Raw genomic sequence first — 57,671 nt, 5'->3', positions numbered from 1 at the left:
TCGCAACCACGTTCCGGTGGTGGCTATCGCCGCCCATATTCCCTCCAGTGAAATCGGCAGCGGCTATTTCCAGGAAACCCATCCGCAGGAGCTGTTCCGCGAATGCAGCCACTATTGCGAGCTGGTCTCCACGCCAGAGCAAATCCCGCAGGTGCTGGCAATAGCGATGCGCAAAGCGGTGATTAACCGTGGCGTATCGGTGGTGGTGCTACCCGGCGACGTGGCGCTGAAAGCCGCGCCGGAGAACGCCAGCACGCACTGGTACGCTGCGCCGCTGCCGACGGTTACGCCGCCGGAAGAAGAGATCAAAAAGCTGGCGCAGGTCCTGCGCTATTCCAGTAATATCGCCCTGCTGTGCGGCAGCGGCTGCGCCGGCGCGCACGCCGAGCTGGTCCAGTTTGCCGCCAAATTAAAGGCCCCTGTCGTCCATGCCCTGCGTGGCAAAGAGCACGTTGAGTATGATAATCCCTATGATGTCGGGATGACCGGACTGATTGGCTTCTCCTCGGGTTTCCATACCATGATGAATGCCGATACCCTGGTGCTTCTTGGCACCCAGTTCCCCTACCGGGCCTTCTACCCCACCGACGCCAAAATTATCCAGATTGATATCAACCCCGGCAGCATCGGCGCCCACAGCAAAGTCGATATGGCGCTGGTCGGCGATATTAAATCCACGCTCGCTGCGCTGCTGCCGCATCTGGAAGAGAAAACCGACCGCGCGTTTCTGGATAAAGCCCTTGAGCACTACCGCGAAGCGCGTAAAGGGCTCGATGATCTGGCGAAACCAAGCGACAAAGCCATTCATCCGCAGTATCTGGCGCAACAGATCGGCCAATTTGCCGCCGACGACGCGATTTTCACCTGCGACGTCGGGACGCCAACCGTCTGGGCCGCCCGCTATCTGAAAATGAACGGCAGACGCCGCCTGATCGGGTCGTTTAACCACGGTTCGATGGCTAACGCCATGCCGCAGGCGATTGGCGCCAAGGCGACAGCGCCGGATCGCCAGGTGGTGGCGATGTGCGGCGACGGCGGTTTCAGCATGTTGATGGGCGACTTCCTTTCGCTGGCGCAGATGAAGCTGCCGGTGAAAATTATCATCTTTAACAATAGCGTCCTCGGCTTCGTGGCAATGGAAATGAAAGCCGGAGGCTATCTGACCGACGGCACCGAATTGCACGACACGAATTTCGCCCGCATTGCTGAAGCCTGCGGGATCACCGGGATCCGCGTCGAAAAAGCCAGCGAGGTCGATAGCGCGTTACAGACCGCGTTTAGTACCGATGGCCCGGTACTGGTGGATGTTGTCGTCGCCAAAGAGGAGCTGGCCATTCCGCCGCAGATCAAACTGGAGCAGGCCAAAGGATTTAGTCTGTACATGCTACGTGCCATTATCAGCGGACGCGGCGATGAGGTAATCGAACTGGCGAAAACCAACTGGCTCAGGTAAAACATTCTTTTAGTTAATACCTGAAATCATGCCTGATGCCGTGATGCGGCGCGCCCGAACATCCCCGACGACAGCACCACGCCTGTCGCCGGGGTCAGAAAAGTCGCGCCCCAGCAACTGCCTGCGGGATGAGCTACCCAGAAGGAAATGCCGTGATAGATTTACGCAGTGATACCGTAACCCGCCCATCACCCGCCATGCTGGAGGCGATGATGGCCGCCCCGGTCGGAGACGACGTGTATGGTGACGACCCGACGGTAAATGAACTTCAGCGCTACGCCGCACAGCTGGCCGGTAAAGAAGCCGCGCTGTTCCTGCCCACCGGTACCCAGGCTAATCTGGTCGGCCTGCTGAGCCACTGCCAACGCGGCGAAGAGTATATCGTCGGCCAGGGCGCGCATAACTATCTGTATGAAGCGGGCGGAGCGGCAGTGCTGGGTAGCATTCAGCCGCAGCCGATAGACGCCGCCGCCGACGGCACCCTGCCGCTGGATAAAGTTGCCGCGAAGATTAAACCTGACGATATCCACTTTGCCCCAACTCGCCTGCTGAGCCTTGAAAACACCCATAATGGTAAGGTTCTGCCGCGCGACTATCTCAAAGAGGCCTGGCAGTTTACCCGCGAGCGCAATCTGGCGCTGCACGTTGACGGCGCGCGTATCTTCAATGCGGTCGTGGAATACGATTGTGAGCTGCGGGATATCGCCCGGTATTGCGATTCTTTTACTATCTGTCTTTCTAAAGGATTGGGCACGCCGGTCGGCTCGCTGCTGGTCGGTAGCCACGAGTACATTCGCCGCGCCACCCGCTGGCGGAAAATGGTCGGCGGCGGCATGCGCCAGGCCGGTATTCTGGCGGCGGCAGGCCTTTATGCCCTGCAAAACAACGTCCAACGGTTAAAAGAGGACCACGACAATGCGGCGTGGATGGCCGGGCAGCTCAGCGCAATTGGCACCGACGTGACCCGACATGATACCAACATGTTGTTTGTCCGCGTGGGGGAAGAACACGCCGAAGCGCTGGGCGCATTTATGCAGCAGCGCGGCGTGCTGATCAATGCCTCGCCGATCGTGCGCCTGGTGACCCATCTGGATGTCAGCCGCCAGCAGCTTACGGACGTCGTCGGCCACTGGCAGGCATTTTTGCAACGCTAAGGAGAGCGGCGTGGCGCAACGAATTCTGGTGCTCGGCGCCAGCGGCTATATCGGCCAGCATCTGGTGCAGGCATTAAGCGAGCAGGGTTACCCGGTGCTGGCGGCGGCACGCCATGTCGACAGGCTGCAGAAGCTCAATCTCCCGGGCGTAAGCTGCCATCCGCTCGATCTTAACCAGCCGCAGGGGCTTTCCGCCCTGCTGGCGCAGGTGGATACCGTTTATTATCTGGTGCACGGGATGGGTGAAGGCGGCGATTTTATTGCGCACGAACGCCGGGTCGCGGTCAACGTTCGCGATGCCCTGCGCGCTACGCCGGTCCGGCAGCTGATTTTTCTCAGCTCCCTGCAGGCGCCGGAAGCTGAACAATCGGATCATCTGCGCGCCAGGCAAATCACCGCCGACATTCTGCGGGAATCCGCCGTCCCGGTCACCGAACTGCGGGCGGGAATTATCATCGGCGCCGGTTCCGCCGCTTTCGAAGTGATGCGCGATATGGTCTACAACCTGCCGGTCCTGACGCCACCGCGCTGGGTTCGGTCGCGAACGACGCCTGTCGCTCTGGAAAACCTGCTCTATTATCTGGTGCAACTCCTTCACCATCCGACCCGCGTTCATCGCGTACTGGAAGCCGCCGGACCAGAAGTCTTAAGCTACCAGCAGCAGTTCACTCGCTTTATGGCGGTTAGCGGCAAACATCGCCTGTTAATCCCGATCCCCTTTCCCACCCGCTGGATTTCGGTGTGGTTTCTCAACGTGATTACGTCGGTGCCTCCCACTATCGCCCGGGCATTGATTCAGGGATTAAAACACGATCTGATCGCCGACGATCGCGCCCTGCGAGCGCTGATCCCCCAGACGCTGATCTCCTTTGATGAAGCGGTGCGCCGCACGCTAAAAGAGGAAGAGCAGCTCGCCAACTCCAGCGACTGGGGCTATGACGCCCAGGCGTTTGCCCGCTGGCGGCCGGAGTATGGCTACTACCCTAAACAGGCCGGTTGTACGGTCAGCACCCATGCCAGCGCGGCGGCGCTGTGGCAGGTGGTCAATCAAATCGGCGGCAAAGAGGGTTACTTCTTTGGCAATATTCTGTGGCAGATCCGCGGGGCGATGGACCTGCTGGTCGGCCACCGGCTGGCGAAAGGTCGTCCCGATCGCGCCAGCCTACAGACCGGGGATACGGTGGACAGCTGGAAGGTCATTATCGTCGAACCGGAAAAGCAGCTAACCTTATTATTCGGCATGAAAGCGCCGGGTCTTGGGCGCCTGAGTTTTACGCTGAGAGATAAAGGCGATCGCCGCGAGCTGGATGTCCGCGCCTGGTGGCATCCTCACGGCATGCCCGGGCTGTTCTATTGGCTGCTGATGATCCCGGCGCATCTGTTTATCTTTCGCGGCATGGCGCGACGCATTGCCCGGCTGGCCGAACAAATCACAGGCAAATAGGCAGTATGTGTGGCATTCTTTCATCATTCTCATTGCATCATGAGGAGAATCACGGAAAAATGCGCACGAAATTCTTTTCTGGGACAGTAGGTTGATATGAAGGTACTGGTTACCGGTGCGACCAGCGGATTAGGCCGCAACGCGGTGGAATATCTGCGCCATCAAGGCATCAGCGTCAGAGCCACCGGGCGTAATGAAGCGATGGGCAAGCTTCTGAGCAAAATGGGCGCCGAGTTTGTGCCTGCTGATTTAACCGAACTGGTTTCTTCGCAGGCCAAAGTGATGCTCGCCGGTATCGATACCCTGTGGCACTGTTCAAGCTTTACCTCTCCCTGGGGTACACAGCAGGCTTTTGATCTCGCTAACGTGCGGGCTACCCGCCGTCTCGGAGAGTGGGCCGTTGCCTGGGGCGTGCGTAATTTCGTTCATATCTCCTCCCCGTCGCTCTATTTCGATTATCACCATCATCGCGATGTGCAGGAAGATTTCCGCCCGCAGCGTTTCGCCAATGAATTTGCCCGCAGCAAGGCGGCCAGCGAAGAGGTCATTCATCTGCTGGCCCAGGCGAACCCCAATACCCGCTTTACCATTCTGCGTCCGCAAAGCCTGTTCGGCGCCCATGACAAAGTGTTTATTCCTCGCCTGGCGCAAATGATGCAGCACTACGGTAGCGTTCTGCTGCCGCGCGGCGGCAGCGCGCTGGTTGATATGACCTATTATGAAAATGCGGTACATGCGATGTGGCTTGCCAGCCAGCCACAGTGCGATCATCTGCCCTCCGGCCGCGCCTGGAATATCACCAACGGCGAACCGCGTACGCTGAACAGCATCGTGCAGAAGCTGATTGATGAACTGGGCATTAAATGCCGGATCCGCTCAGTGCCCTACCCGATGCTGGATATTATCGCCCGCAGTATGGAGCATTTTGGCAATAAGTCCGCCAGGGAACCCGCCTTTACCCACTACGGCGTCTCCAAGCTGAACTTTGATTTTACCCTCGATATCTCCCGCGCTCAGCAAGAGCTGGGTTATCAGCCCGTGGTCACGCTGGATGACGGCATTATTCGCACCGCCGCCTGGCTGAAAGACCACGGCAAATTACACCGCTAGCCTCAGGTTATCCCTGGCCATACTTTTCCAGCAGCGCATCGGCGATGGCCTGGGTTTCAGCATCGGCGACGCCATCCCAGCGCGCCGGGCGGAAGTGCATCTGAAAGGCCATAATGACCCGTTTCTGTTGCGCGGAAGTCATCTCCGGGGTGACCTGATAGCCATAGCGAGAGAGCGTATCCAGCAGTTCAGCGCTATCAACCGGTTGATACGATGGCCGACCGTTGAGATAAAACGCCACCCGGCTGGCATCCGGCCACGCGCCAATACCTTGCCCGGCCAGCTGCCGCCATGGGAATAACGGCCCGGGGTCGTCCTTACGCTGCGGGGCAATATCGGCGTGGGCAACCACGTTTTGCGGCGCAATGTGGTAGCGGGCAATAATATCTTTTGCCAACGGAATCAGCGCATTAATCTGCGCCGGGCTAAACGGTGTAAAGCTTTTCACCCCCGCGCTCTTCTGCCAGCCGCGGTTCTCCAGTTCAATGCCGATCGAGGTATCGTTAATACGCGTACTGCCGCGCCAGAAGCTAATTCCGGCATGCCAGGCCAAATCTTGTTCCGGCACCAGCTGCCAAATCCGCGGTTTGCCCTGATACAGCGGCGGCTGCTGGGGGATCAGGTAGTGGGAGCTGACCTGATTGTCCGTCAGAGTCGCCAGGGAGACGTCAAAGTCATCGGCGGTATAGTGAATGACTAATACTTTCACTCTCGGGTAGGCTGCCTGCGCCGGATGGCGAGTATCGAGCTGGTAACCGTCGCAGTCAATAATCCCTTTTTCTGCGCTACAACCGGCCAGCAGCAGTAAGAGCGCGATAAGTCCAGAACGTTTCATCGGGAGGCAATCCCCCAACCTACGGTGAGTCGGGCCATCAGTCAGATCCTTATATAAACCACCTTCCGCCAGTGTCGATAGCGGCTTGACTCATGATAAACCATCAACTCAACGCTGTCTGCCGGTACCATTTTTCACATTTCACCGCAGTAATACATAAGGTAAATTTATACTAACCACTGTTTAAAATGAGATTAAGTAAAGTCTTAACGGCCCTTTTTAAAAATGACGACACAAATCATAACCCTGGAGTCATCTTTTCCTTATGAGTTCACAAGTTAAGGATCATAGTTTTGTAGTATTTAGCTTGAAAAAAAAATTCACTTGATTCAATCTGGTGCCGCTCATTGGTTAGTTAAAACAAGGGCATGATGATAGCAAGTTAAACAATGGAGATTAAAAATATGAAATATGCAGCTTTAGTGGCAGGTGCAGCATTGTTTTTAACCGCAAACGCATTCTCTGCGGAAATTTTGTCCAAAGAAGATTTCGCAAAAGTGCAGACCCAGTATCAAAAAGTGGGTACCATTTCCTCTACAGGCCAGACCGCTCCTAGCGATGCGCGTGCAGAGCTGCTGAAAAAAGCTGAAGAAAAAGGTGCTGATGTTGTCGTTCTGTCTTCTGGCAACACCGACAAGAAACTTCATGTTTCTGCCAATATTTATAAGAAAAAATAATTAATCTTTCTTTCTGAAGGGGTAATATCGCCAAATGGCGATATTACCCCTTTTGTATTTATGACAAGGTTTATTTTTAGATAGCATTTATATTTACAGCCCCTACATATCATTATTAAATAGCGCCCCGCGCACGGCCAGCACACTCAAATTCAGATCTACATATTTTAAATCCCGGCAAAATTCTTCTGACACCATGCAGCGAAATGATATTTAAAAACAGAAATTCATTCTGCCGCAGGCGGGTTGGCGATACTTATCGGGCATAAAAACAAGACTAAAATTTACAGCATTGCAGGTGGCAAATGAAAAAGGTCGTATTGATCCTCTCTGGGTTGGTCTGTTCCAGTTTTTCGCACGCGAGTGCGCTCTATTTTTATGAAATCGGTACGGAAGATGTCGGTCTGGCGGGAGCCGGTCAGGCGGCGCGGGCGCAGGATGCCTCCACTATCGTCACCAACCCTGCGGGAATGACCCGCCTGCCGGATCACATGTTTACCGGGGGAATGCAGGTCATGGGCGGTGATATCTCTTATCAGTTAAACGATGAAAACGGTCGAAGCAGTCCGGGAAACGTGATGAATTTGTTTCCTGGCGCCAGCGGTTTCTATGCGCAAAAAATCGATGATGATCTCTATGCCGGCCTGGGTTTATACGGTAATTACGGCTCAGGCATCGATTTTGGCAACTGGGCCGGAGATCGTCTGATTAAGAAAAGCACCATGGTCGCCATGACCCTGAGCCCGTCCCTGGCATACAAGCTTAACGATCGCCTCTCAATCGGCGCCTCCGCCAACCTGAATTACGGCTATCTGAGCCTGACGCGCGACGTCGAAGGCAGCGATCAAAAAGATAAAGACAACGATTGGGCGATGAGCTATCGACTGGGGCTGCTGATGCAGTTGACCGAGCAAACTCGCGCCGGCATCACCTGGAACAGTAAGACCGACTACGACTTTAAAATCGATGGCAAAGCCCGCCTCTCGAGGCCGGAAAATACCACCTATGACCTACCCATTTCGGCACAGGTACGCGCCCCTCAACAAATTATGTTTAGCCTTGTGCATGACATCAATAAGCAGTGGTCGGTGATGGGTGACCTCGGCTGGCAGGACTGGAGCCAGTTTGGCAGCCCGCAAGTGACCGTCGCAGGGCGGCAAAGTGATAAACAGAATCGCCTGAAAGACGCCTGGCACACCGCATCTGGCGTTCAGTATCGCCCAACCGAACAGTGGCGCCTGAACGCCGGGGTGGGCTTCAACAGTACGGTTTATGATTCACAAAGCGATATTGCTCTGTCGATGCCGACAGGCGACGAGTGGCGCTTTGCCGCCGGCGCGCAATATCAGATAACGCCAGCCAGCAATATTGGCATCGCGGTCTCCTGTTTGCATATGCAGTCCGGGCAGGTGAAAACACCGGCTGTTGTCGCCGGTGATTACGATCATCCCTACCTGTGGTTTGCCAGCATGAACTACAGCTACCGGTTCTGACGCAAAATATCGCCCGCGGCAACTGCGCATCGGGCGATATTCTCCGGTCGTTAAATCAGCTTGAATAAGAAACGTACCGGCTTAATCTGCAAAATATCCTGCCATATTTTATGTAAATCGATAACGCCAGCCAGCCCGAGTAATGCCAGGGTAATCAATACCGTCGCGGCGGTAATAATCAGCATCAGGCGGACCATATTTCGCTGAATTTTTTCCTGCTGCCGGGCGTGGCGCTGTTCTTTTTCATACTCGACCAGCGTGGTAATCGCCTTGCCCTGCACAATATAGCGGCCACGCTCTTCGGCCAGCTCACCTGAAAGGGCAAGCGATTCCATCAGCAGCGTGACTTTATATTGGAATGACTCATTGCGGATATGTTTATACCACAGCCTGCCGTAGAGAAGTTCAATCACCTCATCCACAGTGAGACCTGCCTCTGGGTCTGACGGGCGCCGCCTCACGAACTCATTCACGATTAAACGCAATAAAAATATACGTTCCTGACTTTTGAGTTCACGCTCCCGGAAGAATGTGGAAACAACAGCCCCCTTCCCTTTGAAAAGAAAAATTTTGCTATCGACGATATGCAGATAATAGTTAATGGCGTAATAAAATATAGATTCCGATATGATTTTGCCATATTTTTTATAGTGAACAATTTCGCTTTCCATCCCGAGAATACGGGAAACGGGTAACTTTTCCGTTTGCACATCATCAGATGCCAACAGGGCTAAACGCTCAACGTGGACGTCGCAACCATTGAATCCAATCAGCCGATAGCGCTGCCTGCCGGCATCGGCAAAATGTACCGCATAATAGTCATACGGTTCCCCCAGCCGGTCGTTTTTTGCCACAAAGCGAGGTAAAAACTTCGCCCATAATCGGGCCTTAACATTTGCTATAAAGTTATTTAACACGAATAATCCCGTTATGCTGACAGCCTCTTTTAATCTAAATATAAACACTATCCCTACTGCTTAATTAGCATTTAACCAGATATATAAATTTACTTTTACGTAAAAAACAGATTGTATTGGCGAGAATAAATAGCGTGCCATCGATGATAAGAAATAGCATTATCGCGGACAACGCATGGGCACAAATAGACCGTGGGGAAAAAATGTATTGCCTGAGCTCTAAGAGTCAAGCGCATTCCGGAACCAGTACGCTATGCTTGAACAGAAACTAATAACGTAGTGAGCTTATAAGGAAATCATCATGCGCTACAAACTCGTTGCTTTTATTATCCCGTGCGCGCTCGCGCTGAGTGCCTGTACCACCGTCACGCCCGCCTATAAAGATAATGGCACCCGCAGCGGGGCCTGCATCGAAGGTGGGCCGGATGAGGTAGCACAGAAATTCTACGATTATCAGATCCAGCATCGGAACAACGACCTGGCGGCCCTGCGACCTTATCTCAGCGACGATCTGGCCAGGCTGTTAAACGATGCCCGCCAGGATCCCTCGCGCAGCTCGCTGCTGCAATCGAACCTCTTCTCCAGCTCGACGACCCCGGCCGATAGCGCCAGCGTAGCCAGCGCCTCAACTATCCCAAACCGCGATGCCCGCAATATTCCTCTGCGCGTCGATTTAAAACAGGGCAGTCAAAGCTGGCAGGATGAAGTGCTGATGATTCAGGAAGGTCAGTGCTGGGCCGTCGACGACGTGCGTTATCTTGGCATTAACTCCCATGCCCCGGCCGGTTCCCTGCAACAGAGTCTTGAAAAACGCGGATAAGGGCGTGGAACCCACGCCACTTAAACGATAACCCCGGTAAAATGTCGGTATTTCTCCAGGTTATGCCGACATTTGTGCCTCCCCACCCCGCGAACCCATATTTTGTGCTAAGTTTAGAGGTAAATGTGGTTTACATTTAACTTTTAACGCATAAATATTGCATAACTATTCTGTCAAAGGTAGTATTTGCGGCCTCAATAGCTATTCGTATCAGACAGCCCAGATGAGTATTAAACTAAACGGCATTAACTGCTTCTACGGCGCGCATCAGGCGCTGTTCGACATCACGCTGGATTGCCCGCAGGGGGAAACGCTGGTGCTGCTCGGCCCCAGTGGCGCCGGGAAAAGCTCGCTGCTTCGCGTACTCAACCTGCTGGAAATGCCGCGTTCCGGGACATTACATATCGCCGGTAACCACTTCGACTTTACCAAAGCACCTTCTGACAAAGCCATTCGTGAGCTGCGCCAGAACGTGGGTATGGTTTTCCAACAGTATAATCTGTGGCCGCACCTGACGGTGCAGCAAAACCTGATTGAAGCCCCCTGCCGCGTGCTGGGGTTAAGTAAAGACATGGCGCTCGCTCGCGCCGAAAAACTGCTGGAACGTCTTCGTCTCAAGCCCTACAGCGATCGCTATCCGCTGCATCTTTCCGGGGGCCAGCAGCAGCGCGTCGCCATTGCGCGGGCGCTGATGATGGAACCTCAGGTCCTGCTGTTTGATGAACCTACCGCAGCACTCGATCCGGAAATCACCGCTCAGATCGTCAGCATTATCCGCGAACTGGCCGGCACCGGCATTACGCAGGTTATCGTCACCCACGAAGTGGAAGTGGCGCGTAAAACGGCAAGCCGCGTAGTGTATATGGAAAATGGTCACATCATTGAACAAGGGGATGCCAGCTGCTTTACGCATCCGCAGACCGACGCGTTTAAAAACTATCTTTCACATTGATGTTTTCGGGGAAATGACGATGAAAAAAGTACTGATTGCCGCGATCCTGGCCAGCATGAGCCTGTCAGCTACTGCCGCCCAGACCATTCGTTTCGCCACTGAGGCCTCCTACCCTCCGTTTGAATCGATTGATGCCAACAATAAAATTGTCGGTTTTGATGTCGATCTGGCCAACGCGCTGTGTAAAGAAATTGATGCTACCTGCACCTTTACCAACCAGGCCTTCGACAGCCTGATCCCCAGCCTCAAATTCCGCCGCGTCGATGCGGTGATGGCCGGGATGGATATCACGCCTGAGCGTGAAAAACAGGTGCTGTTCACGACGCCTTACTACGAAAACTCGGCGCTGTTTGTCGGCCAGCAGGGTAAATTCACCAGCCTCGAACAGCTGAAAGGCAAAAAGGTCGGCGTCCAGAACGGAACCACGCACCAGAAATTTATTAACGACAAACACCCTGAAATCACCACCGTGCCATACGACAGCTACCAGAATGCGAAGCTGGATCTGCAAAACGGCCGTATTGATGCCGTGTTTGGTGATAATGCCGTCGTCACCGAGTGGCTGAAGAGCAATCCGAAGCTGGCCGCGGTGGGCGATAAAGTCACCGATAAAGACTACTTCGGTACCGGTCTGGGCATTGCGCTTCGTCAGGGCAATACCGAACTGCAGCAGAAATTTAATGCTGCGCTGGAAAAAGTGAAAAAAGATGGGACTTACCAGACCATCTATAGCAAATGGTTTCAGAAGTAACGCTAAATGAATGAAATTTTTCCCTTAGCAAGTGCCGCCGGGATGACCGTCGGCCTTGCCGTTTGCGCGCTCATCATCGGCCTTGTGCTGGCGATGCTGTTTGCCGTGCTGGAGTCAGTAAAATGGCGCCCGCTGGCATGGTTCGCAACCGGCGTGGTCACGGTTCTGCGTGGACTACCGGAGATTCTGGTGGTCCTGTTTATCTATTTCGGCTCCTCTCAGCTGCTGCTTACGCTCTCTGACGGTTTTACGATCAATCTTGGCTTTGTGCAGATTCCGGTACAGATGCAGATTGAAAACTTCGACGTCAGTCCGTTCCTGTGCGGCGCCATCGCGCTGTCCCTGCTCTACGCCGCTTACGCCTCGCAAACTCTGCGCGGGGCGCTCAAGGCGGTACCTCAGGGGCAGTGGGAGTCCGGCCAGGCGCTGGGGCTATCGAAAGGGGCGATCTTCTTCCGTCTGGTGATGCCGCAAATGTGGCGTCATGCGCTGCCGGGCCTCGGCAACCAGTGGCTGGTTCTGCTGAAAGATACCGCGCTGGTCAGTTTAATCAGCGTCAACGATCTGATGCTGCAAACCAAGAGCATCGCCACCCGCACTCAGGAACCGTTTAACTGGTACATCATCGCGGCGGCGATCTATCTGGTCATCACCCTGCTCAGTCAGTACATCCTCAAACGTATTGACCAACGTGCGACGCGCTTCGAACGGAGACCAGGCTGATGCTCGATTATTTACCTGAACTGCTGAAAGGGCTGCATACCAGCCTGACGCTGACCGCGGCGTCGATCGTCGTGGCGCTGATTCTGTCGCTGGTTTTCACCATCGTCCTGACGCTGAAAACGCCGGTACTGGTGTGGATTGTTCGCGCTTACATCACCTTATTTACCGGTACGCCGCTGCTGGTACAGATCTTCCTGATTTACTATGGCCCGGGTCAGTTCCCCTCTTTGCAGAACTACCCGGTACTGTGGCATCTGATTTCTGAACCCTGGCTGTGCGCCATGATAGCCCTGTCCCTGAACAGCGCGGCTTACACCACCCAGCTGTTTTATGGTGCGATCCGCGCCATTCCTGACGGCCAGTGGCAATCCTGCAGCGCGCTGGGAATGAGCAAGAAAGACACGCTGGCGATTCTGCTGCCGTACGCCTTTAAACGCGCCCTCTCTTCGTATTCCAACGAGGTTGTGCTGGTGTTCAAAAGCACTTCCCTGGCTTACACCATTACGTTGATGGAAGTCATGGGGCACGGCCAGCTGCTGTACGGACGTACCTATGACGTTATGGTGTTTGGGGCGGCCGGTATTGTCTATCTCATCGTCAACGGTCTGCTGACGCTGCTGATGCGGTTAGTGGAGCGTAAAGCGCTGGCGTTTGAACGACGGAATTAGCGTTGACCGACGCCAGCAGCTCACATCACGAGTGAGTTGCATGAGGTGAATGCATAAGTAGCAAACATAAAGACGGGCATGTCTATAGAATGTCCGTCTTTTTTATTTCCATAAAAAATAATTATACGTAATTATTGAATACAAATTCATTTAGTGGCATTGTGAAAATCAGCCGCAGACACGGCACAACATCATAAGATTGACCGACGGGAGTTCCACGATGAAAAAGTTAGTTCTGGCTGCACTGCTTTCCTCTTTCGCCTTTGGCGCCGCTGCCGCAGAAAAAATCAGCTTCGGCGTTTCTGCAACCTACCCCCCTTTTGAATCCATGGATGCGAACAATCAGATCGTCGGTTTCGATCTGGATCTGGCAAAAGCGCTGTGCAAACAGATGCAGGCTGACTGTACCTTTACCAACCACGCTTTCGATAGCCTGATCCCGGCGCTGAAATTTAAAAAATATGACGCGGTGATCTCCGGTATGGACATTACCCCGGAGCGCAGCAAGCAGGTCGCATTTACCGATCCGTACTACGCCAACTCGGCGCTGGTTATTGCTAAAAAAGACGCCTTCCACTCCTTTGCCGATCTGAAAGGCAAACGTATTGGCATGGAAAACGGCACCACCCACCAGAAATACCTGCAGGATAAACATCCGGAAGTGAAAACTGTCGCCTATGACAGCTATCAGAATGCGATTATCGACCTGAAAAACGGCCGTATTGACGGGGTGTTTGGCGATACCGCCGTGGTGAATGAGTGGCTGAAAACCAACCCGCAGCTGGGCGTCGCCACTCCAAAAGTGACCGATCCGCAATACTTCGGCACCGGCCTCGGTATCGCAGTACGTCCGGACAACAAGGCGCTGCTGGAAAAACTCAATGGTGCGCTGAAGGCGATTAAAGCGGACGGCACGTATCAGAAAATCAGCAACCAGTGGTTCCCGGAATAATTTTCTGCTGACCCGCGGTGCGGAAATACCTTGCCCGGGCGGCTTCCCGGCCAGCACAGCCTGACCGGGGAGCTATCGCTACGAACGCAACGGCAGGGTAAAGCGGAAGCTGGCCCCTGCCGGCACATCGACCAGGTGAATATCACCGCCGTGCAGCTGCAGCATTCGCCGCACAATCATCAGCCCCAACCCGCCCCGTGATTCCGGGCTCTGACCGGGTTCAAGCACTGAAGGCCGTTCAAACAATGTCGCCCGCAGCTCGCCGGCAACTCCGGGACCGCTATCGGCTACCTCAACCACCATCTCCGCCCCCTGCTGACGGGCCGTCAGGCTGATACTGCCGCCATCCGGCGTGTGGCGAATCGCGTTATCCAGTAAATTGGTCAACACCCGCTCCATCATCGATAAATCCGCCACCACCGGCGGCAATCCCCCGGCCAGCGAGAGCTGTAATCGGATGTGGCGGGTGGCAATCGCCAGATCGAACTTCTGCGCCACGTCCTGGACCAGCTCCGCCAGCACAAATTTCTCCGGCTGCAGCTTGATCCCGCCATGTTCGAGGCGCGCCAGCTCAAACAGCTGCTGAGAAAGAGAGCGGACTTTATTCCCCTGGCGCAGCGCAATATTGAGGTAGCGCTTGCTCTCTTCCACGCTCAGCCGATCGGCTTTCAACGTCAGCGTCTCCAGATAACCCAGCAGCGAAGTCAGCGGAGTCCGCAGATCGTGAGAAATATTGGCGATAAATTCACGCCGCTGACGATCGCTGTCGGCCAGTCGATCCCACTGTCCGGCGATCTGCCGGGCCAGGTCGATAAACCGGTTATGCAGGATCGCCACTTCATTACCGGGATGCGGCTCCGGCGCTTGCGCCGCCAGCAGTTTAATCGCCCCGATGCTGTCTTCTCCGGGGATCCCCACCTGTGCGGTCAGCTGACGTACCGGGCGCGTCACCCAATACCAGGCAAGGCCGCCGGCGAGCAGACCAAACAGGGCCACCAGCAGCAGCGTCCAGATCAGCAGACTACCCAGCGTCTTCTGCCAGGCGCTGGCCGCCAGCTCATTAAAGGTTTCCCCTTGCAGGATAATATAGAGATAGCCGCGCAGCTGGCCGTCGACATTCAACGGCGCCACGCTGAAGACCTTGCGCTGATCCTGGCTACGCGGATCGTCACCGTACACCGGCCAGGTGCCGCCGGAGAGAAACGTCTGTATCGGCACGATGTCAACGCGCTGGCGTTTGATATGGCCCGGCGGCGCAGCATCGGCCAGCAGCTCGCCGTCAGGAGAGACCAGATAGAGTTCGACGCTGGGGTTGAAGACCATCAGCCGATCGAAAAGCGGTTTCAGCGCCTCGCGATTGACCTGGCCCTGCGCATCGAGCAGCGGTTCACGGGCAACAATCTGCTGCGCCAGCCCGACCGAAAGACGTTGGACCATCGCATTACCGTATTGCGCGCTGCTGTACAGCTGAACCGCACAGACCGCCGCCGCGCAAAGCAGCAGCAGCGAAGTAAACACCAGCGCCAGGCGCTGGCTCAGGCTTAACCGGCGCATCATTGCCCCGCTCCTTGACGCGCAGGCGCGAATTTATAGCCCTTGCCCCAGACCGTCAGAATGATTTCCGGCTCCGCCGGGTCGCGTTCGATTTTACTGCGCAGACGGTTGATATGCGTATTGACCGTATGCTCATAGCCTTCATGCTGGTAGCCCCAGACGCGGTCAAGCAGAGCCAGACGAGAAAAGACCTCGCCGGGATGGCGGGCAAAGTAGTACAGCAGATCAAATTCGCGCGGCGTTAAATCCACCGGCTCACCGTGCAGTCTGATTTCGCGCGAAAGCGGGTCGATGCTCAGGCCGTGGCAATCGATACGCCCGGAATCCATCAGCAAATTAAGCCCCATCGCCTCCTGGCGACGAAACAGCGCTTTGACTCGCGCGACCAGTTCAATAACCGAAAACGGTTTGGCCAGGTAGTCGTCCGCCCCCATCTCCAGTCCCAGCACGCGGTGCGTCTCGCTGGAGCGGGCGCTGATAATAATCACCGGCAGATAGCGGGTCATCTGGCGAATGCGCCGGCAAATCTCCAGCCCATCGACGTTGGGCAGCATCAGGTCAAGAATCGCCGCATCCCAGCCGCCCTTTTCCAGCTGCACCAGCGCCTGGGCGCCGTCCGCTTCATGCACAATCTGATATCCCTCATCCTGCAGATTTAAACGCAGCAACGCGGCAATATCGTCGTCATCTTCGACCAACAGGATTTTCTTTGCCATGGGTAGTGCTCCGCTCATTTCACGCCGTTATTAGCCAAGCTTACCCGATTTACGCCGGCAGAAGAGTTCACATTTTGTTTAAACTTCGCGAACCAGCAGCGTCAGCACTTCGTAGTGGGCGGTGTGGGGGAACATATCAAACAGCTGCACCCGCTCAACCCGATAGCCCGGCAGCCGCGCGATATCTTTCGCCATCGTCTGCGCGTTACAGCTGGAGTAGATAATAAAGGGCGGCGCCATACGGCATAAATAGTCGCACAGCTCGCGGCCGATCCCACGGCGCGGCGGGTTGACCAGCACCAGGTCAGGAATCTCGCCCTCAGCGGTGGCAAACTGCGTCGAGTCCAGCGCCTGAAAATGAAGGTTGGTCAGGCCCAGTTCGGCGGCAGACTGCTTCGCGCTGGCGATCGCCTCCGGCGCAATCTCAATCCCGGTCAGGCGCATTTCCGGCGTGGCGCAGTGCAGGCCAAAGCCCCCCACTCCGCAGAACAGGTCCCACATATGATTGACCGGCAGCTGGCGTACCCAATCGCGGGCGGTCGCATACAGCTGGCCGGCAACGGCAGGATTCGTTTGAAAGAAGCTCTGCGGGCGGATCCACAGCGGTACGCCGTTAAAGTTTTCCGCCAGCGCCGCCTGCTCGCTGAGGAGAATCTCCTCTTCGCCTTCCATAATGGCCATATGCACCGGCTGAATATTGGCGGTAATCACCTTCAACTGCGGCAGCTGCGCCTGCAGCCACGGCAGCGCGGCGCGGAGCTGCGCAAGTTTCGTCGGGGAACGCAGCACAAAACGCAGCATCATGCCGCCATCCAGCTGGCTTTCCGTTAACAGCAGATACTTCAGCTCGCCGCGCCTGCGGGCAACGTTATAGGGCGTTAATCCGGCGCGGGCGATAAACGGTTTCAGCACGGCAAATACCGCTGCAAAACTGGCCGGATAGAGCGGACAGTCGGTCAGGTCTTCCGGGCTGCCATCGCGGTGCAGCATCCCCAGCAGCGGACGTTCAACGCTGCCGCTGACCACCATTTTAGCTTTGTTGCGAAAACCGGCTTCCGGGCCGGAAACCGGCTCAAACCATGTCGCCACCGGGCTGTCCGCCAACAGCGTTCTGAGATCGGCCATTTTACTGGCGAGCTGTTGTGTTAACGGCCGTTCCAGCCACTGACAGGAGCGACAGCGGCCCGCGTCATAGAGTGCGCAGTGCATAAAAAGACCTTCCAGAAATCAGGGGCGGGGATTGTATCACCGTTATTGCAGTCGGAAAAACCGTCGACACGACGCCGGAACAAACAGCAGCGCCAGCACCAGCAAATCGGGCAGTTTTTGCATCACCAGAGAACGCAGAATTTCACGTTTTGACTCGCCGGCAATACTGAACAGCTCCGGGTAGCCGTACCCCAGCGAGGCCGCCCAGAGATAAGCGGTGACGGTAATTTGCGTCAGGAGAAAGATCCAGCGCGCCAGATTACGCCCTTTTACCAGTGAAAATGCGCACCAGATCTCAATAAAGACCAGCAACAGGCTGGAGAGAAACACCAGCGTCAAGGTCCATGTCTGCACGCTACGCTGAATAAACGCCTCTATCCCACCGATACCCAGCTGATTCAGGATCATCAGCAGATCCACGGCACGAATCAAAATAATGGCGAACGCCGCCACCTGCACCACTGCAGGGACGTTAAGACGCGCATGAGATGAACGAGTTTTTGTAAACAGTCCCAACGGAAACGTCTTCCATGAAAACGGCGTCGCACTATCGCGACGCCGATACCAGTTTTACCGTAGATTTTAGGGGCTTCAGCTCCGTCTTGCACGCTGGATATCGCGCACCCGCTGCTTTTCTGCGCGCGCCATCAAATACCAGGCGATAAAACCAACAATGCCGACTACGCCGAGGATTAAGGTTGCCAGGGCGTTGATTTCCGGGTTCACCCCCATACGCACGCTGGAGAAGACCAGCATCGGCAAGGTGGTGGCGCCCGGGCCGGAAACAAAGCTGGCGATGACCAGATCGTCCAGCGATAAGGTAAACGCCAGCAGCCAGCCGGAGATAACCGCCGGCATGATCATCGGCAGCGTAATGATGAAAAAGACCTTCAGCGGCGGCGCGCCTAAATCCATCGCCGCCTCCTCAATCGAGTGGTCCAGTTCACGCAGCCGCGACGAGATCACCACCGCCACGTAGGCGGTACAGAAGGTCACGTGCGCCAGCCAGATGGTCAACATGCCGCGATCCGACGGCCAGCCGATGGCATGCCCGAGCGCCACAAACAGCAGCAGCAGCGACAGCCCGGTAATGACATCCGGCATCACCAGCGGCGCCGTAATCATAAAGGCAAAGCCGTTTGATCCCCGAAAGCGACCAAAGCGCACCATCACGACCGCGGCAATCGTCCCCAGAATCGCCGCCGCCGTCGCCGCACAGGTCGCGATGGTCAGACTCAGCCCGACGGCGCTCATCATCGCATCATCATGGAACAATTCGCTGTACCAGCGCGTCGACCACCCCGCCCACACCGTCACCAGCTTCGAGCTGTTGAATGAGTAAATCACCAGCATTAGCATCGGTGCATATAAAAAGGTAAAGCCGAGTACGAGGATTAAAATTCGCCACGGCGAACGGACTACCGGCAAATCGTTCATCCATGATCCCCCATCTGTTTTTGCTGATGTTTGTGGAACCACATAATCGGCACGATCAGCAGGAGCAGCATCACGATGGCCACCGCCGAGGCGACCGGCCAGTCGCGGTTATTAAAGAACTCCTGCCACAGGACCCGCCCGATCATAATACTGTCCGGACCGCCCAGCAGTTCCGGGATCACGAACTCCCCAACCGCCGGGATAAAAACCAGCATCGAACCGGCGATAATCCCGCCTTTGGTCAACGGGACGATCACCTGGAAGAAGGTTTTCAGCGGCCGGGCGCCCAGATCCAGCGACGCTTCCACCAGCGAGTAGTCGATCCGCGTCAGCGCGGTATAAATGGGCAGCACCATAAACGGCAGATAGGCGTAAACAATGCCGATATAGACCGCCAGGTTGGTATGCAGGATCTCCAGCGGCTGGTCGATGACCCCCAGCCACAGCAGGAAGTTATTCAACACGCCGTTGCTTTTCAGCAGCCCCATCCACGCATAAACGCGGATCAGGAATGAGGTCCACGATGGCAGGATCACCAGCAGCAGCAGAATATTTCGCGTGGACGGTTTGCTGTGCGCCACCGCCCATGCCAGCGGATAGCCCAGCAGCAGACAGCAGAACGTCGAAATCCCCGCCACCTGCAGCGACTGCAGATAGGCTTCGAAATAGAGCGGATCGTCGGTCAGCTGCAGGAAGTTGCCGAGGTTCAGCGTCAGCGTGAGCTGGCCGTCCGCCCACTCCCACAGATCGGTGTAGGGCGGGATCGCCCTCGCCATCTCCGCCAGGCTGATTTTAAAGACGATCAGGAACGGCAGCAGAAACAGCAGGATCAGCCACAGATAGGGCAGCGCAATCACCAGCTTGCGCCCATGCGCCATCTGCAACCGCGTGAGCCATTGGGCAAAACCGCCCGTTTTCTTCACCCCGGCCGGTGGTTGTAATACACTCATCGCCCTCTCCTTACACCGTCAGAACAACGCAGCTGTCGGCATCCCAGCACAAACGCACTTCATCACCCCAGGTTGGCGTACCTTTACGATGACGATGTTCGTTCTGCAGCTGGGCGCTGATCATCTGCCCGCTTTTGAGGCGTACGTGGTAGATAGACAGATCGCCGAGATAGGCGATATAGATCACCTCTCCTACCGCAAAGTTGTAGCCATCCGCCGGCGGCTCATCGCAGAGCATGATTTTTTCCGGGCGCAGAGCGACCCACACCGGCACATTATCGATAACGGACGCATCAGGATCGACTTTCAGCGGGTGCGTCAGCCCCGGCGAGCTCAGCACCAGACCATCTTCCAGACGATCTTTTACCACCCCTTCAAACACGTTGACCGAGCCGATAAATTCCGCACTGTAGCGGGTTGTCGGATGCTCGTAGATCTCCTCCGGCTCGCCGATTTGCACGAACTTCCCGCGGTTCATAATGGCGATACGTCCCGCCATGGTCATCGCCTCTTCCTGATCGTGGGTCACCATGACGCAGGTGGCCCCCACGCGTTCGAGGATATCCACCACTTCCAGCTGCATGCGGTCACGGAGCTTTTTATCCAGCGCGCCCATCGGCTCATCCAACAGCAGCAGTTTTGGTCGTTTCGCCAGGCTACGGGCCAGCGCCACGCGCTGACGCTGACCGCCGGAAAGCTGATGCGGTTTACGTTTGGCGAACTCCTGCATATGCACCAGCGCCAGCATCTCCTGCACCCGGCTGGCGATTTCGGCTTTCGGCAGCTTGTCCTGCTTCAGCCCAAAGGCAATGTTCTGCTCCACCGTCATATGGGGGAACAGCGCGTAGGACTGGAACATCATATTGATCGGCCGCTGATAGGGCGGTACGCGCGACAGGTCAACGCCATCGAGCATAATTTGCCCGGCCGTCGGCTCCTCAAAGCCGGCCAGCATACGCAGCAGCGTCGATTTGCCGCAGCCGGATGCGCCCAGCAGTGCGAAGATTTCACCTTTATAAATCGTGAGGTTGACGTCATCGACGGCGTGCTGCCCGTCGAAAGACTTCGTCAGATTACGGATTTCCAGCAGCGGGGTCAGCGCTTTGGGGGTTTTCGCTTGTGGGCGGGGAATTGCGTCGTTCACTCAGGTGCTCTCCGGCAAAAAACTACCACCGTATGGCCCGGTTGCCATACATTGAACTTTACAGTGCAGGTGCACCATCCTGGTGCATGTTTTCGCTGCACTTTAATCCGTTTGTTGCCCGGCCGCGTGGAGCATCCACCCGGCCGGGTCAGACCTTTTCAGGCCCGGTGAACCGGGCCATCAGGTTTTATTTCCCGCTTTTGACTTTCGTCCACGCACGCGTGCGTACGCGGTCGATTTTCGGATCCTGCACCTTCAGGGTGAACAGTTTGGCGAACACATCGGCCGGCGGGTAGATAGCCGGGTTATTACGGATGGTTTCGCTCACCAGCGGCGTGGAGGCTTTGTTGCCGTTAGCGTAGTACACCTGATCGCTGATTTTGGCGATCACTTCCGGGCGCATCAGATAGTTAAGGAACTGATAAGCCTCATCTTTGTTTTTCGCATCCGCCGGCATCGCGAAGACATCAAAGAACGCCAGCGCCCCCTCTTTTGGAATGAAGTAGGAGACGTTCACACCGTTCTTGGCTTCTTTTGCCCGGTTCGCCGCCTGCCAGACGTCGCCAGCCCAGCCGATGGCGACGCAGATATCGCCGTTAGCAAGGTCGTTAATATATTGCGAGGAGTGGAAGTAGCGGATATTCGGCCGCAGTTTCAGCAGCAGGTCGGTCGCCGGACCGGTGTAATCATCGGCTTTTGTGCTGTTCGGATCTTTGCCCAGATAGTTCAGGACGGTGGCAAAAATCTCTTCCGGTGCATCGAGGAAGGAGACGCCGCAGCTTTTCAGTTTTTCAAGGTTCTCCGGCTTAAGCACCAGATCCCAGCTATTCAGCGGCGCATCTTTACCGAGTACGGCTTTCACTTTATCGACGTTATAGCCAATGCCGGTGGTCGCCCACAGATACGGCATCGCGTACTTGTTATCCGGGTCGTGTTTGGCGACCAGCTTGAGGACTTCCGGGTCAAGATTCTTCCAGTTTGGCAGCTTGCTCTTGTCCAGCGGCTGGAAGACTCCTGCCGCCAGCTGACGTTCAAGAAAGCTGGCGGACGGGACCACCAGGTCAAAGCCGGTGCTGCCCGCCATTAATTTGCCTTCCAGCACTTCGTTGGAATCAAAAACGTCGTACACCACTTTAATGCCGGTCTCTTTTTCAAAATTTGCCACCGTATCCGGCGCAATATAATCAGACCAGTTATAAACATGCAGGGTTTTTTGTTCAGCGGCGAGTGAACCGGCAGAGACGGCCATCAACGCACCCGTAACCAGACCTGTTAACCATTTTTTACCAAAGGCGGTCATATCTCTTTTTCCTTCTCAATGCCCGCTAACAAGCGGGCTTAATATACGCACTTGTCTGCATGCAATAATCATGCATATTTTCTCATTGCCTAAGAAAAGGAGAGAGGACCTCTCCCGGAATGGTTGCCCGCAACTGGAAGCATCGTCAGAATAACTGTAGCCAGAATAAGAGGCTATAGCCCAGGTAAAATAACGCCTTTTATCAATTTTTTATGCAGTAACGGTCTACGTGATAAGCCAAAAGCGGCTGAATGGCGGTGAAAAATTCTTTAAGGGAAGGTTAAATGCAGAATAAAAGCACGTAATACGCAGCCGCTATGGCAGTGGCTGCGCTATTCATCGACAGGCTTAGTGAAGAAAATGGTGCTGAATATCTTCAGCGACGTACTCTTCTTCTTCGGCTTTATAGAGTACCTGGTTGGCGGCTGCTTCGAGGATAACCATAGAGATCTGCTCTTCGCTCTGACGGAAGAACCAGCCAAACTGTTCGACGGTAATGCCGACGCCAACGGATAGCGCCTGACACACCACCAGTTTAGGCAGATTGTCATCCTGAATATCGAGGAAGGCTTTGACGGTCAACGAACTGGCGTTAATTGCCGAAAGATCTGCGGAAAGCCCGAGCAGCGCCGAAGGCTTCACTTCCGCCAGAGCAGAAAAGAGCACGACGTTATCCACCAGATCGAGCTTCGCATCAAAAATGCCGTCGAAATTCTGCATATGCGGCAGATGCAAGGCCTGGCAGGAATCACACTCAAAGAAGTTGATGCCTAACTCATCGAGCCAGTGACGTAGCGTATCCAGACCCGGAACGACCAGTGAATCCATATGACCTGTGACCTCTTACTGTAGAAAAACGACGCCATAGCTTACGCAAAAAACGCAGCGCATACCATGAAAGTGTCGCCCGCGCCGGTTATCCGCCCATTTTCAGACAAAATTCTGGCGTGGCCTGACGCTCAATCCAGGCGATCATGCGCCCGGCAATATCAATTCCGGTGGTCGTTTCAATGCCCTCCAGACCCGGAGAGGCGTTCACTTCCATGACCAGCGGCCCACGGGTCGCGCGAAGGATATCCACCCCGGCGACATCCAGCCCCAGGGTTTGCGCCGCCCTGATGGCCATCTCACGTTCCTGATCGCTGATCGTGGCCACCGTCGCCACACCGCCGCGGTGCAGGTTAGAGCGGAAATCGCCCTCTTTCGCCCGCCGCTCGATCGCCGCCACCACTTCATTACCCACGACCAGGCAGCGGACATCCCGCCCTTTCGCCTCGGCGATATACTCCTGAACCAGAATATGCGCATTCAGGCCGCGGAAAGCGTCGATCACGCTCTCTGCCGCCTGGCGGGTCTCCGCCAGCACCACCCCGATGCCCTGCGTCCCTTCCACCAGTTTGACCACCAGCGGCGCGCCGCCGACCATGGCAATCAGGTCGCTGGTATCATCCGGAGAGTGCGCGATCCCGGTCAGCGGCAGATCGATGCCCTGCCGCGCCAGCAGCTGCAGCGAGCGCAGCTTGTCGCGGGCGCGGGTTATCGCCACCGATTCATTGAGCGGATAGCTGCCGAGCAGTTCAAACTGACGAAGGGCAGCGGTCCCGTAATAGGTAATCGCCGAACCAATGCGCGGGATCACGGCATCGAAATGCGGGAGCTGACGTCCTTTATAGTGAATCGATGAGGCCACCGGACTCACGTTCATATAGCAGGAAAGCGGATCGAGGATTTCCACCTGGTGGCCGCGTTTTTGCGCGGCTTCGCGCAGGCGACGACATGAATAAAGCGTTCCATCCCGGGATAATATAGCAATTTTCACCCTGCACCTCTGCAACAAGGCCCGCTCCGGCGGGCCTGCAATATGTTAATTGCGCCACGACCGCCCGGTGCACCAAATGGCGGGGCGGAAAGCAGGCAGCAGTGTACACGCAATCAGCGCGTTGCCCACCCCTGCTTATGCAGATATTCGAGAATAAACGGGCGACTTTCTTTAATGATAGTGCGGCGAATATGGTCGCTCCAGGTATCACGGCGGGTGTTGCTGCCGCGCGACAGGTAGTATTGCGCCATCTGCTCATCATATTGCGCCAGCACTGCCTCATCCACCGGCTGGTACGCATTTTCATGCACCAGCATAGCGGCGGGCATACGCGGCTTCACCTCAGGGTTATCGGCAGGCCATCCCAGACACAGACCAAACAGCGGCAGGACGTGCTGTGGCAATTTCAGCAGTTCGGTCACCTCTTCAATGCTATTGCGGATCCCACCGATATAGACGCCGCCGAGGCCCAGGGATTCGGCGGCAACCAGCGCATTTTGCGCCATCATTGCGGTATCCACCGCCCCCAGCAGCAGCTGTTCGGCCAGCCCGAGCCGGGCATCCGGACAGATTTGCAGCAGACGGTTAAAGTCGGCGCAAAATACCCAGAATTCCGCCGCGCGCGCCACGTGCTGCTGGCCGCCGCTCATCGTGACCAGCTGCTGACGAAGCTGAGGATCGGTGACGCGAATAATAGAGCTGCATTGTAAAAAGCTCGAGCTCGAGGCCCCCTGCGCGCTGGCGATAATAGCTTCGCGCTGTTCGTCGCCGATCGGCGCATCGGTGAAGTGGCGGATGGAGCGGTGGCTACGCAGCAGATCAATGGTCGGCGTCATCTTGTTTTTCTCTGTCTGATGAAGAAGTTGGTTTTGGAGTGTGAGTCAGCTGCGGCGCGACGATCCTGGCCATTCGCCACATTAATGCTATCGCGGCCGGGAGCATCAGCAGGATCCCGGAAAAGATCATCAGCATCGCCGCCGTCGGGCTGGAAAACGGCGCCGGCAGCTGCAGGTACTGATTGAGCGAGAGCCAGGCGAGGGTCAACAGCGCAATCCCGATGATCTCTACCACCAGAACGCTTTTCGGCAAAACGGCAGGCGATCGCATAGCTCAGCTCTCCTCCAGTCAATATTATTCGCGCGCTCTCCTGGCTAATCGCGCGCGGCAGACACAGTATAATGATTTAACCACGAAGACATTTATCAAACATAGCCTTAAACCATCGAAGAAAAAGGCAGAACCTTCTTTTCCTCGCCGGCATAACGCGTCATCATAGCGGTCATTCGCCATCCGGCTGAGATTTAAGGAGAGAAAGTATGTTTACCGTTATTTTTGGTCGTCCTGGTTGCCCGTATTGTGTTCGCGCCAAAGAGCTGGCAGAGAAACTGACCAATGAACGCGATGACTTCAACTACCGCTACGTTGATATTCACGCCGAAGGCATCAGCAAGAGCGACCTGGAAAAGACCGTAGGTAAACCGGTTGAGACCGTTCCGCAGATTTTTGTCGATCAAAAACATATCGGCGGCTGCACTGATTTTGAAGCCTGGGCGAAAGAGAATCTCGGTCTGTTTGCCTGAGCCGACTCATTTCTCTGACGAATGATTGCGTCTGGTATCCAGCCAGGCGCAGATAAACAGAAAGCACAGCGCGCCCAGCGCGCACCAGAACACCGCGCTAAACAGCCACGCCAGCTGTTGCCAGAAGGTACGCTGAGCCGCAAAAAAAATCCGCATGATCAGCAGACAGACGGGGGTAGCCAGAATTGCCCCCACCAGCGGCTGGATGACGCGTCGCCCCGGAGAGAGGCAGCTGGCGGCCGCACCGGGCAGCAAAAAATAGAGCAGTCCAACCTCAGGATTACCGGTAGCCCGAAAGACGCCTTTCATATGCAGTAACAGCAATAAACACACTACGATAAACAGAAAGAACCCACAGGTAATACCCACCCAGGCACGCTCAGATTTCACAATATCCTCCTGATTCTGCTTCTAACCCACTTCAATTCGTCCAGTCAGATAAAGCATTCCGGCAATCCATGCCAATTTAGCTCCCCATCGGCGTAAAAACGATTGTGACTAGCCGCAGCATCCAGGAAGGATTAAACTACCGGCTCTGTTTTTACTGGTTATAACGGGATGCCAGAACAGGGTTCGGGACAACGCGAACACTGGACCAACCTTAGACCAAATAACCATTTCCTTCAACAACTTACTAGTAAATGAGAAGTTGGCTTTCGTGAATATAAACGTCGCAGATTTGTTAAACGGGAATTACATCCTGTTATTATTCGTTGTACTTGCCCTGGGGCTTTGTCTCGGGAAACTTCGTCTCGGGTCAGTACAACTTGGTAATTCTATTGGCGTTTTAGTGGTTTCATTATTATTAGGTCAGCAGCATTTCAGTATTAACACTGATGCGCTAAATCTGGGCTTTATGCTGTTTATTTTTTGCGTTGGCGTGGAAGCGGGTCCCAACTTTTTTTCTATTTTTTTCCGCGACGGAAAAAACTATCTGATGCTCGCCCTGGTGATGGTCGGCAGCGCGATGCTGCTGGCGATGGGGCTGGGAAAACTGTTCGGCTGGGACATCGGCCTGACCGCCGGGATGCTCGCAGGCGCGATGACGTCAACGCCGGTGCTGGTCGGTGCGGGGGATACGCTACGGCACTTTGGCCTGCCCAGCGATCGGCTGGCGCTCTCCCTCGACCACCTGAGTCTGGGCTACGCCCTGACCTATCTGATTGGTCTCGTCAGTCTGATCGTCGGCGCGCGCTATATGCCGAAGCTGCAGCATCAGGATCTGCAAACCAGCGCCCAGCAGATTGCGCGTGAACGCGGACTCGATACCGACTCCAAACGTAAAGTCTATCTGCCGGTGATCCGTGCCTATCGCGTCGGCCCGGAGCTGGTCGCCTGGGCTGACGGTAAAAATCTGCGCGAGCTGGGGATTTATCGGCAAACCGGCTGCTACATTGAGCGTATTCGCCGTAACGGTATTCTGGCGAACCCGGATGGCGATGCCGTCCTGCAGATGGGCGATGATATCGCGCTGGTGGGTTATCCGGACGCCCATGCCCGCCTTGATCCCAGCTTCCGTAACGGCAAAGAGGTCTTCGACCGCGATCTGCTGGATATGCGCATCGTCACCGAAGAGATCGTGGTGAAAAACCACAACGCCGTAGGCCGCCGTCTGGCCCAGCTGAAGCTGACCGATCACGGCTGCTTCTTAAACCGCGTCATCCGCAGCCAGATTGAAATGCCGATCGACGATAACGTGGTGCTCAACAAAGGCGACGTGTTACAGGTCAGCGGCGATGCGCGACGCGTCAAAACCGTTGCCGACCGTATCGGCTTTATCTCCATTCACAGCCAGGTGACCGACCTGCTTGCCTTCTGCGCCTTCTTTATCGTCGGGCTGATGATCGGCATGATCACCTTCCAGTTCAGCTCTTTCAGCTTTGGTATCGGTAACGCGGCGGGGCTGCTGTTTGCCGGGATTATGCTCGGTTTCCTGCGCGCCAACCACCCGACCTTCGGCTATATTCCGCAGGGCGCGCTCAATATGGTGAAAGAGTTCGGCCTGATGGTCTTTATGGCCGGGGTCGGTCTGAGCGCCGGCGCCGGGATTGGCCACGGCCTGGGCGCCATCGGCGGCCAGATGCTGGCGGCGGGTCTGATCGTCAGCCTGGTGCCGGTGGTGATTTGCTTCTTGTTTGGCGCCTATGTGCTGCGTATGAACCGCGCGATGTTGTTTGGCGCCATGATGGGGGCGCGCACCTGCGCCCCGGCGATGGAAATTATCAGCGACACCGCGCGCAGCAACATTCCGGCGCTGGGCTACGCGGGCACCTATGCGATTGCCAACGTGCTGCTGACCCTGGCGGGGACGCTGATTGTCATCATCTGGCCAGGGCTACAGTAAATATTTAAGAAAAAAATGGATAGAGGCAGAACTTTTCTCTTGGGCATCAGTCATAAGTAGTGCCACTGCTTTTCTTTGATGTCCCCATTTTGTGGAGCCCATCAACCCCGCCATTTTGGTTCAAGGTTGATGGGTTTTTTGTTGCCTGAATTTTATGATGTTTAAAATTATTCGGTTACAACCGCCAGGCGGTACCATTGGCGATAGCCCGGCGACCGCCGCCGCCACCTCAGCCAGGCATCTTCCCTGGACCTGCTCCTCACCCCACCATTTCTGTTGTCCCAGAACTCATGGATGCGTTGCCCTCCCCTGACCCCGCGGGTGATGTACACTGATACGCCGGGTGAAGCGCCGAGTTGCACACGTCATCAGCAAAGAACAGAGCGATCCGCTCGCGACGCCTCCCGCTTGCCCCGCCAGTCAAATCATACTCATAAGGAATGTTCACCACAGGAGATGTTGATGCCCGCTTTCCAACCTGATGTTATTTCTGAGTTCTCCGGCGCGCCGCTGAGCACAACTGTCGCGGCCCTGACCGTTCTCGCTTTTCTGTTCCAGCCATTGCGAAAAGCCGTCAATGGGATTTTCAAATATAAAAAAGGCCACGGCAGCGTATTAAAGAATGCGGGGGTGCCCCCCTTCATTTTGAACTTCTTTGCCATCTCCATCCCATTGAAAAAATTGCCCTCGACAGGCTGGCCCGAGAAATTAATCACCCTCTTGTTCTCAGCTCTTTTTGCATGGTCTTTGTGGTATTTTGTCCCACCGCTTGTGCAAACCTTTATCGCCCCGCCAGACACGGCACTGTTGATTTGGAAAAAGTCAGGCGATCGCTTTTACATCTCCAGAACCGCAGCCACGGAGGCTACGCTGCTGACGCCCCCTCGCTGGACCGTCACAGCCAACGACTGTCAAGCCAATAAAGCCCCGACGAAAAACACCGCCAGCGTCCTGGATCGCGAATATCGTGACGATCTTTGCCGCTTGCTGACAACAGCCGAAGGCAAGGAGTATTTAGAAGAATCAATTAAAAACTTCGAAAAAGATAAAATCTTCACTTACTCATCCATTTTTATTATTGAATTTATGCTGCTATGGCTGCTGTTGGGATTCATGTTAATGATTCACTACACCAATAAAGTCAGGCACTTTATTTTGCTTGAACAACAAAAAGCGATTCATTGCGTCCAGGGCAACTTCGCGGCGACAGGTATCTACGCCATCTATCAGGAGCTGGAGGAGAGAGACGCTCGCAGACCCCGGCGGTAACTGCATGCTCCATCGCATTGGCATCCTTCCGGTTATTGCTCATACTTTGACCAGCTCAGTCCGGTGAGAGGTAAAGGCGATGCTGGTGAAAGATAAAGTTGCCGTCATCTTCGGCGGTAGCGGTGCGATAGGCTCCGCCGTGGCGCATGCTATGGCGCGCGAGGGGGCGCGAGTCTACCTCGGCGCTCGCGATCGGAAGAAGCTGGATCGGGTGGCGGATGACATTCGTGCCGCGGGCGGCAGGGCCGAGACCTTTGTCGTTGATGTCCTCGATGAGCGATCGACCGGCGAGCGGATAGCGCAGCTGACGCAGCGCAGCGGCGGGCTCGATATCGTCATCAATGCTACCGGCTTCGTCCATAATCAAGGCAAGGAGATCACGACGCTCTCCCTCGCCGAGTTTATGCAGGGCATCACCCCGTTCCTGGCGGCCCAGTTCAACCTGGCGAAAGCCGTTATCCCCCATATGGGCGGCGCTCGCCCGGGCGCCATTATCACCGTCGTGGCTCCGGCGGCAACAATGGCCATGCCGGGCCACCTGGGCCATATCGTCGGTTGTGCGGGTAGCGAAGCCTTTATCAAAGCGCTCGCCAGCGAACTGGGGCCGAAGAATATCCGCGTCCTCGGCGTGCGCTCGCACGCCATTACCGGTGCGGTTGAGGCCGGCTCTTACACCGCGGAAGTCTTTGCGGCAAAAGCGCAGGCGATGGGATTGACGGTCGAACAGTGGGTTGGCGGTGCGGCACACAGCACCATGCTCAAACGTTTGCCGACGCTGGCGCAGGTGGCGGATGTCATCACCTTTCTGGCATCCGATCGTGCCGACGCCATGACGGCAACGATGGTGAATATGACGGCCGGTGCCACTACCGGCGGATAGCCCTCGGATCTCGCAATACCTCGGCGTACAGCGCTTTATCTGGCTATTGCCCCTCTCCGGCCAGGCGTCCGACCATCAGGCGGATAGCCTGCTTTGAGAGCGGCGCGCTATCGGTGACAAAATGCAGGGTCATTCCCTCGATAAACGCATCCAGCCCGCGAGCCGTAGCCGGCTCAAACCACTGTTCCAGCGTTTGCTGACTGCGCCGCATCCAGTGCTGCATCACCGCCTTCAGCGCCGGCTGGCTGCTGCAAAACGCATACAGCTGATACATCAACTCCATATTTCGCGCGGTCGTCACCTGGGCGCTAAAGATCAGCTCGGCAATCGCATCGCAGGCCTCTTCACGGCTGCTGACCGAGGTAAAAAACTGCTGGTACTGCGCGGACATATCGCGGGTAAAAATGCGAAACGCCTCTTCTATCAGCGCGTCAATGCCGCTGAAATAGTAGGTCAGCGAGCCTAACGGGACTTCCGCACAGCTGGCAATTTTACGATGGGTTACCGCGTGAATCCCGTGGGTGGCAATGGTATCCAGCGTGGCCTGTAAAATGCGCTCCCGGCGCTGCGGATCGTTCGGTCGACGGGCCATATCTTTCCTCTTAGTCGCTGTCATGCGCAGGCAATCGGCAGCAATATCACGCTCCCAGGCGCCCGGTTCTTGTCCGAATACGCATTCTGAAGAATATGTACAAATGTACACATTCTTGCTACTGTTGTCTCCATCTTCTCATTCACAGGCGTTTACGGATGACAGCGCAAACCTCCCGCCGGGCCTTACAGCTCCGACTCTGGGCCCTTTTCATGTTCTTTTTTATCCCTGGATTGCTGATGGCCTCATGGGCTACCCGTACTCCGGCGATCCGTGACCTGCTGACGCTGTCAACGGCGGAAATGGGCATCGTTTTATTTGGCCTGTCGATTGGTTCGATGAGCGGGATTCTCTGCTCGGCGTGGCTGGTCAAACGTTTTGGCACCCGCAAGGTGATTCGCACCACCATGTCGTGCGCCGTGGTCGGCATGATGGTACTCAGCGTGGCGCTGTGGCTCACCTCGGCGGTCCTGTTTGCCATCGGGCTGGCCATTTTCGGCGCCAGCTTCGGTTCGGCGGAGGTGGCGATTAACGTTGAAGGCGCCGCCGTCGAGCGCGAAATGAATAAAACCGTCCTGCCGATGATGCATGGATTTTACAGCTTCGGCACGCTGTTCGGCGCCGGCGTGGGGATGGCGGTGACCGGTTTTGGTCTGCCCGCCGCACCGCATATTCTGCTGGCTGCGCTGGTGGCGATAGCCCCGATTGCTATTGCGATTCGCGCCATCCCGGATGGAACCGGACAAAATGCGGCAGAGAACGCGCATCATGAGGAAAAAGGTCTGCCGGTATGGCGTGATGTTCAGCTGTTGCTGATTGGCGTCGTGGTGCTGGCGATGGCCTTTGCTGAAGGATCTGCCAACGACTGGCTGCCGCTGCTGATGGTGGACGGCCACGGCTTTAGCCCCACCTCCGGCTCCTTGATTTACGCCGGCTTCACCCTCGGGATGACAATAGGTCGCTTTACCGGCGGCTGGTTTATCGATCGCTACAGCCGGGTCACGGTAGTCCGTGCCAGCGCCGTGATGGGCGCGCTGGGTATCGGCCTGATTATCTTCGTCGACAACCCGTGGGTGGCCGGCGTCTCGGTACTGCTGTGGGGTCTTGGCGCATCGCTCGGTTTCCCGCTGACCATTTCCGCCGCCAGCGACACCGGTCCCGATGCGCCGAAGCGCGTCAGCGTGGTAGCGATAACCGGCTATCTTGCCTTCCTGGTCGGGCCGCCGCTGCTGGGCTTCCTTGGCGAACACTTCGGCCTGCGCAGCGCCATGATGGTGGTGCTGGGTCTGGTTATGGTAGCGGCGTTGGTCGCCAGAGCGGTGGCTAAACCACAACATGAACCTGTCATGGAGAACAGTTAATGAGCATCAAACTGATTGCGGTAGACATGGATGGCACCTTCTTAAGCGATGCCAAAACCTACAATCGCCCGCGCTTCCTGAACCAGTATCAGCGCATGCGCGAACAGAATATTCGCTTCGTCGTCGCCAGCGGCAACCAGTATTACCAGCTGATTTCGTTTTTCCCGGACATCGCCCACGAGATAGCCTTTGTCGCCGAAAACGGCGGCTGGGTGGTCAGCGCCGGCGATGACGTTTTTAACTGTCAGCTGCCAAAAGATCATTTCCACACCGTCATCGACTATCTGCAGACGCTGACCAATATTGAAATTATCGCCTGCGGTAAACGCAGCGCGTATACCCTCAATAGCTATAACGATGAGTTAAAGACGGTCGCCGCGAAATATTACCATCGCCTGCAGCTGGTGGACGATTTCAACCATATCGATGACGTGATACTGAAATTCGGCCTCAACGTACCTGACCAACTGATTCCGCAAATCCAGCCGCAGCTACACGCGGCGTTGGGCGATATGGTGACCGCCGTGGCAACCGGCTACGGCAGTATCGATCTGATTATTCCCGGTGTGCACAAAGCCAACGGTTTGCGTATTTTGCAACAGCGCTGGGGCATTGAGAATCATGAAGTCGTCGCCTTTGGCGACAGCGGAAATGATATTGAAATGCTGCAACATGCCGGATTTGGCTTTGCGATGGCCAACGCGGCAGCTCCGGTGAAAGCCGTCGCCGACTATGATGCGCCGCATAACAATGAGGAAGGTGTGCTGCACATCATCGACAAAGTGCTGAATCGCGAAGCGCCGTTCGCCTGACCTTCGTCCGGGTGCGGCAGTCGTGCCCCACCCGGAACGCTTCGCCGCTATGCCTGCGGGTCGTTGGAACTGCCGACGCTCTTGTCTTTGAGAAAATAGACAATCATCGCCAGCCACACTACGCCGCTGAGCAAGTTAAACAGGCTGAATACCCCGCTACCACCCAGCTCATACGCATGCTTACTGACCTCGATGCCGACGGTAAATATCAGCATCTGCAGCATCCCCATCGCGGCCGAAACCGTACCTTTGCTCATGTCACTGGCAAACAGCGTCAGGCGGACTAACCCGGCGTTCGCCAGACCAATCCCGAAGGCGTAAACGCTCAGCCCGGCGGTCATCCACAAATAAGCATGGGTCGATACCACCGTCGCCACCGCAGAGAGCAGCAGCCCGAACATAATCGGCCAGCCGCCGAGAATAATCAGCGAGCGTACCGTCCGCCGCGAGGTCAGTCGCGCCAGCACCAGGTTACCGGCAATCAGCGCGCCGAAAATCGGCACCTGCAGCAGGCCATACTCATAGCTGGTGGCCTTTTCGCCGCTGATGATAATCACCGGCGACTGGGCAATCCACGCCAGCAGCGGCAGGCTGACAAACCCGGTCGCCAGCGCGCCGGCGACGAAGCGCAGATTCTTCAGCACCAGGCCATAATCGCGACCCAGCTCTTTCATCGACAGCTTCTCGCCCATCCGCGTCGCGGTTTCCGGCATCGCGCGCTGCAGGCCCACAAAGGCAATAGCGGCCAGCACGGCAAACAGCACGAACATCATTTCCCACGGCAGGATGTGGACCCAGGCCGCTCCCACCAGCGGACCGAGCAGCGGGGCAATCAGCGCAACGTTCGCCATCAGGGCGGTGATTTTGATACACATCGCCTCCTCAAACGACTCCTGAATGGCGGCATATCCCACCGCGCCGATGAAGCACAGACTAATGCCCTGCAAAAAGCGCAGCAGCGTGAACTGCTCAATGGTCTGCGCCAGCAGCGTGGCCAGACAGGTGACGATAAACCACACCACCCCGGTGAGCATCACCGGGCGACGGCCGATACGATCCGACAGCGGCCCCAGCAGCCACTGCAAAAACATACCGCCGGCGAGATAGGCGGTCATCGAGGTCGGAACCCATTCATTACCGACCTGAAACTCTTCCACCACCGAGAGCATTCCCGGCTGGATCATATCGTTGCCGATATAAGTGGAAAATTCGTATAACACCAGGCAGAGCGGGAACAGAAGCGCCTGCCGTCCGAGGCGTTTGCCTGAAAGCGAATAATTCTGCATGCAATCTCTTCGTTAAACAAAAATCGCGCAAAGTTTAATGAAAGTCTTGCGGAGGAGATAGTGAATTGTGAGTGACAATTAAAAATAGCGCAATGCGCCTTCAGCCGGCGGATATTGCCGCCATTTTAATTAAACCTGTCTATATTTCGTTTATATTTCAATTAGGTTACAGGCGATATACTCATCCTCTGCGGCATATTCACCACCATATGCCGCGCCCACGGCTTCTTAACAAGCTGATAATTAAGACAATACTGCTTTACCTTATCGCCACCGTTTTTTAAGGTGGGCGGCTGATTGCTATCGGATACCAAGAGCCTGAATCTATGCTGGAAAATATCAACGACGCGCTGTTTGCCTTAATCAACGCCACCCCCGCCTCGCCCTCGTGGGTCATCGCCCTGGCGACATTCGTTGCCAAAGAGGTGATTCTGATTGTGCCTCTGTTGACCGCGGCGCTGTGGCTCTGGGGCCCAAACCAGCGGCAGCTGGTGTTTAAAGTGCTCCTGGCGCTGGCGATTAGCCTGAGTCTGTCATGGATTTTTGGCCTGCTCTTCCCGCATGAGCGTCCGTTTGCCGCAGGCGTCGGCTATCAGTTCCTGCATCACGCGCCGAATAACTCCTTCCCCAGCAATCACGGCACCATCAGCTTTACCTTTGCGCTGGCCTTCTTGTTCTGGCATCGCCTGTGGTCCGGGATCGCGCTGCTGGCGACTGCCGTGGCGATCGCCTGGTCCCGGGTCTATCTTGGCGTTCACTGGCCGCTGGATATGCTGGGCGGCCTGCTGACCGGGATGTGCGGTTGCCTGGCCGCCGGATTACTGTGGCAGGCCGGCGGTCAACCGCTGTATCAATACCTGCAGCAGCTGTATCGGGTTTGCTTCTCCCTGCCGATTCGTAAAGGCTGGGTGCGTGACTAACCCTCTTTCGGCAGGTAAAATTGCCCACTGACGCCCTGCCGATGCAGGGCGATTTCAGCGTAGAGGGAATATGGAAACACGTCGTGATGAACGTATCAGCCAGCTCATTCAGGCGCTCAAGCGCAGCGATAAGCTTCATTTAAAAGAGGCCGCCGCGCTGCTTGGCGTATCAGAAATGACCATTCGTCGCGACCTGAACGGCCATAATGGCCCGGTGGTGTTGTTAGGCGGTTATATCGTTCTCGAACCGCGCAGCGCAACCCATTACCTGCTCAGCGACCAGAAAACCCGCCTGGTGGAGGAAAAACGCCGTGCCGCCCGTCACGCTGCCGCGCTGCTTGAAGCCCATCAAATGGCCTTTTTCGACTGTGGGACCACCACGCCCTGGATCATTGACGCGATCGATAACGCCCTGCCCTTTACCGGCGTCTGCTATTCGCTGAACACCTTTCTGGCGCTGCAGGAAAAACCCCAGTGTCGGGCCATTCTCTGCGGCGGCGAGTTCCATGCCAGCAATGCCATTTTTAAACCACTCAGCCTGCAGGATACGCTCAGCCATCTGTGCCCGGACATCGCCTTTTATTCCGCGGCCGGAATCGACTGCGCGCAGGGCGCCACCTGCTATAACCTCGAAGAGCTGCCGGTTAAACACTGGGCGATGAGCAGCGCGCGCTATCACGTACTGGTTGTCGATCACAGTAAATTTGGCAAAGTCAGACCGGCGCGGATGGGCGATTTATCGCGTTTTGATGTGATTGCCAGCGATGTCTGTCCGGATGAGGATCTGCTCGCGCTGGCGAAAGAAAAGCAGATTTCACTACTCTACTGACCGCGCCCCGCAGGGCGCGGCCTGTCGGTTATGAGAACCAGCTACCGAACCAGCCGTGCAGTTTCATCAGCACGAAGTCCATCATCCGGCTAAAGAAACCGCCTTCATTGACCGCTTCCATGACGATCAGCGGGCGCTGCTCGATGGTTTTATCATTGAGCTTAAAGTCGATGGTCCCGACCACCTGCCCTTTGCTAAGCGGCGCCGTCAGCTGCGTATCCGTCAGGGTATAGCTGGCTTTCAGGTTTTTCAGCTGCCCGCGCGGCAGGGTGATCGAACCGGCTTCGCCCGCCCCGAGTTTGGCTTCGTTGCTGTCGCCAAACCAGACGCGCTGGGTGATAAAGGTGGCATCCGGTTTAATCGGCGTCACGGTCTCGTAGAAACGGAAGCCCCAGGTCAGCAGCTTTTCGGATTCATTAAAACGAATACGGTCGGTCTTGGTGCCGAGCACCACGGCAATCAGACGCATGTCTCCCTGGGTAGCCGAGGAGACCAGGTTGTAGCCAGCGCCGGCGGTGGTCCCTGTTTTGACGCCATCCGCGTTCAGGTTTGAGCTCCACAGCAGGCGGTTGCGGTTCGGCTGACGAATCTTATTGAAGGTAAACTCTTTCTCTTTATGAATGGCGTACTCTTCAGGCACGTCATGAATCATCGCTTTGGTCAGCAGCGCCATGTCGCGCGCGGTACTAAACTGGCCCGGCGCATCCAGGCCGTGCACGGTCATAAAGGTGGTATTGGTCAGCCCCATTTTTTGCGCATAGCCGTTCATCAGGCTGACGAATGCATCCTGGCTCCCCGCCACGTAGTCGGCGATCGCGATGCTGGCATCGTTGCCGGACTGGATAATCACGCCTTTATTCAGGTCTTCGACTGAAACCTGCATCCCCGGCTTAAGGAACATCACCGATGACCCGCGCAGCGCCGGGTTACCGGTAGCCCAGGCATCGCGACCGACGGTGACCATATCGGTGGACTTAATCTTGCCCGCCTTCAGCGCCTGTCCGACGACATAGCTGGTCATGATCTTGGTCAGACTTGCCGGGTCGAGTTTTTCATCGGCGTTGCCCTCGCTCAGCACTTTACCGCTGGCGTAATCCATCAGGATCCAGGCTCGGGCATCGATCGATGGGGCATCGGGGAGTTGTTCCGCAGCCTGCACCGCAGGTGCGACAAGAACGAGAAGCGCGCAGCCTGCCACGAGGCCGCGAAGAGAAAAAGCGTCATGCGTCATAAGAGCCACCCAAGTATCCTTTCCAAACAAAATATGCCGCAACACTCTATCGGCGCAGCAGCAGCCGGTGAGTAAAGCGTACAAATGACCTTAAAGAAACAGCGAGTTGGTAAAGTTTTTAAAGTTTACGCAATAACCTCGCTCCCTGCTGAAAACAGAGCAATTTTTTTGATCATGATTGCCTAAATATTATCTTTATTCCAACATGATTGCTCACCATGCTGCAACGACGGCTCAATAACAGGCAGGAACCGATATGATTACGCTATGGGGCAGAAATAACTCGACGAATGTGAAGAAAGTACGCTGGGTGCTGGCGGAGCTGGGCCTTCCATATCAGCATATTATGGCAGGGCTGGAGTTTGGCTTAAATCATGACCCGGAGTATCTGGCGATGAACCCGAATGGCCTGGTGCCGCTGCTGAAAGATGATGCCAATGATCTCGTCCTTTGGGAATCGAATGCCATTATTCGCTATCTGGCCGCCGAGTATGGACAGGACCGTTTATGGGTCACTACGCCGCGCAAGCGCGCCCAGAGCGACAAATGGATGGACTGGGCAAACGGTTCGCTTTCTCCCGCCCATCGTCCGGTGTTAATGGGGCTGGTCAGAACGCCGGCGGATAAGCGCGACCCGGCGGCCATCGCCGCCGGTATTGCCGCCTGTGAGGCGCTTTTCGCGATGCTTGATGATGAGCTGGCGACCTCCACCTGGCTATCCGGAGAGGCCTTTGGCCTTGGCGACATCGCCGTGGCGCCGTTCGTTTATAACCTGATGACGATTGTTGAAAGCTGGCAGCCGCGCCCGCACCTGCAGCGTTGGTACCAGCAGCTTAACCAACGCCAGGCGTGGCGCGATGTGGTGATGATTCCGGTCACCTGATGCTAGTCGGCCGGACTGACCTTCAGCAGTTCACCGTTGGACTCGTCGGTTAATACATACAGATAGCCGTCGGGTCCGACGCGCACATCGCGGATCCGCTTGCCGCGCTCGCCCAGAATACGCGCCTCTTCGCGCACCTTATCGCCATCCACCTTCAGAACAATCAGCGACTGGTCCTTCAGCGCCCCGATAAACAGCTTATGCTGCCACTGTGGGAAGGTCGACGCTGCGTAGAAAGCCATCCCGCTTACCGCCGGAGAGTGCTTCCAGACGAAAAGCGGCGCTTCCGTTCCGGCGACCGCCGTGCCCTGCGCTTCGGGGATCGCCAGTCCGCTGTAGTTGACGCCATGCGTCGCCAGCGGCCAGCCGTAGTTCTTACCCTTCTGCGGAATATTGATCTCGTCACCGCCGCGCGGCCCGTGTTCGTTGAGCCACAGCGTATCGCTCCAGGGATTCATCGCCATTCCCTGCGGATTGCGGATGCCATAAGACCAGATTTCCGGTCTCGCCCCCGCGCGATGAACAAAAGGATTATCGGCAGGCACTTCGCCGTCCTGGGTCAGACGCACCACTTTTCCCTGCAGTTTATCCAGATCCTGGGCCGTGGGGCGTTGGTTATTTTCGCCCAGGCCGATGAATAAATACCCTTTCCCATCAAACACCAGGCGCCCACCGAAATGGTTGCCGGTGGAGAGCTTCGGCTGCTGGCGGAAGACAACCTGAAAATGCTCCAGATGCTGAAGGTTGTCGCTCAGGCGGCCATAGCCTACGGCGGTACCGGCTTTGCCGTCATCGCCGACTTCAGCAAAACTCAGCCAGACCCGGCGGGAGTGGGCGAAATCCGGAGCCAGCGCCACATCAAGCAATCCTCCCTGGCCGCTGGCCCAGACCGGTGGGACGCCGGTTATCGCGGGCGAAAGACCTTCCCCCTGCCGCCAGCGCTTCAGTTCGCCGGAACGCAGGGTTATCAGTATTCCCCGATCATCGGGGAGAAAGGCCAGCGCCCACGGATGGGCGAGCTGATTTTGCAAAACCTCAACACGCACCTTCCCGGCGAGAGTCACGACGGGAAACAGCAGGGTGGCGAGCATCAGCGAAATGGCGACCTGGCGCATGGCATTTTCCTTTCATCGGCAATATTTTCGGCAATGCGCTAAGGGTAGCCAGCGGGGGAACATCAGGAGGGGATTTTTACATAACATTAAGCAGGGGGAGCTGACCTCCCCCTGAATTCAGACGTGGGTCACTGGCGCCTGTTTATTCAGTTTACGAATATTCATCGTCAGCTCTGCCAGACAGCGTTCTAGCGTCTCTACGTTAACCGCAATATACGACGGGCAATCATGATGCCCGCTCATCAGGCAAACCGCCGCAGACGCGATGGCTCCACCTGCAAGACGGAGAGCGTCCTTTTCTTCCGGTGCAAGAACGTGCTGCAACTGCAGCCCGTTCTTACGCATTTCACCACACAGTTCGAACAAGTTATCACGCAGATGCTCATTTTCGCTGACTGACATATAGCCCTTCGCTTTGCGTAGCTGCAAATAAGCGTCGAGATCAATATTGGCATTAATCAGCTTATTCAGAAGGTTACGATACAGTCTGTCAACGTTCATCAGGGTTCCTCCTCTGTCATCCATTACCATTATCAGAATATGGCTATTTTTCGTACAAAATGATGCGCGAGGTCAATAATTCCTGGTTAATTAACATCATTTACAATGTTACATTTATGTTCAAAATTGCGATCCGCTCGCCCTCTCTTTCAGGCTCCCATGAAAAAAATCACAATCAATGTTATACGCTCTCATAAAACACCCCATCGTAATGAAGGTGTGAATATCAATAAATAACTCTTTTTTGCCGATAAGATCACAAATAACCATCATTTCAATTGATCAAAATTTCCAGCGGGTGTCATATCAACGCCATTAATGTAATACGTATAACATTTAATAAAAAACACAATCTGCGGCCATTGCCCGCAGCATTAACTCCGATCCGCCTGAAGGAACTGAAATGATTACGCCCGGCAAAAGAAACTATATCTTGTTGAGTCTTTTCGATTTCCTCTATCTATTCGCCTGGTCATCCACCATGGCGTTCTTTGTCATCTGGACAACTCAGCATCTCGGCATCAGCGCCACCAAAACCGGCCTGCTGTACTCCGTCAACGCCTTCATTGCTCTGTTGATGCAGCCTTTTTTTGGCTTTATTGCCGATAAATTTGGTCTGAAAAAACGGCTTATCTGGATCCTGCTGGCCATGCTGCTGCCGGTCGGCCCGTTCTTTATTTATCTCTATGCCCCGCTGCTGGTCCACAGCTTCTGGCTGGGCGCCTTACTGGGCGGTATCTACCTGGGGATAATTTTTAACTCCGGCTGCGGAGTGATTGATTCGTATATCGACAAAATTTCTCGGCGCTATCGCTTTGAGTATGGCCGGGTGCGGATGTGGGGCTCGTTAGGTTGGGCCGCCGCCGCGTGGATCGTGGGAAAATATATCGACAGCAACCCCAATCTGGCCTTCTGGCTGGCCAGTATTGCCATTGTGATTGCCGCCATCTGCTTCATGCTGACTAAAATCGAACTCACCGAAGCCGAGATGGAAAAAACCAGCGCGCTGAAGGTCTCCCATGCGCTGGAGCTGGCGAAAAACGGGCAGTTCTGGATGCTGCTGATCTTTACCTTATTCGTTACGCAAATTTATGACACCTACGATCAGCAGTTTGCGCAGTACTTCTCATTGCAGTTCCCGACCCCGGAAGAAGGCAACCGCTGGTACGGAATTCTGGCCTCCATCCAGGTCTGCGGTGAAACGCTCTTTCTCTGCCTGATGCCGTGGTTTGTTAACCGCACCGGGGCCAAGTGGGCGCTGATTATTGCCGGATTGATTATGTCGGTACGTATCGTGGGTTCCGCCATCCCGCTTGGTCCGGTGTGGATTGGCGCGGTGAAAATGATGCACGCGCTGGAAAAACCACTGATCCTGGTATCAGTATTTAAATTCATCGCCGCCAACTTCGACCATAAGTTGTCATCAACGGTCTATTTGCTGGTGCTGTTTGTGGCCTCCATCGCCACGGCGATTTACTCGCCGCTGGCCGGCTATCTGTATGACACCATCGGCTTCGCGCATACATATTATATTCTCGGCAGCATCGCCGGGCTCTTCACCCTGATATCGATTTTCACCCTACGCGATAAGCGAGAACCCACCGCCCCAGGTTCAGCACCGGCAGGAGGCGTCGCGCAGCCATAACGAACCATCCGCCCGGGGGGATCTCCCGGGCTTTTTCATCATCTGTCACACCGTGGCTATACTCTTTTTCATAAAGATCTGTAAAATTCCTGCCCTGACCATTCCAATAATCGAACACTTTTTAAACTATGAGCAATGTAACGCATCAGCCGAAGATCGGCTTTGTCTCTCTGGGCTGCCCGAAAAACCTCGTGGACTCAGAACGCATCCTGACCGAACTGCGTACCGAAGGTTATGACGTGGTCCCCACCTACGACAATGCCGATATGGTTATCGTCAACACCTGCGGCTTTATCGACAGCGCCGTTCAGGAGTCTCTGGAAGCCATTGGCGAAGCGTTAAAAGAAAATGGCAAAGTTATTGTGACCGGCTGCCTGGGCGCGAAAGAAGACCAGATTCGCGAAGTGCATCCGAAAGTGCTGGAGATAACCGGGCCGCACAGCTATGAACAGGTTCTGGAGCATGTCCATCACTATACGCCGAAGCCGAAACACAACCCGTTCCTGAGCCTGGTGCCGGAACAGGGCGTGAAGCTCACGCCGCGTCATTACGCCTACCTGAAAATTTCCGAAGGCTGTAACCATCGCTGCACCTTCTGCATTATCCCGTCGATGCGCGGCGACCTTGTCAGCCGTCCGATTGGTGAAGTGCTGTCCGAAGCCAAACGCCTGGCCGATGCCGGCGTCAAAGAGCTGCTGGTTATCTCTCAGGATACCTCCGCCTACGGCGTCGATGTGAAGCATCGCACCGGCTTCCACGACGGCGCGCCGGTAAAAACCAGCATGGTCAGCCTGTGCGAAGAGCTGGCGAAACTGGGTATCTGGGTCCGTCTGCACTACGTCTACCCGTACCCGCACGTCGATGACGTGATTCCGCTGATGGCGGAAGGTAAAATTCTGCCGTATCTGGATATCCCGCTGCAGCATGCCAGCCCGCGCATTCTGAAACTGATGAAACGTCCGGGTTCTGCCGACCGTCAGCTGGCACGCATTAAGCAGTGGCGTGAAATCTGCCCTGACCTGACCCTGCGTTCGACCTTCATCGTCGGCTTCCCGGGTGAAACGGAAGAAGATTTCCAGATGCTGCTCGACTTCCTGAAAGAGGCACGCCTGGACCGCGTCGGCTGCTTTAAGTACAGCCCGGTTGAAGGCGCGACCGCTAATGAGCTGGCGGATCAGGTGCCTGAAGAGGTAAAAGAAGAGCGCTGGAACCGCTTTATGCAGCTGCAGCAGCAGATCTCCGCCGAACGTCTGCAGGAGAAGGTCGGCCGCGAGATCATGGTGCTGATCGATGAAGTGGACGAAGAAGGCGCCATTGGCCGCAGTATGGCCGACGCCCCGGAAATTGACGGTGCGGTCTACCTGAACGGCGAAACGAAGGTCAAACCTGGCGACGTCGTCCGTGTGAAAGTCGAACATGCCGACGAATACGACCTGTGGGGCAGCCGGGTTTAATCCTGCGCCTCTTATCCCCGGATTGCGGCGCTAACGCGCCTGATCCGGGCTACAAAACTGCACTCATCCGCACCAATCGTAGCCCCGGTTAGCGACAGCGCCACCGGGGAATAGCCCCTACCCCTTTATCTTCGGATCCAGCGCATCGCGCAGGCCGTCCCCCAGCAGGTTAAACGCCAGCACCGTCAGGAAAATCGCAATCGCCGGGAACAGCGCCACGTGCGGCGCCATCACCATATCCGCCCGCGCTTCATTGAGCATTGCCCCCCATTCCGGGGTCGGGGGCTGCGCCCCGAGTCCCAGGAAAGAGAGGCTGGCAGCGGAGATAATCGATACCCCGATACGCATGGTGAAATAGACCACAATTGACGAGACCGTTCCGGGCAGAATATGGCTGAACAGAATCGTCGTATCGCTGGCGCCGATGCTGCGCGCCGATTCAATAAAGGTCTGCTGCTTGAGCACCAGGGTGTTACCGCGCACCAGGCGGGCAAATGCCGGGATCGAAAAGATCGCCACCGCAATGATCACGTTCGACATCCCGCTGCCCATCACCGCTACCACGGCAATCGCCAGCAGGATCCCCGGGAAGGCGAACAGCACGTCGCAGATGCGCATGATGATGCGATCCCACCAGCCTTCATAATACCCGGCCAGCAGACCGAGCACGGTACCGATCGCCGCGCCAATCAGCACCGCCAGCACGCCGGCGGCCAGCGAAATCTGCGCCCCCACCAACACCCGGCTAAAGATATCGCGCCCGAGCGAATCCACCCCGAACCAGTGCATCATCGACGGACCGTCGTTGAGCCGGTCGTAATCAAAATAGTTTTCCGCATCGAACGGCGCTATCCACGGCGCCGCGAGAGCAACTGCAATCAGCAGCAGGACAAATACACCGGCGCCCATCGCCACCGGCTGACGACGAAATCGCCGCCAGAACTCACGCCACGGCGTGCGTATTTGTCCGGGCTTAACTCCCGGCATGGCGTTAATAGCCGCCTGTCTTCTCCAGTTGAGCAATCGCACCTTACTTGTACCTGATAGCCGGGTTAATGGCGGCGTACAGAACATCCACCACTAAATTGATAAGAATAAATTCCAGCGAAAAGAGGAGGACTTCCGCCTGAATGACCGGATAGTCGCGCATCTCCACCGAATCCACCAGCAGCCGTCCAAGACCTGGCCAGTTAAAGACCTTCTCGACCACGATCGACCCACCGAGCAAAAAACCGAACTGTAGTCCCATCATGGTCACCACCGGGATCATGGCGTTGCGCAGACCGTGTTTCAGCACCACCCGGGTCTCACTGACCCCTTTGGCGCGCGCCGTGCGCATGTAATCTTCATGCAGAACATCGACAAAAGAGGCGCGGGTAAAACGCGCCATCACCGCCGCGACCGCCGCCCCCAGCGTCAGGGAAGGCAAAATATAGTGCCGCCAGCTGTCGGCGCCCACCGTCGGCAGCCAGCCCAGCTCCACCGAGAAGACCTGCATCAGCAGCATACCGAGCGCAAAAGCCGGAAACGAAATACCGGTCACCGCCAGCGCCATCCCCAGGCGGTCAGGCCAGCGATTGCGCCACACGGCCGCCACAATGCCCGCCGCCATGCCGAAGATCACCGCCCAGCTCATGCTGGCCAGAGTCAGCCACAACGTCGGCATAAAGCGGCTGGCTATTTCGCTGCTGACCGGACGGCGTGACGCCATCGAGGTGCCGAAATCGCCCTGCAATACGCTGGTGATATAGTGCCAGAACTGGACATGCAGCGGCTGGTCGAGCCCCAGCTGCTGGCGCACCATCGCCACCACCTGCGCGTCGGCCTCAGGTCCGGCAATCAGCCGCGCCGGATCGCCAGGCAACATATGCACGAACAGGAATACCAGCACCGCCACAATCAGCAGCGTGGGAATCAGCCCCAGCAGACGCTTAATCACATAATTGAGCATCGTCCCCCCTTGCTGGTATCCCTGTCGCCCTCGGGCGCGAATGAAGAGCAGAGCCCCTCGCGCCACCTTCCTCTCCCGCTGCGGGAGAGGGTCAAAGTCCCTTCCATCACTGGCTTAAATCCGCCTGCTCGAAGCTGAACCCGGTATCCGGCTGGATATAGAAACCGGTCAGATTTTTGCTGTGCGCTGAGACCAGTTTTTCCACCACCAGCGGCACCCACGGGGACTCTTTCCAGATAGTCTCCTGCGCCTCTTTATAGAGCCGCGTTTTTTCCTTCACATCGGTGGTTTTCAGCGCATCCGTCAGATCTTTATCCACCTGCGGATTGCCATAAAACGCGGTGTTGAACAGGGTCGGCGGCCAGTTTTGCGAAGCAAACAGCGGCGACAGCGCCCAGTCAGCTTCGCCGGTTGAAGCCGACCAGCCGGTGTAGAACATGCGTACTCCGCTCTCTTTCTGCCCTTTACCCTCGACTTCCGCCGCACGCTGGCCGGCATCCATCGCCGTCAGCTGGGCCTTAATGCCCACCTGCGCCAGCTGCTGCTGGGTGAACTGCAGCACTTTCTGCGCGGTACTGTGGTTATGCGATGACCACAGCGTGGTGCTGAAACCGTTAGGGAAACCGGCCTCTTTCAGCAGCTCGCGGGCTTTCGCCGGATCGTACGGCCACGGCTTAAAGCTTTCGGCATAGGCAATAGACGGCGGTACGACGCCGGTGGCCGGTGTCGCATAGCCGGCGAACGCCACTTTGACCAGCGCCTGGCGGTTGATGGCGTAGTTGATCGCTTCACGTACTTTCGGGTTATCGAACGGTTTTTGCGTCACGTTCATGCTGATGTAACGCTGCATGATCGACGGGCTGGCCACCAGCTCCAGCTTGCTGTTTTTTTCCAGCAGCGGTGCCTGTTCATAAGGGATGGGGAATGCGAACTGCGCTTCGCCGGTTTGCAGCATCGCCGCACGAGTGTTGTTATCCACCACCGGACGCCAGGTGATCGAGTCGAGCTTCGGCAAGCCTGGCTGCCAGTAGCCGGTAAACTTCGTCACCTTCACGAAATCGGTCTGATTCCAGGTGTCCAGCTTATACGGCCCGGTTCCCACCGGATGGAAGCCGATCTCTTTGCCGTACTTTTTCAGCGCCGCCGGAGAGATCATCGCCGTGGCCGGGTGGGCCAGGATATTGATGAACGCGGAGAACGGCTGCTTCAGGGTAATTTTTACCGTCGTCGGATCGAGCGCTTCAGTACTGGCGATATTTTTATACAGGTTGTAGCGCTTGAGATGATTATCAGGATTGCTGGCGCGATCGAGGTTGGCCTTCACCGCCTCGGCATTAAAGTCGGTGCCATCCTGGAACTTCACCCCGGAATGGAGTTTGATGGTGTAAACCAGTCCGTCCGGCGAGATGGTGTAACTCTCCGCCAGCACATTTTGCAGCTTCATCTCTTTATCCAGACCAAACAGCCCTTGATAGAACGATTTGGCGACGGCCTGGGACAGGGTGTCATTGGCATCATACGGGTCGAGGGTCGTGAAGTTAGAGCCGACCGCGACGACCACATCTTTCGCGGCAAAAGCCGGGCCTGCCGCCAGCGCTGACGTGACGACCAGCGCCAGCAACCCTTTGCGTAATACACGTTGTGTCATGTTGTTCTCCTGAAAGGCTGTACTGTTGGTGTCGTTGTTATCTTCCCAGCACGTCGGCGACGGGTTCCCTGGCGACAAAATGGCCCGGCCCCACCTGTTGTAACGGCATGCTGCTAACCTCGGTGCCCCGCTTATAGATATTGCCCGGCAGTTCGTCAGAGAGCAGTACGCGCTGCGGATGACGATGCGTCGGGTCGGCAACCGGTACGGCGGCCATCAATTTACGGGTATAAGGGTGCTGCGGGTTTTCAAACACGGCGCGCCGCGGGCCTATCTCGACAATTCGCCCACGATACATCACCGCCACGCGATGACTGATGCGTTCAACCACCGCCATATCGTGTGAAATAAACAGGAATGCGATGCCCATTTCGCGCTGTAAATCGAGCATCAGATTAATAATCTGCGCGCGGATGGAAACATCCAGCGCTGACACGGCCTCGTCGGCAATCACCACTTTCGGATTGAGCGCCAGCGCGCGGGCGATGCAAATACGCTGGCGCTGGCCGCCGGAAAACTCGTGCGGGTAGCGCCAGGCATGTTCCGGCTGCAAACCGACTCGCTCCAGCAGCCAGGCGACGCGCGCGCGGGCCGCGTCCCCCTCCAGCATGCCGTGTACGCGCAGCGGCTCCATGATCGAATAACCCACGGTTTGTCGCGGGTCGAGCGACGCAAACGGATCCTGGAAAATAAACTGGATATCGCGGCGCAGCGCCTGAAGTTTGCTGTTTGCCAGCGTATCAATCCGCTCGCCGTTAAAGACGATGGTGCCGCCCTGCGTCGCCACCAGCCGGAGCAGAGCCCGGCCGGTCGTTGACTTCCCGCAGCCGGACTCGCCGACCAAAGAGAGGGTTTCTCCTGGCCACAGGTCAAAACTCACCTTCTCCACCGCATGAACTTCGCGGGTGACGCGATTCAGAATGCCGCTGCGCAGCGGGAAGCGCGCCACCAGATCGCGCACTTTAAGAATCGGCTCGCCGGCGACGACGGTATTCTGCTCGCCCTCGTCAGGCGCGGCTTGCTGTAATAACGGAAAATGACGCGGCAGATCGCTACCGCGCATCGACCCGAGCCGCGGGACCGCGGCCAGCAGCGCCCGGGTGTAGGGGTGCTGCGGCGCGCGGAAGATCTCCTCCACCGTGCCGCTCTCCACCGCTTCTCCGCGGTACATCACCAGTACCCGATCGGCGATATCGGCGACCACCCCCATATCGTGAGTAATAAAGATCACCCCCATCGCCATCTCTTTTTGCAGCACGGCAATGAGCTGAAGAATCTGTGCCTGAATTGTCACATCCAGCGCCGTGGTGGGCTCATCGGCAATCAGAACCGCAGGACGACAGGAGAACGCCATCGCGATCATCACCCGCTGACGCATCCCACCGGAAAGCTGATGGGGATAGCGCGAGAGCACCGTTTCCGCCTCGGGGATCCTGACCTGATCGAGCATTTTCTTCGCTTCGCGCAGCGCCGCATCATGCCCCAGCCCCTGGTGCAAACGAATAGACTCGGCAATCTGCTCTCCGATAGTAAATACCGGGTTTAGCGAGGTCATCGGCTCCTGGAAAATCATCGCCATGTCCGCCCCGCGCACGCTGCGCATCCCCGCGGCGGACTGCTCGCTCAGGGAGACGACCTGACGGTTGCGACGGCGCAGCCACAGCGCTTCGCTGCTGACCTCGCTTACCGCCCGATCGAGCAGGCGCATCAGCGCCAGCGCGGTCACGGATTTTCCTGAACCCGATTCGCCGACAATGGCTAACGTTTCGCCCCGCCGCAGGGTAAACGACAGCTGACGCACCGCGGAAAACGTCTCCTGCTGCTGGCGAAACGCCACGTTCAGATCGCGTACCACCAGAACATCATCGGCGTCGATTTCTTGACTATGCGGCAACCTGCTTCCCCTTATTCCCGATAAATACCAATCGTCGGCGTATCCCCGGCATAGCACCAGGCCCGATACATGCCTTCGCTGTTAAACGGCAGAACCACGTTGCCTTCTCTGTCGATGGCAATCAGGCCGCCGCTGCCGCCGAGCGCCGGCAGTTTTTCCATCACCACCCGCTCACAGGCCTCATACAGGCTGAGATTGCCATACTCCATCAACGCCGCAATATCGTAGGCCGCGAGCGTGCGCATAAACACTTCGCCGGTTCCGGTGCAGGAGACCGCGACGCTGGCGTTATTGGCATAGCAGCCGGCCCCCGGTAACGGGCTGTCACCGACGCGCCCGGGGAGCTTATTGGTCATGCCGCCGGTCGAGGTCGCCGCCGCCAGATTACCGGCCAAATCCCGCGCTACCGCCCCGACGGTCCCCATCTTATGGCGCTCATCGAGCGGCGCGGGGCGATGATCGAGCACGATTTCATCGTCGGCCTGGGCCTGTTGTAGCTGGAGTAAACGCTCGGTGGTCGAAAACAGATGGTTCTCGACCCGTTCCATGCCATGAGAAACGGCAAAGGCTTCCGCCCCTTCACCAATCAGCAGCACGTGCGGGCTTTGTTCCAGCACCAGACGCGCGGCCAACACCGGATTACGCAAATGTTTTACTCCGGCAACCGCCCCGGCCTGCAGCCGGTTGCCGTCCATGAGGCAGGCATCCAGTTCATGGGTTGCATCGCGGGTAAAGACCGATCCGATACCCGCGTTAAACAGCGGACACTCCTCAAGCAGCCGCACCGCTTCCGTCACCGTATCCAGCGCGCTGGCACCTGCCGCCAGCATTTTTTGCCCGCTATCGACGATCGCTGAAAGCGCCGCCACGTATTGTCGTTCACGTTCCGGCGTCAGGGCGGAACGAGTAATCGCCCCCGCCCCGCCATGAATTGCTATCACCGCCTTGCCCATTCAGCGATCCTTTACCGATAAAGTGTCTTGATACATCCTGCAAACCGCTCCTGACAGGCGACGGATAACCCGCTCTTTTCCAGGTGTATTCCCCTGCTGCCCCGCTGTATTCAGGATGATTTTGTGTATAAATATCATTATCGTGCTGACTGTCCTATACAATTTTTGAATATAGAAAGCGCGGAGTGCGGTGTAAACCCTGTACCGTGGTGGCATATAGCCGCCAGCGCTTTTCTGTCATAATAGGTGTTTTCGATGTTTTGCCCGCAGGAGACCCCCATGGATTTTACCGCCGGACTGATGCCGCTCGACACAGCCCTGACTCAGATGCTCAATCGAATTACACCGCTCAGCGCGGTGGAAACCGTCCCGCTGTTGCAGGCCTTTTCGCGCGTAACCGCCCATGATCTCATTTCACCGCTGGACGTCCCGGGTTTTGATAACTCGGCGATGGACGGTTATGCCGTACGCCTGGCCGACCTCGCCGACGGCACGGCGCTGCCGGTGGCGGGTAAAGCGTTCGCCGGACAGCCGTTCCACGATGCCTGGCCTGCCGGAAGCTGTATTCGCATCATGACCGGCGCCCCCGTCCCGCCAGGCTGCGACGCGGTGGTGATGCAGGAAGAGACGGAGCAGACCGAAGAGGGCATCCGCTTCATCGCGCCGGTCAAAGCCGGGCAGAACATTCGCCGCCGTGGGGAAGATATCGCCGATGGCGCCGTGGTCTTCCCGGCAGGAACCCCGCTTACCGTCGCCGAACTGCCGGTGCTCGCTTCGCTGGGGATTGCGCAAGTTGCGGTGGTGCGCAAAGTGCGCGTCGCGGTCTTCTCGACCGGGGATGAACTGCAGCTGCCGGGCCAGCCGCTGGGCGACGGGCAAATTTACGATACCAACCGCCTCGCCGTTCACCTGATGCTTGAGCAGCTGGGCTGCGAGGTGATTAACCTTGGCATTATTCCCGACGATCCGGATCGACTGCGCGAGGCGTTTATCGAGGCCGACCGGCAGGCCGACGTAGTCATCAGCTCCGGCGGCGTCTCCGTCGGGGAAGCGGACTACACCAAAGAGATACTCGAAGAGCTGGGTGAAATCGGCTTCTGGAAGCTGGCCATCAAGCCGGGTAAACCTTTTGCCTTCGGAAAACTGAATAACAGCTGGTTCTGCGGCCTGCCGGGTAATCCGGTTTCCGCCACCCTCACCTTCTATCAGCTGGTGCAGCCGCTGCTGGCAAAACTGGGGGGCAACGGCGGCCAGGCGCAGCCGATGCGCCTGCGCGTTCGCGCCGCTACGCGGCTAAAGAAATCACCGGGCCGTCTCGACTTCCAGCGCGGCGTGCTGCGACGTAATCCGGACGGTGAGCTGGTGGTTGAATCGACCGGTCATCAGGGGTCGCACATCTTCAGCTCTTTCAGTCTCGGCAACTGTTTTATCGTTCTCGAACGCGAGCGCGGCGCCGTTGAAGCGGGTGAGTGGGTTGAAGTCGAGCCCTTTAACCATCTGTTCGGGGGGCTGTAATGGCGGTTGAACTGAGCGATGAGGAGATGCTGCGCTACAACCGTCAAATCATCCTGCGCGGTTTCGACTTTGACGGTCAGGAGCAGTTGAAAGCCTCCCGGGTGCTGGTGGTTGGCCTGGGCGGGCTCGGCTGCGCGGCCGCGCAGTATCTGGCGGCGGCGGGCATCGGTCAGCTCACGCTGCTGGATTTCGACACCGTGTCGCTCTCCAATCTGCAGCGTCAGACGCTGCACAGCGATGCGACCCTCGGCCAACCGAAGGTCGACTCCGCGCGCGACGCGCTGGCACGCATCAACCCGCACGTTCAGCTCACGACGCTGAATGCGGTGCTGGAAGAGGAAGCCTTGCGGGCGCAGATCGCCGCCCACGATCTGGTGCTCGACTGTACCGATAACGTCGCTATCCGCAACCAGCTTAACGCGGGCTGTTTCCGGCACAAAACGCCGCTGGTTTCCGGCGCGGCGATTCGCATGGAAGGTCAGATCAGCGTTTTTACCTGGCAGGAGGGTGAGCCGTGCTATCGCTGTCTGAGCCGTCTTTTCGGCGACAACGCCCTCACCTGCGTTGAGGCGGGCGTGATGGCGCCGCTGGTGGGTGTCATCGGCGCGTTACAGGCGATGGAAGCGATTAAAGTGCTCAGCCGCTACGGCACGCCGGCGGCAGGCAAAATCGTCATGTATGACGCAATGACCTGTCAGTTTCGTGAAATGAAGCTGCCGCGTAATCCGCAGTGCGAGGTATGCGCAAGCCACTAACCCCCCACCGGCGGCGACCGTCGCCGGATAATCTGTGACCCGCTACACCTTTCCCTCTTCTCCCCGATCGTATCCGTTCTGCTTGTTGATTTGCATCAATGTAACTTTCATTCGAAAGTAATTTAATCTTCATATGCAAAGAGAGGACTCAACATGATCTTCAACATTCAGCGCTATTCAACCCACGACGGCCCGGGGATTCGCACCGTCGTATTCCTTAAAGGCTGCTCGCTGGGTTGCCGCTGGTGTCAGAATCCGGAAAGTCGTTCCCGCACCGCGGATCTGCTGTATGACGCTCGTCTGTGTCTCGACGGCTGCGATTTGTGCCAGCAGGCGGCGCCGGAGGTGATAACCCGCAAGCTGGATGGCCTGATTATCCATCGTGAAAAGCTCACCGACGACCACTATGCGCGGCTGCGCGAATGCTGCCCGACCACCGCACTCACCGTCTGCGGCGAAGAGAAGCCTGTGGAGGAGATTATGGCCACGGTACTCCGGGATAAACCATTCTACGATCGCAGCGGCGGCGGAGTTACCCTCTCAGGCGGTGAGCCGTTTATGAATCCTGAGCTGGCGCAGCAGCTGTTTCAGGCCAGTCATGAAGCCGGTATTCACACCACCGTCGAAACCTGTCTGCACGTGCCGTGGAAATATGTTGCGCCTTCGCTGCCGTGGGTAGATCTGTTTCTCGCCGACCTTAAGCACGTGAACGAAGCGATTTTCAACCAATGGACGGACGGCAGCGCTCGCCGGGTGCTGGATAACCTGCAACGCGTTGCGCAGGCCGGGAAAAAAATTATCATCCGCGTCCCGCTGATTCAGGGATTTAATGCCGATGAAGCCGCCATTACCGCCATCACCGATTTTGCCGCCGACCGTCTGAAGGTCGAGGAGATTCACTTCCTGCCGTACCACACGCTGGGAATGAACAAATATCAGTTACTCAGTCAGCCCTATACCGCTCCGGACAAACCGCTTGCTGCACCCGAGCTGCTCGCCTTCGCGCAGCACTATGCTCAGAGCAAAGGTTTAACGGCTACTTTACGAGGATAAACTCATGACTACCCTGAAACTGGATACGCTGAGCGCTCGCATTCAGGCGCATAAAATGGCGCTGGTACATATCGTTAAGCCGCCGGTATGCACCGAGCGCGCGCAGCATTACACCGCCGCTTATCAACAGCATCTGGATAAGCCGATCCCGGTACGCCGCGCGCTGGCGCTGGCCCATCACCTGGCGGAGCGGACTATCTGGATCAAACACGACGAGCTGATCGTCGGCAACCAGGCAAGCGAAGTCCGCGCCGCGCCGATCTTCCCGGAATATACCGTCAGCTGGATTGAAAAAGAGATCGATGATCTGGCCGATCGTCCGGGAGCCGGTTTCGCCGTCAGCGAAGAGAACAAGCGGGTGCTGCATGAGATCTGCCCGTGGTGGCGTGGACAGACCGTTCAGGATCGCTGCTACGGGATGTTTACCGATGAACAAAAAGCGCTGCTGGCCACCGGCATTATTAAAGCGGAAGGCAATATGACCTCCGGCGACGCCCACCTGGCGGTCAACTATCCGCTGCTGCTGGAAAAAGGCCTCGACGGCATGCGCGCCAAAGTAGCCGAGCGCCGTTCACGCATCAACCTTACGGTGCTGGAAGATTTGCACGGTGAGCAGTTCCTCAAAGCCATTGATATCGTGCTGGAAGCGGTGAGCGAACACTGCCAACGCTTTGCCGAACTGGCCCGTACCATGGCTGCCGCCGAGACACGCGAAACGCGCCGGGACGAGCTGCTGGCCATCGCCGAAAACTGCGACCTCATCGCCCATGAACCGCCAAAAACGTTCTGGCAGGCGCTGCAGCTGTGCTACTTCATCCAGTTGATTTTGCAAATTGAATCCAACGGCCACTCGGTTTCCTTCGGCCGTATGGACCAGTACCTCTATCCATACTACCGTCGCGACGTCGAGCTGCAGCAATCGCTGGCGCGTGAACAAGCGCTTGAACTGCTGCATAGCTGCTGGCTGAAGCTGCTGGAAGTGAACAAAATCCGCTCCGGCTCGCACTCGAAAGCCTCCGCAGGCAGCCCGCTATATCAGAACGTGACGATCGGCGGCCAGAACCTGGTGGACGGCAACGCGCAGGATGCGGTGAATCCGCTCTCCTATGCGATTCTCGAATCCTGCGGCCGTCTGCGCTCCACCCAGCCGAACCTCAGCGTGCGCTACCACGCCGGTATGAGTAATGACTTCCTTGACGCCTGCGTACAGGTCATTCGCTGCGGCTTCGGGATGCCGGCGTTTAATAACGACGAAATCGTTATTCCGGAATTCATCAAACTCGGCATCGAACCGCAGGATGCCTACGACTACGCGGCCATCGGCTGCATCGAAACCGCCGTCGGCGGCAAGTGGGGCTATCGCTGTACCGGGATGAGCTTTATCAACTTCGCCCGCGTAATGCTCGCCACCCTGGAAGGTGGCCGCGATGCTACCAGCGGTCAGGTGTTCCTGCCGCAGGAACACGCGCTGTCGAAAGGCAACTTCACCCGCTTCGAGCAGGTGCTGGAAGACTGGGATACCCAGATTCGCTACTACACGCGTAAATCGATCGAGATTGAGTACGTCGTCGATACCATGCTGGAAGAGAACGTCCATGACATTCTGTGCTCGGCGCTGGTGGATGACTGCATCGAGCGGGCGAAGAGCATTAAACAAGGCGGCGCCAAATACGATTGGGTATCCGGACTGCAGGTCGGGATCGCCAACCTCGGCAACAGCCTGGTCGCCGTGAAAAAGCTGGTGTTTGAGCAGGGGGCAATCGGTCAGCAGCAGCTGGCGAAAGCGCTGGCGGAAGACTTTGAAGGCCTGACCCACGAGCAGCTGCGTCAGCGTTTAATCAACGGCGCACCGAAGTACGGTAACGATGATGACAGCGTGGATACCCTGCTGGCGCGCGCGTACCAGACCTATATCGATGAGCTGAAGCAGTACCACAACCCGCGCTACGGCCGCGGTCCAATCGGCGGTAACTACTACGCCGGTACCTCGTCAATCTCTGCTAACGTGCCGTTTGGCGCCCAGACCATGGCCACGCCGGACGGACGTAAAGCGCACTCACCGCTGGCGGAAGGTGCCAGCCCGGCTTCCGGGACTGACCATCTGGGGCCAACGGCGGTCATCAGCTCCGTCGGCAAACTGCCGACCGGTTCGATTCTCGGAGGCGTGCTGCTAAACCAGAAGCTGAACCCGGCGACGCTGGAGAACGAGTCCGATAAGCAGAAACTGATGGTGCTGCTGCGTACCTTCTTCGAAGTGCATAAAGGCTGGCATATTCAGTACAACATCGTGTCGCGGGAGACGCTGCTGGAAGCGAAGAAGCACCCTGACCAGTATCGTGATTTAGTGGTCCGCGTGGCGGGATACTCGGCGTTCTTTACCGCCCTGTCGCCGGATGCCCAGGACGATATCATCGCCCGTACCGAGCATACGCTGTAAGAAAAGCCCCGGCTGGCGCTGCGCTGAGCCGGGCTACGGATTCACGGCCATTTGCTGGCTGGTAGCCCGGGTCAGACGTGAGCGCCGCAACCCGGGGATTTTCTCCCGTACATTGTCAGCCGCTAGCGGAGTCAACCCACCTATCTGGAGCGCAACGAGGCGGATGAAGTTTCATTCGAAATAAATTTGTGCTTCAGGTCACATTGTAATTAGAATGTTACTGGTCGAAGTTAGCCAGGAGCATTTGTTATGACCGTTAAAGTTATCGTCACCGATATGGACGGAACTTTTCTCAATGACGCCAAGCAGTACGATCGCCCGCGTTTTCTCGCGCAGTTCGCGCAACTTCAGCAGCAGGGTATTGAATTTGTTGTCGCCAGCGGCAACCAGTACTATCAGCTGATCTCTTTTTTCCCGGAAATTCGCGAGCAGATCTCTTTTGTCGCCGAGAACGGTGCGCTGGTGTACGAACACGGCCAACAGCTGTTCCACGGCGAGCTGACCCGCCATGAATCCCAGGTGGTGATTGGCGAGCTGCTGAAAGACCGCCAGCTGAACTTCGTCGCCTGCGGTCTGGAGAGCGCCTACGTCAGCGACAACGCCCCCGACGCGTTCGTCGCCCTGATGTCAAAACACTATCATCGCCTGCAGCGAATCAGCGATTATCAGAACATTAACGACACCCTGTTCAAATTCTCGCTCAATCTGCCGGATAGCGATATCCCGCAGCTTATCGATAAACTGCACGTTTCACTCGATGGCATCATGAAGCCCGTGACCAGCGGTTTCGGCTTCGTTGATTTAATTATTCCCGGGCTGCACAAAGCGAACGGCATCAGCCGCCTGCTCAAACGCTGGCAGCTCTCGCCGCAGGAGTGCGTCGCCATCGGCGACAGCGGCAACGATGCGGAAATGCTGAAGCTGGTGAAATACGCATTCGCCATGGGCAACGCCGCCGAAAGCATCAAAGCTATCGCCGATTACACGACTGACGACAACAACCATCACGGCGCACTGAAGGTCATTCAGGCCGTTCTCGATAAGACGCCTCCCTTCTCCTGCTGACCGCTGACCGGGGCCCCTGCCCCGGTTTTTTCCATTTTGTGCACCTCCTCTAAATTTTAAACTTGCATTAACTTTAATTTAACTTAAATTAACGTTTGTAAGATTTAATACTTTCGAATGAAAGCTGAAAGCTGAGTGAGGTCACCATGGCTGCTATCTACACCCACGAAACATTACCCGCCGACCACAAAGCGGCGATTCGCCAAATGAAACAGCATCTGCGCGCGCAAATCGGCGATGTGCAGGCGGTATTCGATCGCCTCAGCGCAAAGATTAGCGCCCGCCTGGAAGAGATTGAGGCGTTGAAAGCCCGCGGCGAGGATGTCTGGCCGGTGATCCCGTTCAGCGATATCGCGCAAGGGAAAGTCAGCGACGCCCAGCGCGAGGCCATTAAGCGCCGCGGCTGTGCGGTGATCAAAGGTCACTTCTCGCGCGAACGAGCGCTGGCCTGGGATAACGCGATGCTTGAATATCTCGATCGCAACCATTTCGACGATGTCTACAAAGGCCCTGGCGACACCTTCTTCGGCTCACTTGACGCTTCGCGCCCGGAGATTTACCCGATTTACTGGTCACAGGCACAGATGCAGGCGCGTCAGAGCGATGAGATGGCCGCCGTGCAGTCTTTCCTTAACCGCCTGTGGACCTTTAACCATGACGGCAAGCAGTGGTTCGACCCGGACGTGAGCGTTATCTATCCGGATCGCATCCGCCGTCGCCCGCCGGGAACCACCTCGAAAGGGTTGGGCGCACACACCGATTCCGGCGCGCTGGAGCGCTGGCTGCTGCCGGCCTATCAGCGCGTCTTTGCCAACGTCTTCAACGGCAATCTTGATGCCTATGACCCGTGGAATGCGGCACACCGTACTGAAGTCGAAGAGTACACCGTCGACAACACCACCAAGTGCTCCGTCTTCCGGACTTTCCAGGGCTGGACCGCGCTCTCGGATATGATTCCCGATCAGGGGCTGCTGCACGTAGTGCCGATTCCGGAGGCGATGGCGTATATCCTGTTGCGCCCGCTGCTGGACGATGTGCCGGACGATGAGCTGTGCGGCGTGGCGCCGGGGAAAGTACTGCCGGTTTCCGAGAAATGGCATCCGCTGCTGATCAAAGCGCTCAGCTCTATCCCGGCGCTCAATGCCGGCGATTCGGTATGGTGGCACTGCGATGTGATTCATTCGGTGGCGCCGGTGGAAAACCAGCAGGGCTGGGGCAATGTGATGTACATTCCCGCCGCCCCGATGTGCGAGAAAAACCTCGCCTACGCGCAGAAGGTCAAGCTGGCGTTGGAAAACGGCGCTTCGCCGGGGGACTTCCCCCGTGAAGACTATGAGGCCGACTGGCAGGAGCGTTTTACCCTGGACGATCTCAATATTCATGGTAAACGGGCGCTGGGTATCGCCGTCTAGTCGTCGTAGAGCCCTGCCTGCACAACCGTGGTAAGGCGGTTACCGGAACGTATCCGCCTTACCGAATCCCGTACCACCAGCGTGCCGTGCAGCAGCAGCGAGCCGCGCGGCGCATCCGGGCGAATCAACCGCTGCTGAAGCAGATGTACCGCTTCCGTACCCAGCTCGTCACGCGGGACGTGAACGGCGGTCAGCGGCACATCCTGAA

55 protein-coding genes (1 of these 55 running past the window's edge) are annotated in these 57,671 nt (G+C 56.7%); 29 read left to right on the top strand and 26 right to left on the bottom strand.

All coding sequences use genetic code 11. From position 1 onward, the window contains the following. The 4 genes from poxB to ROR01S_RS23555 all read left to right on the top strand — a co-directional run. A protein-coding gene (gene poxB, locus ROR01S_RS23570; protein WP_004859997.1) for a ubiquinone-dependent pyruvate dehydrogenase crosses the window boundary here: on the top strand, window positions 1–1,453 show its 3' portion. Its footprint begins 266 nt before the window's first position; 1,453 of the gene's 1,719 nt are visible here — the last part of the coding sequence; its start codon lies beyond the left edge, outside the window; the stop codon is at window positions 1,451–1,453. Window positions 1,454–1,605: 152 nt separating this feature from the next. Further along, window positions 1,606–2,607, top strand: a complete 1,002-nt coding sequence (gene ltaE / locus ROR01S_RS23565) for a low-specificity L-threonine aldolase (protein ID WP_064359927.1) — start codon at window positions 1,606–1,608, stop codon at window positions 2,605–2,607. A 10-nt stretch (window positions 2,608–2,617) separates the two neighbouring features. Further along, entirely contained in the window at window positions 2,618–4,051 is a 1,434-nt protein-coding gene (locus ROR01S_RS23560) for an SDR family oxidoreductase (RefSeq protein WP_015584809.1), read from the top strand. A 96-nt stretch (window positions 4,052–4,147) separates the two neighbouring features. Continuing rightward, on the top strand, window positions 4,148–5,161 hold the full coding sequence (locus tag ROR01S_RS23555; protein ID WP_004859991.1) for a 3-beta-hydroxysteroid dehydrogenase: 1,014 nt from the start codon (window positions 4,148–4,150) through the stop codon (window positions 5,159–5,161). A gap of 7 nt (window positions 5,162–5,168) precedes the next feature. Here the strand turns inward: ROR01S_RS23555 and ROR01S_RS23550 are convergent, their stop codons facing one another. Continuing rightward, window positions 5,169–5,996: an N-acetylmuramoyl-L-alanine amidase gene (locus tag ROR01S_RS23550; RefSeq protein ID WP_064359926.1), complete on the bottom strand. Its 828-nt coding sequence runs from the start codon at window positions 5,994–5,996 to the stop codon at window positions 5,169–5,171. Between the two features lie 404 nt (window positions 5,997–6,400). On the opposite strand from ROR01S_RS23550, the gene yahO reads away from it, so the two are divergent. Next, on the top strand, window positions 6,401–6,673 hold the full coding sequence (yahO, locus tag ROR01S_RS23545) for a DUF1471 family periplasmic protein YahO (RefSeq protein ID WP_004859987.1): 273 nt from the start codon (window positions 6,401–6,403) through the stop codon (window positions 6,671–6,673). 305 nt (window positions 6,674–6,978) lie between these two features. Next, window positions 6,979–8,166 (top strand): OmpP1/FadL family transporter, encoded by a 1,188-nt coding sequence (locus ROR01S_RS23540; protein WP_064359925.1) that lies wholly within the window; start codon window positions 6,979–6,981, stop codon window positions 8,164–8,166. Between the two features lie 50 nt (window positions 8,167–8,216). Here ROR01S_RS23540 and ROR01S_RS23535 read toward each other — a convergent pair whose 3' ends face one another. Then, the gene (locus tag ROR01S_RS23535; RefSeq protein WP_064359924.1) at window positions 8,217–9,131 is read right to left on the bottom strand and encodes a hypothetical protein; all 915 of its coding nucleotides are present in this window, start codon (window positions 9,129–9,131) and stop codon (window positions 8,217–8,219) included. Window positions 9,132–9,384: 253 nt separating this feature from the next. Here ROR01S_RS23535 and ROR01S_RS23530 point away from each other — a divergent pair, with 253 nt between their 5' ends. From ROR01S_RS23530 to artJ, 6 genes are all read left to right on the top strand, one after another. Next, complete coding sequence (locus ROR01S_RS23530) at window positions 9,385–9,903, top strand: lipoprotein (RefSeq protein WP_004859979.1); 519 nt, start codon at window positions 9,385–9,387, stop codon at window positions 9,901–9,903. Window positions 9,904–10,126: 223 nt separating this feature from the next. Next, window positions 10,127–10,855 (top strand): arginine ABC transporter ATP-binding protein ArtP, encoded by a 729-nt coding sequence (gene artP, locus ROR01S_RS23525; RefSeq protein WP_004859977.1) that lies wholly within the window; start codon window positions 10,127–10,129, stop codon window positions 10,853–10,855. A gap of 19 nt (window positions 10,856–10,874) precedes the next feature. Continuing rightward, entirely contained in the window at window positions 10,875–11,606 is a 732-nt protein-coding gene (artI, locus tag ROR01S_RS23520; RefSeq protein WP_004859975.1) for an arginine ABC transporter substrate-binding protein ArtI, read from the top strand. A gap of 6 nt (window positions 11,607–11,612) precedes the next feature. Beyond that, window positions 11,613–12,329: an arginine ABC transporter permease ArtQ gene (artQ, locus tag ROR01S_RS23515; RefSeq protein WP_004859972.1), complete on the top strand. Its 717-nt coding sequence runs from the start codon at window positions 11,613–11,615 to the stop codon at window positions 12,327–12,329. Beyond that, complete coding sequence (artM, locus tag ROR01S_RS23510; RefSeq protein WP_004859971.1) at window positions 12,329–12,997, top strand: arginine ABC transporter permease ArtM; 669 nt, start codon at window positions 12,329–12,331, stop codon at window positions 12,995–12,997. Before artQ ends, artM begins: the two co-directional genes overlap by 1 nt. 220 nt (window positions 12,998–13,217) lie before the next feature. Next, window positions 13,218–13,949, top strand: coding sequence for an arginine ABC transporter substrate-binding protein ArtJ (gene artJ, locus ROR01S_RS23505; RefSeq protein ID WP_004859969.1), 732 nt, complete (start codon window positions 13,218–13,220; stop codon window positions 13,947–13,949). 78 nt (window positions 13,950–14,027) lie between these two features. Here the strand turns inward: artJ and ROR01S_RS23500 are convergent, their stop codons facing one another. The 12 genes from ROR01S_RS23500 to ROR01S_RS23445 all read right to left on the bottom strand — a co-directional run bounded on the left by ROR01S_RS23500 (window position 14,028) and on the right by ROR01S_RS23445 (window position 25,185). Beyond that, window positions 14,028–15,506: a sensor histidine kinase gene (locus ROR01S_RS23500; protein ID WP_048756116.1), complete on the bottom strand. Its 1,479-nt coding sequence runs from the start codon at window positions 15,504–15,506 to the stop codon at window positions 14,028–14,030. Beyond that, complete coding sequence (locus ROR01S_RS23495) at window positions 15,503–16,219, bottom strand: response regulator transcription factor (RefSeq protein WP_004859966.1); 717 nt, start codon at window positions 16,217–16,219, stop codon at window positions 15,503–15,505. Before ROR01S_RS23495 ends, ROR01S_RS23500 begins: the two co-directional genes overlap by 4 nt. A 78-nt stretch (window positions 16,220–16,297) precedes the next feature. After that, complete coding sequence (gene rlmC / locus ROR01S_RS23490) at window positions 16,298–17,428, bottom strand: 23S rRNA (uracil(747)-C(5))-methyltransferase RlmC (RefSeq protein WP_004859963.1); 1,131 nt, start codon at window positions 17,426–17,428, stop codon at window positions 16,298–16,300. 42 nt (window positions 17,429–17,470) lie between these two features. Next, window positions 17,471–17,944: a YbjO family protein gene (locus ROR01S_RS23485; RefSeq protein ID WP_032716960.1), complete on the bottom strand. Its 474-nt coding sequence runs from the start codon at window positions 17,942–17,944 to the stop codon at window positions 17,471–17,473. 75 nt (window positions 17,945–18,019) lie between these two features. Continuing rightward, window positions 18,020–18,865 (bottom strand): putrescine ABC transporter permease PotI, encoded by an 846-nt coding sequence (potI, locus tag ROR01S_RS23480; RefSeq protein WP_004859959.1) that lies wholly within the window; start codon window positions 18,863–18,865, stop codon window positions 18,020–18,022. Then, the gene (gene potH / locus ROR01S_RS23475) at window positions 18,862–19,815 is read right to left on the bottom strand and encodes a putrescine ABC transporter permease PotH (RefSeq protein ID WP_004859957.1); all 954 of its coding nucleotides are present in this window, start codon (window positions 19,813–19,815) and stop codon (window positions 18,862–18,864) included. Before potH ends, potI begins: the two co-directional genes overlap by 4 nt. A gap of 10 nt (window positions 19,816–19,825) precedes the next feature. After that, complete coding sequence (potG, locus tag ROR01S_RS23470) at window positions 19,826–20,959, bottom strand: putrescine ABC transporter ATP-binding subunit PotG (RefSeq protein ID WP_004859956.1); 1,134 nt, start codon at window positions 20,957–20,959, stop codon at window positions 19,826–19,828. A gap of 187 nt (window positions 20,960–21,146) precedes the next feature. Then, on the bottom strand, window positions 21,147–22,259 hold the full coding sequence (gene potF / locus ROR01S_RS23465) for a spermidine/putrescine ABC transporter substrate-binding protein PotF (RefSeq protein WP_004859954.1): 1,113 nt from the start codon (window positions 22,257–22,259) through the stop codon (window positions 21,147–21,149). 348 nt (window positions 22,260–22,607) lie between these two features. Continuing rightward, window positions 22,608–23,087 (bottom strand): type III secretion system chaperone family protein, encoded by a 480-nt coding sequence (locus tag ROR01S_RS23460; protein WP_004859952.1) that lies wholly within the window; start codon window positions 23,085–23,087, stop codon window positions 22,608–22,610. 88 nt (window positions 23,088–23,175) lie between these two features. Further along, entirely contained in the window at window positions 23,176–24,078 is a 903-nt protein-coding gene (gene rimK, locus ROR01S_RS23455; protein WP_004859950.1) for a 30S ribosomal protein S6--L-glutamate ligase, read from the bottom strand. Window positions 24,079–24,191: 113 nt separating this feature from the next. Beyond that, window positions 24,192–24,914 carry an oxygen-insensitive NADPH nitroreductase gene (nfsA, locus tag ROR01S_RS23450; RefSeq protein WP_004859949.1) on the bottom strand — a complete coding sequence of 241 codons (723 nt, stop codon included), beginning with the start codon at window positions 24,912–24,914 and terminating at the stop codon, window positions 24,192–24,194. Beyond that, window positions 24,898–25,185 carry a YbjC family protein gene (locus tag ROR01S_RS23445; protein ID WP_015584819.1) on the bottom strand — a complete coding sequence of 96 codons (288 nt, stop codon included), beginning with the start codon at window positions 25,183–25,185 and terminating at the stop codon, window positions 24,898–24,900. Before ROR01S_RS23445 ends, nfsA begins: the two co-directional genes overlap by 17 nt. Window positions 25,186–25,394: 209 nt before the next feature. Here ROR01S_RS23445 and ROR01S_RS23440 point away from each other — a divergent pair, with 209 nt between their 5' ends. Next, window positions 25,395–25,658 carry a GrxA family glutaredoxin gene (locus tag ROR01S_RS23440; protein ID WP_004859945.1) on the top strand — a complete coding sequence of 88 codons (264 nt, stop codon included), beginning with the start codon at window positions 25,395–25,397 and terminating at the stop codon, window positions 25,656–25,658. A 6-nt stretch (window positions 25,659–25,664) separates the two neighbouring features. Here the strand turns inward: ROR01S_RS23440 and ROR01S_RS23435 are convergent, their stop codons facing one another. Beyond that, window positions 25,665–26,048, bottom strand: coding sequence for an inner membrane protein YbjM (locus ROR01S_RS23435; protein WP_004859943.1), 384 nt, complete (start codon window positions 26,046–26,048; stop codon window positions 25,665–25,667). Between the two features lie 268 nt (window positions 26,049–26,316). Here ROR01S_RS23435 and ROR01S_RS23430 point away from each other — a divergent pair, with 268 nt between their 5' ends. The 3 genes from ROR01S_RS23430 to ROR01S_RS23420 all read left to right on the top strand — a co-directional run bounded on the left by ROR01S_RS23430 (window position 26,317) and on the right by ROR01S_RS23420 (window position 30,151). After that, entirely contained in the window at window positions 26,317–28,002 is a 1,686-nt protein-coding gene (locus ROR01S_RS23430) for an aspartate:alanine antiporter (RefSeq protein WP_004859941.1), read from the top strand. A 462-nt stretch (window positions 28,003–28,464) separates the two neighbouring features. After that, window positions 28,465–29,271 (top strand): DUF6216 family protein, encoded by an 807-nt coding sequence (locus tag ROR01S_RS23425; RefSeq protein ID WP_064359923.1) that lies wholly within the window; start codon window positions 28,465–28,467, stop codon window positions 29,269–29,271. A gap of 79 nt (window positions 29,272–29,350) precedes the next feature. Next, window positions 29,351–30,151, top strand: a complete 801-nt coding sequence (locus ROR01S_RS23420; RefSeq protein WP_015584820.1) for an SDR family NAD(P)-dependent oxidoreductase — start codon at window positions 29,351–29,353, stop codon at window positions 30,149–30,151. 43 nt (window positions 30,152–30,194) lie between these two features. On the opposite strand, the gene ROR01S_RS23415 is transcribed toward ROR01S_RS23420, so the two are convergent. After that, entirely contained in the window at window positions 30,195–30,743 is a 549-nt protein-coding gene (locus ROR01S_RS23415) for a TetR/AcrR family transcriptional regulator (protein WP_004859910.1), read from the bottom strand. A 158-nt stretch (window positions 30,744–30,901) separates the two neighbouring features. Here ROR01S_RS23415 and ROR01S_RS23410 point away from each other — a divergent pair, with 158 nt between their 5' ends. Further along, on the top strand, window positions 30,902–32,104 hold the full coding sequence (locus ROR01S_RS23410; RefSeq protein WP_004859909.1) for an MFS transporter: 1,203 nt from the start codon (window positions 30,902–30,904) through the stop codon (window positions 32,102–32,104). Then, on the top strand, window positions 32,104–32,916 hold the full coding sequence (locus ROR01S_RS23405) for a Cof-type HAD-IIB family hydrolase (RefSeq protein ID WP_004859908.1): 813 nt from the start codon (window positions 32,104–32,106) through the stop codon (window positions 32,914–32,916). The genes ROR01S_RS23410 and ROR01S_RS23405 overlap by 1 nt, the downstream gene beginning before the upstream one ends. Window positions 32,917–32,963: 47 nt before the next feature. On the opposite strand, the gene ROR01S_RS23400 is transcribed toward ROR01S_RS23405, so the two are convergent. After that, window positions 32,964–34,202: an MFS transporter gene (locus tag ROR01S_RS23400; RefSeq protein ID WP_004859906.1), complete on the bottom strand. Its 1,239-nt coding sequence runs from the start codon at window positions 34,200–34,202 to the stop codon at window positions 32,964–32,966. 326 nt (window positions 34,203–34,528) lie between these two features. Here ROR01S_RS23400 and ybjG point away from each other — a divergent pair, with 326 nt between their 5' ends. Beyond that, window positions 34,529–35,122, top strand: a complete 594-nt coding sequence (ybjG, locus tag ROR01S_RS23395) for an undecaprenyl-diphosphate phosphatase (RefSeq protein ID WP_015584823.1) — start codon at window positions 34,529–34,531, stop codon at window positions 35,120–35,122. A 70-nt stretch (window positions 35,123–35,192) separates the two neighbouring features. Further along, window positions 35,193–35,951 (top strand): DNA-binding transcriptional repressor DeoR, encoded by a 759-nt coding sequence (gene deoR, locus ROR01S_RS23390; RefSeq protein ID WP_004859902.1) that lies wholly within the window; start codon window positions 35,193–35,195, stop codon window positions 35,949–35,951. A 28-nt stretch (window positions 35,952–35,979) separates the two neighbouring features. Here the strand turns inward: deoR and dacC are convergent, their stop codons facing one another. Further along, complete coding sequence (dacC, locus tag ROR01S_RS23385) at window positions 35,980–37,182, bottom strand: serine-type D-Ala-D-Ala carboxypeptidase (RefSeq protein WP_015584824.1); 1,203 nt, start codon at window positions 37,180–37,182, stop codon at window positions 35,980–35,982. 256 nt (window positions 37,183–37,438) lie between these two features. Here dacC and ROR01S_RS23380 point away from each other — a divergent pair, with 256 nt between their 5' ends. Beyond that, window positions 37,439–38,065, top strand: a complete 627-nt coding sequence (locus tag ROR01S_RS23380; RefSeq protein WP_064359922.1) for a glutathione S-transferase family protein — start codon at window positions 37,439–37,441, stop codon at window positions 38,063–38,065. Window positions 38,066–38,067: 2 nt separating this feature from the next. Here the strand turns inward: ROR01S_RS23380 and ROR01S_RS23375 are convergent, their stop codons facing one another. Next, complete coding sequence (locus tag ROR01S_RS23375; protein WP_224050162.1) at window positions 38,068–39,156, bottom strand: PQQ-dependent sugar dehydrogenase; 1,089 nt, start codon at window positions 39,154–39,156, stop codon at window positions 38,068–38,070. 141 nt (window positions 39,157–39,297) lie between these two features. Then, window positions 39,298–39,681, bottom strand: a complete 384-nt coding sequence (gene bssR, locus ROR01S_RS23370) for a biofilm formation regulator BssR (protein WP_015584826.1) — start codon at window positions 39,679–39,681, stop codon at window positions 39,298–39,300. A gap of 406 nt (window positions 39,682–40,087) precedes the next feature. On the opposite strand from bssR, the gene ROR01S_RS23365 reads away from it, so the two are divergent. Next, window positions 40,088–41,326, top strand: coding sequence for an oligosaccharide MFS transporter (locus tag ROR01S_RS23365; protein WP_162098177.1), 1,239 nt, complete (start codon window positions 40,088–40,090; stop codon window positions 41,324–41,326). A 128-nt stretch (window positions 41,327–41,454) separates the two neighbouring features. Continuing rightward, complete coding sequence (gene rimO, locus ROR01S_RS23360) at window positions 41,455–42,780, top strand: 30S ribosomal protein S12 methylthiotransferase RimO (protein WP_004859888.1); 1,326 nt, start codon at window positions 41,455–41,457, stop codon at window positions 42,778–42,780. A gap of 117 nt (window positions 42,781–42,897) precedes the next feature. On the opposite strand, the gene gsiD is transcribed toward rimO, so the two are convergent. The 5 genes from gsiD to iaaA form a co-directional block, all read right to left on the bottom strand. Next, on the bottom strand, window positions 42,898–43,809 hold the full coding sequence (gene gsiD / locus ROR01S_RS23355) for a glutathione ABC transporter permease GsiD (protein WP_004859886.1): 912 nt from the start codon (window positions 43,807–43,809) through the stop codon (window positions 42,898–42,900). Window position 43,810: 1 nt separating this feature from the next. Then, on the bottom strand, window positions 43,811–44,731 hold the full coding sequence (gsiC, locus tag ROR01S_RS23350; RefSeq protein ID WP_015584828.1) for a glutathione ABC transporter permease GsiC: 921 nt from the start codon (window positions 44,729–44,731) through the stop codon (window positions 43,811–43,813). A 106-nt stretch (window positions 44,732–44,837) separates the two neighbouring features. Then, on the bottom strand, window positions 44,838–46,379 hold the full coding sequence (gsiB, locus tag ROR01S_RS23345; RefSeq protein WP_015584829.1) for a glutathione ABC transporter substrate-binding protein GsiB: 1,542 nt from the start codon (window positions 46,377–46,379) through the stop codon (window positions 44,838–44,840). A 37-nt stretch (window positions 46,380–46,416) separates the two neighbouring features. Further along, a complete protein-coding gene (gene gsiA, locus ROR01S_RS23340; RefSeq protein ID WP_064359921.1) occupies window positions 46,417–48,273 on the bottom strand; it encodes a glutathione ABC transporter ATP-binding protein GsiA in 1,857 nt (618 codons plus the stop codon). Window positions 48,274–48,284: 11 nt separating this feature from the next. Then, the gene (gene iaaA, locus ROR01S_RS23335) at window positions 48,285–49,226 is read right to left on the bottom strand and encodes a beta-aspartyl-peptidase (protein ID WP_004859879.1); all 942 of its coding nucleotides are present in this window, start codon (window positions 49,224–49,226) and stop codon (window positions 48,285–48,287) included. A 279-nt stretch (window positions 49,227–49,505) separates the two neighbouring features. Here iaaA and moeA point away from each other — a divergent pair, with 279 nt between their 5' ends. The 6 genes from moeA to ROR01S_RS23305 all read left to right on the top strand — a co-directional run bounded on the left by moeA (window position 49,506) and on the right by ROR01S_RS23305 (window position 57,463). Further along, window positions 49,506–50,741: a molybdopterin molybdotransferase MoeA gene (gene moeA / locus ROR01S_RS23330; protein ID WP_064359920.1), complete on the top strand. Its 1,236-nt coding sequence runs from the start codon at window positions 49,506–49,508 to the stop codon at window positions 50,739–50,741. Further along, a complete protein-coding gene (gene moeB / locus ROR01S_RS23325) occupies window positions 50,741–51,496 on the top strand; it encodes a molybdopterin-synthase adenylyltransferase MoeB (protein WP_004859875.1) in 756 nt (251 codons plus the stop codon). The genes moeA and moeB overlap by 1 nt, the downstream gene beginning before the upstream one ends. Window positions 51,497–51,649: 153 nt before the next feature. Then, entirely contained in the window at window positions 51,650–52,549 is a 900-nt protein-coding gene (locus ROR01S_RS23320) for a glycyl-radical enzyme activating protein (RefSeq protein ID WP_064359919.1), read from the top strand. Between the two features lie 4 nt (window positions 52,550–52,553). Then, entirely contained in the window at window positions 52,554–54,986 is a 2,433-nt protein-coding gene (locus ROR01S_RS23315; protein WP_044348297.1) for a formate C-acetyltransferase/glycerol dehydratase family glycyl radical enzyme, read from the top strand. A gap of 249 nt (window positions 54,987–55,235) precedes the next feature. Beyond that, the gene (locus ROR01S_RS23310) at window positions 55,236–56,051 is read left to right on the top strand and encodes a Cof-type HAD-IIB family hydrolase (protein ID WP_044348295.1); all 816 of its coding nucleotides are present in this window, start codon (window positions 55,236–55,238) and stop codon (window positions 56,049–56,051) included. A gap of 146 nt (window positions 56,052–56,197) precedes the next feature. Then, window positions 56,198–57,463 (top strand): DUF1479 domain-containing protein, encoded by a 1,266-nt coding sequence (locus tag ROR01S_RS23305; protein WP_064359918.1) that lies wholly within the window; start codon window positions 56,198–56,200, stop codon window positions 57,461–57,463. Here ROR01S_RS23305 and ROR01S_RS23300 read toward each other — a convergent pair. Continuing rightward, window positions 57,460–57,671 (bottom strand): substrate-binding domain-containing protein (locus ROR01S_RS23300; protein WP_162268848.1); only part of this gene is annotated, 212 nt, incomplete at its 5' end. The two genes, ROR01S_RS23305 and ROR01S_RS23300, sit on opposite strands and share 4 nt — an antisense overlap.

The organism is Klebsiella ornithinolytica NBRC 105727 = ATCC 31898 (genome assembly GCF_001598295.1).
GTDB classification, from domain to species: domain Bacteria; phylum Pseudomonadota; class Gammaproteobacteria; order Enterobacterales; family Enterobacteriaceae; genus Klebsiella; species Klebsiella ornithinolytica.
This window is presented reverse-complemented; position numbering and strand designations above follow the sequence as displayed.

Excerpts from the sequence above, each read along its gene's own strand:
- rlmC (WP_004859963.1), bottom strand. The coding sequence starts at position 17,428 with ATGCACTGCGCACTCTATGACGCGGGCCGCTGTCGCTCCTGTCAGTGG.
- ROR01S_RS23375 (WP_224050162.1), bottom strand. The coding sequence starts at position 39,156 with ATGCTCGCCACCCTGCTGTTTCCCGTCGTGACTCTCGCCGGGAAGGTG.
- artP (WP_004859977.1), top strand. The coding sequence starts at position 10,127 with ATGAGTATTAAACTAAACGGCATTAACTGCTTCTACGGCGCGCATCAG.
- ROR01S_RS23550 (WP_064359926.1), bottom strand. The coding sequence starts at position 5,996 with ATGAAACGTTCTGGACTTATCGCGCTCTTACTGCTGCTGGCCGGTTGT.
- potH (WP_004859957.1), bottom strand. The coding sequence starts at position 19,815 with ATGAGTGTATTACAACCACCGGCCGGGGTGAAGAAAACGGGCGGTTTT.
- deoR (WP_004859902.1), top strand. The coding sequence starts at position 35,193 with ATGGAAACACGTCGTGATGAACGTATCAGCCAGCTCATTCAGGCGCTC.
- ROR01S_RS23440 (WP_004859945.1), top strand. The coding sequence starts at position 25,395 with ATGTTTACCGTTATTTTTGGTCGTCCTGGTTGCCCGTATTGTGTTCGC.
- ROR01S_RS23310 (WP_044348295.1), top strand. The coding sequence starts at position 55,236 with ATGACCGTTAAAGTTATCGTCACCGATATGGACGGAACTTTTCTCAAT.
- ROR01S_RS23540 (WP_064359925.1), top strand. The coding sequence starts at position 6,979 with ATGAAAAAGGTCGTATTGATCCTCTCTGGGTTGGTCTGTTCCAGTTTT.
- ROR01S_RS23315 (WP_044348297.1), top strand. The coding sequence starts at position 52,554 with ATGACTACCCTGAAACTGGATACGCTGAGCGCTCGCATTCAGGCGCAT.
- ROR01S_RS23400 (WP_004859906.1), bottom strand. The coding sequence starts at position 34,202 with ATGCAGAATTATTCGCTTTCAGGCAAACGCCTCGGACGGCAGGCGCTT.
- iaaA (WP_004859879.1), bottom strand. The coding sequence starts at position 49,226 with ATGGGCAAGGCGGTGATAGCAATTCATGGCGGGGCGGGGGCGATTACT.
- artQ (WP_004859972.1), top strand. The coding sequence starts at position 11,613 with ATGAATGAAATTTTTCCCTTAGCAAGTGCCGCCGGGATGACCGTCGGC.
- moeA (WP_064359920.1), top strand. The coding sequence starts at position 49,506 with ATGGATTTTACCGCCGGACTGATGCCGCTCGACACAGCCCTGACTCAG.
- ROR01S_RS23420 (WP_015584820.1), top strand. The coding sequence starts at position 29,351 with ATGCTGGTGAAAGATAAAGTTGCCGTCATCTTCGGCGGTAGCGGTGCG.
- moeB (WP_004859875.1), top strand. The coding sequence starts at position 50,741 with ATGGCGGTTGAACTGAGCGATGAGGAGATGCTGCGCTACAACCGTCAA.
- potF (WP_004859954.1), bottom strand. The coding sequence starts at position 22,259 with ATGACCGCCTTTGGTAAAAAATGGTTAACAGGTCTGGTTACGGGTGCG.
- ROR01S_RS23500 (WP_048756116.1), bottom strand. The coding sequence starts at position 15,506 with ATGATGCGCCGGTTAAGCCTGAGCCAGCGCCTGGCGCTGGTGTTTACT.
- ROR01S_RS23445 (WP_015584819.1), bottom strand. The coding sequence starts at position 25,185 with ATGCGATCGCCTGCCGTTTTGCCGAAAAGCGTTCTGGTGGTAGAGATC.
- ROR01S_RS23555 (WP_004859991.1), top strand. The coding sequence starts at position 4,148 with ATGAAGGTACTGGTTACCGGTGCGACCAGCGGATTAGGCCGCAACGCG.
- yahO (WP_004859987.1), top strand. The coding sequence starts at position 6,401 with ATGAAATATGCAGCTTTAGTGGCAGGTGCAGCATTGTTTTTAACCGCA.
- bssR (WP_015584826.1), bottom strand. The coding sequence starts at position 39,681 with ATGAACGTTGACAGACTGTATCGTAACCTTCTGAATAAGCTGATTAAT.
- gsiB (WP_015584829.1), bottom strand. The coding sequence starts at position 46,379 with ATGACACAACGTGTATTACGCAAAGGGTTGCTGGCGCTGGTCGTCACG.
- ROR01S_RS23415 (WP_004859910.1), bottom strand. The coding sequence starts at position 30,743 with ATGGCCCGTCGACCGAACGATCCGCAGCGCCGGGAGCGCATTTTACAG.
- rimO (WP_004859888.1), top strand. The coding sequence starts at position 41,455 with ATGAGCAATGTAACGCATCAGCCGAAGATCGGCTTTGTCTCTCTGGGC.
- potI (WP_004859959.1), bottom strand. The coding sequence starts at position 18,865 with ATGAACGATTTGCCGGTAGTCCGTTCGCCGTGGCGAATTTTAATCCTC.
- ybjG (WP_015584823.1), top strand. The coding sequence starts at position 34,529 with ATGCTGGAAAATATCAACGACGCGCTGTTTGCCTTAATCAACGCCACC.
- artJ (WP_004859969.1), top strand. The coding sequence starts at position 13,218 with ATGAAAAAGTTAGTTCTGGCTGCACTGCTTTCCTCTTTCGCCTTTGGC.
- artM (WP_004859971.1), top strand. The coding sequence starts at position 12,329 with ATGCTCGATTATTTACCTGAACTGCTGAAAGGGCTGCATACCAGCCTG.
- ROR01S_RS23410 (WP_004859909.1), top strand. The coding sequence starts at position 30,902 with ATGACAGCGCAAACCTCCCGCCGGGCCTTACAGCTCCGACTCTGGGCC.
- gsiC (WP_015584828.1), bottom strand. The coding sequence starts at position 44,731 with ATGCTCAATTATGTGATTAAGCGTCTGCTGGGGCTGATTCCCACGCTG.
- nfsA (WP_004859949.1), bottom strand. The coding sequence starts at position 24,914 with ATGACGCCGACCATTGATCTGCTGCGTAGCCACCGCTCCATCCGCCAC.
- dacC (WP_015584824.1), bottom strand. The coding sequence starts at position 37,182 with ATGACGCATGACGCTTTTTCTCTTCGCGGCCTCGTGGCAGGCTGCGCG.
- ROR01S_RS23305 (WP_064359918.1), top strand. The coding sequence starts at position 56,198 with ATGGCTGCTATCTACACCCACGAAACATTACCCGCCGACCACAAAGCG.
- ROR01S_RS23460 (WP_004859952.1), bottom strand. The coding sequence starts at position 23,087 with ATGGATTCACTGGTCGTTCCGGGTCTGGATACGCTACGTCACTGGCTC.
- ROR01S_RS23530 (WP_004859979.1), top strand. The coding sequence starts at position 9,385 with ATGCGCTACAAACTCGTTGCTTTTATTATCCCGTGCGCGCTCGCGCTG.
- artI (WP_004859975.1), top strand. The coding sequence starts at position 10,875 with ATGAAAAAAGTACTGATTGCCGCGATCCTGGCCAGCATGAGCCTGTCA.
- ROR01S_RS23425 (WP_064359923.1), top strand. The coding sequence starts at position 28,465 with ATGCCCGCTTTCCAACCTGATGTTATTTCTGAGTTCTCCGGCGCGCCG.
- ROR01S_RS23405 (WP_004859908.1), top strand. The coding sequence starts at position 32,104 with ATGAGCATCAAACTGATTGCGGTAGACATGGATGGCACCTTCTTAAGC.
- ROR01S_RS23495 (WP_004859966.1), bottom strand. The coding sequence starts at position 16,219 with ATGGCAAAGAAAATCCTGTTGGTCGAAGATGACGACGATATTGCCGCG.
- ROR01S_RS23320 (WP_064359919.1), top strand. The coding sequence starts at position 51,650 with ATGATCTTCAACATTCAGCGCTATTCAACCCACGACGGCCCGGGGATT.
- ROR01S_RS23380 (WP_064359922.1), top strand. The coding sequence starts at position 37,439 with ATGATTACGCTATGGGGCAGAAATAACTCGACGAATGTGAAGAAAGTA.